General features: G+C 49.0%; 40 protein-coding genes and 1 tRNA gene (2 of these 41 only partly in view). 24 read left to right on the forward strand and 17 right to left on the reverse strand.

What is annotated here, in order from left to right; genetic code table 11:
* Together ICL55_RS13785 and ICL55_RS13790 are read left to right on the forward strand one after the other, a co-directional pair.
* A protein-coding gene (locus ICL55_RS13785) for a TonB-dependent receptor (protein ID WP_188098004.1) crosses the window boundary here: on the forward strand, positions 1 to 1,540 show its 3' end. Its footprint begins 2,048 nt before the window's first position; the window shows 1,540 of its 3,588 coding nt (coding positions 2,049–3,588); its start codon lies beyond the left edge, outside the window; its stop codon occupies positions 1,538 to 1,540.
* Positions 1,541 to 1,557: 17 nt separating this feature from the next.
* Positions 1,558 to 3,327 carry a RagB/SusD family nutrient uptake outer membrane protein gene (locus ICL55_RS13790; protein ID WP_188098006.1) on the forward strand — a complete coding sequence of 590 codons (1,770 nt, stop codon included), beginning with the start codon at positions 1,558 to 1,560 and terminating at the stop codon, positions 3,325 to 3,327.
* A gap of 162 nt (positions 3,328 to 3,489) precedes the next feature.
* Here ICL55_RS13790 and ICL55_RS13795 read toward each other — a convergent pair whose 3' ends face one another.
* A complete protein-coding gene (locus tag ICL55_RS13795; RefSeq protein ID WP_188098008.1) occupies positions 3,490 to 4,563 on the reverse strand; it encodes a fatty acid desaturase family protein in 1,074 nt (357 codons plus the stop codon).
* A 278-nt stretch (positions 4,564 to 4,841) separates the two neighbouring features.
* Here ICL55_RS13795 and ICL55_RS13800 point away from each other — a divergent pair, with 278 nt between their 5' ends.
* The 3 genes from ICL55_RS13800 (at position 4,842) to ICL55_RS13810 (ending at position 10,860) form a co-directional block, all read left to right on the forward strand.
* A complete protein-coding gene (locus ICL55_RS13800; RefSeq protein ID WP_188098010.1) occupies positions 4,842 to 5,858 on the forward strand; it encodes a LacI family DNA-binding transcriptional regulator in 1,017 nt (338 codons plus the stop codon).
* A 330-nt stretch (positions 5,859 to 6,188) separates the two neighbouring features.
* On the forward strand, positions 6,189 to 8,477 hold the full coding sequence (locus ICL55_RS13805; protein WP_188098012.1) for a GH92 family glycosyl hydrolase: 2,289 nt from the start codon (positions 6,189 to 6,191) through the stop codon (positions 8,475 to 8,477).
* 94 nt (positions 8,478 to 8,571) lie between these two features.
* A complete protein-coding gene (locus ICL55_RS13810; RefSeq protein WP_188098014.1) occupies positions 8,572 to 10,860 on the forward strand; it encodes a GH92 family glycosyl hydrolase in 2,289 nt (762 codons plus the stop codon).
* A 112-nt stretch (positions 10,861 to 10,972) separates the two neighbouring features.
* Here the strand turns inward: ICL55_RS13810 and ICL55_RS13815 are convergent, their stop codons facing one another.
* The 6 genes from ICL55_RS13815 to ICL55_RS13840 form a co-directional block, all read right to left on the reverse strand.
* Positions 10,973 to 14,380 carry a ThuA domain-containing protein gene (locus tag ICL55_RS13815; protein ID WP_188098016.1) on the reverse strand — a complete coding sequence of 1,136 codons (3,408 nt, stop codon included), beginning with the start codon at positions 14,378 to 14,380 and terminating at the stop codon, positions 10,973 to 10,975.
* Between the two features lie 9 nt (positions 14,381 to 14,389).
* Positions 14,390 to 15,127 carry a ThuA domain-containing protein gene (locus ICL55_RS13820; protein WP_188098018.1) on the reverse strand — a complete coding sequence of 246 codons (738 nt, stop codon included), beginning with the start codon at positions 15,125 to 15,127 and terminating at the stop codon, positions 14,390 to 14,392.
* Positions 15,128 to 15,234: 107 nt separating this feature from the next.
* The gene (locus tag ICL55_RS13825) at positions 15,235 to 15,957 is read right to left on the reverse strand and encodes a 3-keto-disaccharide hydrolase (RefSeq protein WP_188098020.1); all 723 of its coding nucleotides are present in this window, start codon (positions 15,955 to 15,957) and stop codon (positions 15,235 to 15,237) included.
* Positions 15,958 to 15,988: 31 nt separating this feature from the next.
* Entirely contained in the window at positions 15,989 to 16,402 is a 414-nt protein-coding gene (locus ICL55_RS13830) for a c-type cytochrome (RefSeq protein ID WP_188098022.1), read from the reverse strand.
* Positions 16,403 to 16,583: 181 nt separating this feature from the next.
* Positions 16,584 to 17,639: a sugar phosphate isomerase/epimerase family protein gene (locus ICL55_RS13835; RefSeq protein ID WP_188098024.1), complete on the reverse strand. Its 1,056-nt coding sequence runs from the start codon at positions 17,637 to 17,639 to the stop codon at positions 16,584 to 16,586.
* A gap of 27 nt (positions 17,640 to 17,666) precedes the next feature.
* Positions 17,667 to 18,830: a Gfo/Idh/MocA family protein gene (locus ICL55_RS13840; RefSeq protein ID WP_188098026.1), complete on the reverse strand. Its 1,164-nt coding sequence runs from the start codon at positions 18,828 to 18,830 to the stop codon at positions 17,667 to 17,669.
* A 478-nt stretch (positions 18,831 to 19,308) separates the two neighbouring features.
* On the opposite strand from ICL55_RS13840, the gene ICL55_RS13845 reads away from it, so the two are divergent.
* The 10 genes from ICL55_RS13845 (at position 19,309) to ICL55_RS13890 (ending at position 34,546) form a co-directional block, all read left to right on the forward strand.
* Complete coding sequence (locus ICL55_RS13845; protein ID WP_188098028.1) at positions 19,309 to 19,908, forward strand: RNA polymerase sigma-70 factor; 600 nt, start codon at positions 19,309 to 19,311, stop codon at positions 19,906 to 19,908.
* Positions 19,909 to 19,999: 91 nt separating this feature from the next.
* The gene (locus ICL55_RS13850) at positions 20,000 to 20,992 is read left to right on the forward strand and encodes a FecR family protein (protein ID WP_188098030.1); all 993 of its coding nucleotides are present in this window, start codon (positions 20,000 to 20,002) and stop codon (positions 20,990 to 20,992) included.
* 60 nt (positions 20,993 to 21,052) lie between these two features.
* Positions 21,053 to 24,445, forward strand: a complete 3,393-nt coding sequence (locus tag ICL55_RS13855) for a SusC/RagA family TonB-linked outer membrane protein (RefSeq protein WP_188098032.1) — start codon at positions 21,053 to 21,055, stop codon at positions 24,443 to 24,445.
* A 20-nt stretch (positions 24,446 to 24,465) separates the two neighbouring features.
* The gene (locus ICL55_RS13860) at positions 24,466 to 25,899 is read left to right on the forward strand and encodes a RagB/SusD family nutrient uptake outer membrane protein (RefSeq protein ID WP_188098034.1); all 1,434 of its coding nucleotides are present in this window, start codon (positions 24,466 to 24,468) and stop codon (positions 25,897 to 25,899) included.
* A gap of 14 nt (positions 25,900 to 25,913) precedes the next feature.
* Entirely contained in the window at positions 25,914 to 26,681 is a 768-nt protein-coding gene (locus tag ICL55_RS13865; protein ID WP_188098036.1) for a DUF4843 domain-containing protein, read from the forward strand.
* Positions 26,682 to 26,693: 12 nt separating this feature from the next.
* Positions 26,694 to 28,196, forward strand: coding sequence for a PKD-like family lipoprotein (locus ICL55_RS13870; protein ID WP_188098038.1), 1,503 nt, complete (start codon positions 26,694 to 26,696; stop codon positions 28,194 to 28,196).
* Between the two features lie 341 nt (positions 28,197 to 28,537).
* Positions 28,538 to 31,858, forward strand: a complete 3,321-nt coding sequence (secA, locus tag ICL55_RS13875) for a preprotein translocase subunit SecA (protein WP_188098041.1) — start codon at positions 28,538 to 28,540, stop codon at positions 31,856 to 31,858.
* Between the two features lie 390 nt (positions 31,859 to 32,248).
* A complete protein-coding gene (gene deoC / locus ICL55_RS13880) occupies positions 32,249 to 32,926 on the forward strand; it encodes a deoxyribose-phosphate aldolase (protein WP_188098043.1) in 678 nt (225 codons plus the stop codon).
* Positions 32,927 to 32,946: 20 nt separating this feature from the next.
* Positions 32,947 to 33,387 (forward strand): SPOR domain-containing protein, encoded by a 441-nt coding sequence (locus ICL55_RS13885; RefSeq protein WP_188098045.1) that lies wholly within the window; start codon positions 32,947 to 32,949, stop codon positions 33,385 to 33,387.
* Entirely contained in the window at positions 33,371 to 34,546 is a 1,176-nt protein-coding gene (locus tag ICL55_RS13890) for a M20 metallopeptidase family protein (protein WP_188098047.1), read from the forward strand. The genes ICL55_RS13885 and ICL55_RS13890 overlap by 17 nt, the downstream gene beginning before the upstream one ends.
* A 148-nt stretch (positions 34,547 to 34,694) precedes the next feature.
* On the opposite strand, the gene ICL55_RS13895 is transcribed toward ICL55_RS13890, so the two are convergent.
* The 5 genes from ICL55_RS13895 to ICL55_RS13915 all read right to left on the reverse strand — a co-directional run bounded on the left by ICL55_RS13895 (position 34,695) and on the right by ICL55_RS13915 (position 39,227).
* On the reverse strand, positions 34,695 to 35,450 hold the full coding sequence (locus tag ICL55_RS13895; protein ID WP_188098049.1) for a hypothetical protein: 756 nt from the start codon (positions 35,448 to 35,450) through the stop codon (positions 34,695 to 34,697).
* A gap of 1 nt (position 35,451) precedes the next feature.
* Positions 35,452 to 35,823: a GntR family transcriptional regulator gene (locus tag ICL55_RS13900; protein ID WP_188098052.1), complete on the reverse strand. Its 372-nt coding sequence runs from the start codon at positions 35,821 to 35,823 to the stop codon at positions 35,452 to 35,454.
* A gap of 11 nt (positions 35,824 to 35,834) precedes the next feature.
* Positions 35,835 to 36,638, reverse strand: a complete 804-nt coding sequence (locus ICL55_RS13905; RefSeq protein ID WP_188098054.1) for a hypothetical protein — start codon at positions 36,636 to 36,638, stop codon at positions 35,835 to 35,837.
* 8 nt (positions 36,639 to 36,646) lie between these two features.
* Positions 36,647 to 37,480 carry an ABC transporter ATP-binding protein gene (locus tag ICL55_RS13910; protein WP_188098056.1) on the reverse strand — a complete coding sequence of 278 codons (834 nt, stop codon included), beginning with the start codon at positions 37,478 to 37,480 and terminating at the stop codon, positions 36,647 to 36,649.
* A 469-nt stretch (positions 37,481 to 37,949) separates the two neighbouring features.
* Complete coding sequence (locus ICL55_RS13915) at positions 37,950 to 39,227, reverse strand: serine hydroxymethyltransferase (protein ID WP_188098058.1); 1,278 nt, start codon at positions 39,225 to 39,227, stop codon at positions 37,950 to 37,952.
* Between the two features lie 193 nt (positions 39,228 to 39,420).
* Between ICL55_RS13915 and ICL55_RS13920 the strand changes: the two genes are divergently transcribed.
* The gene (locus ICL55_RS13920) at positions 39,421 to 40,413 is read left to right on the forward strand and encodes a sugar phosphate nucleotidyltransferase (protein WP_188098060.1); all 993 of its coding nucleotides are present in this window, start codon (positions 39,421 to 39,423) and stop codon (positions 40,411 to 40,413) included.
* Between the two features lie 18 nt (positions 40,414 to 40,431).
* Positions 40,432 to 41,376, forward strand: coding sequence for an NAD(P)H-dependent flavin oxidoreductase (locus ICL55_RS13925; RefSeq protein ID WP_188098063.1), 945 nt, complete (start codon positions 40,432 to 40,434; stop codon positions 41,374 to 41,376).
* 73 nt (positions 41,377 to 41,449) lie between these two features.
* Here the strand turns inward: ICL55_RS13925 and ICL55_RS13930 are convergent, their stop codons facing one another.
* From ICL55_RS13930 to ICL55_RS13945, 4 genes are all read right to left on the reverse strand, one after another.
* A complete protein-coding gene (locus ICL55_RS13930; RefSeq protein WP_188098065.1) occupies positions 41,450 to 42,754 on the reverse strand; it encodes an ABC transporter permease in 1,305 nt (434 codons plus the stop codon).
* Between the two features lie 18 nt (positions 42,755 to 42,772).
* Positions 42,773 to 43,717 carry an ABC transporter ATP-binding protein gene (locus tag ICL55_RS13935; RefSeq protein ID WP_188098067.1) on the reverse strand — a complete coding sequence of 315 codons (945 nt, stop codon included), beginning with the start codon at positions 43,715 to 43,717 and terminating at the stop codon, positions 42,773 to 42,775.
* Between the two features lie 46 nt (positions 43,718 to 43,763).
* Positions 43,764 to 45,335, reverse strand: coding sequence for an NAD(P)/FAD-dependent oxidoreductase (locus ICL55_RS13940; protein WP_188098070.1), 1,572 nt, complete (start codon positions 45,333 to 45,335; stop codon positions 43,764 to 43,766).
* 158 nt (positions 45,336 to 45,493) lie between these two features.
* Positions 45,494 to 45,877 (reverse strand): DUF3127 domain-containing protein, encoded by a 384-nt coding sequence (locus tag ICL55_RS13945; protein ID WP_078669114.1) that lies wholly within the window; start codon positions 45,875 to 45,877, stop codon positions 45,494 to 45,496.
* 558 nt (positions 45,878 to 46,435) lie between these two features.
* On the opposite strand from ICL55_RS13945, the gene dnaA reads away from it, so the two are divergent.
* Positions 46,436 to 47,869: a chromosomal replication initiator protein DnaA gene (gene dnaA / locus ICL55_RS13950; RefSeq protein ID WP_169223871.1), complete on the forward strand. Its 1,434-nt coding sequence runs from the start codon at positions 46,436 to 46,438 to the stop codon at positions 47,867 to 47,869.
* A 314-nt stretch (positions 47,870 to 48,183) separates the two neighbouring features.
* Positions 48,184 to 48,274, forward strand: a tRNA-Ser gene (locus tag ICL55_RS13955).
* A 273-nt stretch (positions 48,275 to 48,547) separates the two neighbouring features.
* On the opposite strand, the gene ICL55_RS13960 is transcribed toward ICL55_RS13955, so the two are convergent.
* Positions 48,548 to 49,501: a hypothetical protein gene (locus ICL55_RS13960; protein ID WP_188098072.1), complete on the reverse strand. Its 954-nt coding sequence runs from the start codon at positions 49,499 to 49,501 to the stop codon at positions 48,548 to 48,550.
* Positions 49,502 to 49,599: 98 nt separating this feature from the next.
* Between ICL55_RS13960 and ICL55_RS13965 the strand changes: the two genes are divergently transcribed.
* The 5 genes from ICL55_RS13965 to ICL55_RS13985 all read left to right on the forward strand — a co-directional run.
* Positions 49,600 to 50,067: a GNAT family N-acetyltransferase gene (locus tag ICL55_RS13965; protein ID WP_188098074.1), complete on the forward strand. Its 468-nt coding sequence runs from the start codon at positions 49,600 to 49,602 to the stop codon at positions 50,065 to 50,067.
* Positions 50,068 to 50,410: 343 nt separating this feature from the next.
* Positions 50,411 to 50,821, forward strand: a complete 411-nt coding sequence (locus ICL55_RS13970) for a GreA/GreB family elongation factor (protein ID WP_188098076.1) — start codon at positions 50,411 to 50,413, stop codon at positions 50,819 to 50,821.
* 141 nt (positions 50,822 to 50,962) lie between these two features.
* Positions 50,963 to 53,317: a TonB-dependent receptor gene (locus ICL55_RS13975; RefSeq protein ID WP_188098078.1), complete on the forward strand. Its 2,355-nt coding sequence runs from the start codon at positions 50,963 to 50,965 to the stop codon at positions 53,315 to 53,317.
* A gap of 460 nt (positions 53,318 to 53,777) precedes the next feature.
* A complete protein-coding gene (locus tag ICL55_RS13980) occupies positions 53,778 to 56,834 on the forward strand; it encodes a SusC/RagA family TonB-linked outer membrane protein (RefSeq protein ID WP_223151425.1) in 3,057 nt (1,018 codons plus the stop codon).
* Positions 56,835 to 56,863: 29 nt separating this feature from the next.
* Positions 56,864 to 57,671: the 5' portion of a RagB/SusD family nutrient uptake outer membrane protein gene (locus ICL55_RS13985; RefSeq protein ID WP_188098081.1), read on the forward strand. 665 nt of this gene lie beyond the right edge of the window; 808 of the gene's 1,473 nt are visible here — the first part of the coding sequence; its start codon is at positions 56,864 to 56,866; the stop codon falls past the right edge of the window.

Raw genomic sequence — 57,671 nt, forward strand, 5'->3', positions numbered from 1 at the left:
CAACGCGCTCCGCAGCTGGTTTGGCCGTTTGAACTATACCTACCGCGACAAATACCTGTTTGAAGCCAATCTCCGGTATGACGGCTCCTCCCGTTTTGCACCTGCTTCCCGCTGGGGCTACTACCCCTCCTTTTCTGCCGGCTGGCGCCTGACAGAAGAAGCATTCCTGAAAGAGTCGCTGCGCAATTTCCAACAGCTGAAACTGCGTGGCTCCTGGGGTAAACTGGGTAATAACGGCGGTGGCGACAGATCACAGGGCAATTATGACTACCAGACCCTCTACAACCCCGTGTACTACTCTTATAACAACACCGCGGTGAATGCGCTGGCAGTCACCAAATTCGGCAATCCCGGGCTGCTCTGGGAAGCTACGGCTATCGCAGATATAGGGCTGGACGCGACTTTGCTGAATAATGCGTTGAATATCACGGTTGACTATTACAGCAAAAAAACGGACGGCATCATTACCACACCGCCGATACCATTGACCGTAGGTAATGCCTCACCTCCTACCGTTAATACAGCCACTGTTTCCAATAAAGGGATTGAAGTGGTGGCCAGCTATAACCATAAATTCGGTGAAGTGGATATCACGGTTGGCGGTAATTTCTCCTATAATAAAAACGTGATCACCAGCTACCGTGGCTCCTTCCAGGATGGTTATACCACAGATGCCAGCGGTAATAAAGTATGGTCTTCCAACATCGGAAAAGTAGCTTCCAACGATGGCAACCGCTACCGGGTGGAAGGTCATCAGATTGATGAATATTATCTCCAGAAACTTTATCAGGGTAATGGCAGCCACTTTAATGCTGATGGCAGCGTGAATATTAACGGTGGCCCCAAAGATGGTATGATCCGTACACCGCAGGATATGGATTGGTTGAAAGCTATGATGGCCGCAGGTTATACCTTCCTGCCTGCACAGGGGGTGGATAAAGGCAAAATCTGGTACGGTGATTTCATCTATGCAGACACCAACGGTGATGGTATTTATGGTAACAACTACGACCGGACCTTCTCCGGTTCCAGCGGTACACCTAAATACAACTACGGCTTCAACATCAGCGCTTCCTGGAAAGGACTCTATCTTAATATGATATGGGCTGGCAGTGCAGGCCTGCAGTACTATTACAACGACCGCGGATACCTGAGCTCCGTTACGACCAACGGTAATGCCATCGGACTGGACGTGGCCAATGATCACTACTATTACAATGATGCCAATCCAGCTGATCCTGCTAATAATATCAACGGTAAGTATCCCCGTCTGAAACTCAATACAGATCCACAGAATAGCCAGGATAACTATTTCTATCTCTACAATGCGTCTTATCTGAAACTGAAGAACCTGCAGATCGGTTACCAGATTCCGGAACGCCTCACCAAACGCGCAGCCATCAGCCGTGCGGTAGTGTATGTAAGTGGCGAAAATCTGCTGACCATCACCAAATATCCGGGCCTTGACCCTGAAATTGGCGCCAGCGTGGGTTATCCAACGATGAGACAGTATGCGTTGGGTCTTAATGTTACATTCTAGGTTCTAAAAATTAACGTATGAAAAAGTTCAGAATATTAATATATAGCACCGCGCTGCTGTCATTAGCCGGCTGTAAGAAAAACCTGTTGGACACCGTGTCCTATACACAGGAAAGTGACGCGCAGATGTGGACGACAGACAACCTCACCGACCAGGGCATGGCTGGCGTGTATGCTGCGTTAAGATTGAATATCGATCAGGGCAGCGCTTCCGGTAATGAATTGTATCAGTTTGACCGGTACGGCGTAGGCGGCATGGTGCGGGACGCAGATGCCTTACAGGTAGGAACCATCACCCCCAGCAATGGTATGTTCAGCAGTAACTGGAAACAGTTTTATGATGGTATTCAGCGTGCCAACAACGCTATTTTCAATATACCGCTCAAATCCCCTTCTGCGGCAGATAAAAAAGCGAAGTATATCGCAGAGGCGAAATTCCTGCGCGCCTATTTTTATTCCCGCCTGAACCAGCTGTGGCACGGTGTGCCGGTATACCTCACCCCATTTACTGCTGATGAGGCGGTGAAAGGCCGTGAAACAGAAGACAGCGTTTGGAGAGTGGTGGTCAATGATCTTACAGACTGTATCAACGAGCCCAATTTGCCTGTCAAATACGGTAAGGGTAATGCGAGCTATGGGCATATCACCAAAGGCGCAGCCTATGCGTTAAGAGGAAAAGCTTACCTGTATACCCGTAACTGGGCCGCCGCCGCTGCCGATTTTGCCAAAGTGCAGGATGCCGGATACACCCTTTTCAATGGAGATTACAAGGCGCTCTTCAAAGAAGCGAACGAACAAAGTGATGAGATGATTTTCTCCATTCAGAATATCGCCGTGACGAACTATGGTTCCACTACGCAGTTTTTCTGTGGCAACAGGAGCTCTTTCGGTTCCTGCTGGAACACCTACCTGGTTTCCCCGGTGGTAGTGGATTTGTATGAAAAAGCTGATGGCAGCAAGTTTGACTGGAATGCCGTTATTCCGGGATTTACCTCCCTGGCAGCTTCACAAAGAGAAGTGTACTTTTTCAGGGACGGGCTTACAGCAGCTGAAATTAGCGCTGCCACTGCCCGTGGACTGGATATGAGCAAATACCTGCCTGGTGGCAACGAAGCCAGGATCAAGTCGGCTTATGCTAACCGCGATCCGCGTTTGGCCGCCAACGTTATCACGCCCTATTCAGAGTACCTGGGCGTAAATGGCAGTGCCAATCAGCCGTATGTTTCCAGATGGCCTTTCCGGTCTAACAACACGCCTGTGTGGGACCTGGCCACTGATACCAAAGCCTACTTCTATTACCTGCATCGCAAATTTGTGTATGAAGGCGCTACTGAAACGATCAACCGCGCGTATGGTCCTACCGACTTCCCGGTAATTCGTTTTGCCGATGTGCTGTTGATGTGGGCGGAAGCGCTGAACGAGCAAGGGTTTAGCCAGCAATCGCTGGACCTGGTCAACAGAGTTCGGACAAGAGTGGGCATGCCTGCTTTGCAAAGTGCAGATGGGACCAAACCGACTTATGTAGGTGATCAGCTGGCGATGCGGGAGCGTATCCGTAATGAGCGCAGGGTGGAGTTTGTAAATGAGGGCATCAATTATTTCGATGAGCTGCGCTGGAAAACATGGAGAGAAAAGACGTTTGCCGCCGGCGCCGGTATCCAGCAGATCTGGGGAGGCAATGTGGTCAACTACTCCTGGAAAGGAGATTACATCTACTACTGGGCCATCCCTCAAAGTGAGATTGAGCGGAACTCCAATCTGGTGCAGAATCCGGGCTGGATCAACTAAGGGATTTGGGGATTTTTTGATTTACGATTTTTTGATTTACGTAAATCATCAAAGCGAATAAAAAAAGAAGACCGAAGTGAATGTACTCGCTTCGGTCTTCTTTTTTATCTATCTACGAAATCAAAAAATCGTAAATCAAAAAATCCCCAAATTTCCTTTGTATCAGGCAGCCGCCGCAGCAGTGGCCTGTTGTACAGTATTAATTCGGAGCGTACGTTGTTTCAGGAAAGAAATGATTTCCGCATCGGACTGGAAACGATCGCCAATATTGACAAAATGTTTGGCCAGCAGATCATAGCGTTTGGTCATGAGCCATAACCATACGTGCAGGAAGTGAATACCGTCAAATACGATGGCATCGTTAGAGATGTATTCGTCCAGCGTTTTACGGAAATATACCGGATGTTCTGTCCAGTGCATGCTGGGTTTAACGTGATGGCTGATATGATAGCCATCGTTCCAGCATTTATGGTTGTATTTGGTATTGATGCAGGTGATGCTGTTTTTGTAGCAGTTGTCCGGATCTTCGGCATCGATGAAGGCGTGTTGTGCCCAGTTGCCTACCATCATAATAATACGGGAGATGATAAATGGCAGGATGAACACCACGAACGTTGCCGGGAAATTGATAAAGGAAAGGCCTACGCAGGCGCCCATGAATAAGAATTCGCCGCGGATCAGTTTCACCATCAGTTTATTCCTTTTTTTGCGGATATGGTACTTCGCAGTATCATAAACGCCAAAAGTCACGAAAGACCAGAGGTAGTGAAGGAATCCCCGGAAAGAATCGCGCTGGTACATCATGGTACAGCTGTCATCGTCCGGCATATTGTTCTCCGGATGGTGCATCCCGATATGGTGGGAGTAGTAGGATTCCGGCGTTTGTCCAAACAGCGGGCCTATTACCCAGGGAAGATAATTATTGAGGAAACCGTATTTTTTTTCAAAGAAGGCGCGGTGGCTGGTGCAGTGCAGCATCAGGCCGAAGGGGCCTTTAAAGGTGATGTTATTGAAAAACTGGTAAGCAATAGCAGCGGTCCACCAAAGCCAGTTGTTAACACCCGGCCAGTACATCAGGATGGCCAGTGGCCAGAGGGTGAAAGTAATTTTCAGTGTCAGGTATACAAAGGGAAGATCGCGCTCGTCACGGATCATAGACTTAAAAAGCCTGTCGAAGACTGTTTCCCGGGTGGGTTTAACGTAAACGGGATCAGTAAGATGGGTGAGTTGCTTCATATTGCGTGTTAAAATGTCTAGTTGGCTACAATACCAGTTGTAATTGCTTGATTGGCCGGTACTTATTGTTTATTACTCCAATAACGCATATTACAGGCTGATAGTATCCACATGTCCGGCCCTGCTCCTGTAAGATACCCATTTTACGGAGAGTTTGTAATGTTTTAACAGTTTTTTGTAATTTCCGGCCCCGTGCGTTACCCCCGCGTACCCGGCAACTAAACCTGTAATCATCAATGGTGGCGCAACGGCAAAACCAATCAAATTAATAAGCACGAATGAAGAGACTTACGCTTAAGGATGTCGCTAAAATGGCCGGTGTGGCACCTTCTACTGTATCTTTTGTACTCAACGGCAAAGGGAAACAGATGCGGATACGTGACGAAGTCGCGGCCAAAATCATACAGGTAGTGGAGAAATCCGGTTACGAGCCCCACCGGGTGGCGGTCAACCTGCGTACCGGTCAGTCCAAAACACTGGGCCTGATCGTGGAAAGCATCTCCGGCAGCTTCTTTGCCAGCCTTGCCAAAACAATCGAAACGGAAGCAGAGCTGATGGGTTATAACGTGGTGTATTGCAGCACGGAGAACAATGCCCAGAAAGGAGGAGAGCTGATACGGATGCTGGGCCGGCAGATGGTGGACGGGTACCTGATCACTCCCGCGCCCGGTATGGAAAAAGAGATACAGCAGCTGGTACAGCATCATAAGCCTGTAGTGCTGATGGACAGCTATTTTCCCTCCATCAAGGCGCCTTATGTGCTGATCGATAATTTCGGAGGCGTGCAGCAGGGCATGAAACACCTGATAGAAAAGGGTTTCACCCGCATCGCTTTCGTGACGGTAGATGTGAAGCTGATCCAGCTGGATGAGCGCCTGCGTGGCTATGTGTCTGCCCTGAAAGAACACAAGCTCCCCCTGCGGAAGAAACATGTGCTGCATCTGAAGTACCACAAGCTCCGCGAGGATGCCCTCCGGGAGATGCAGGAGTTTATTGAAAACAATCCTGATATAGAAGCGATATTTTTTGCCACCAATTATCTCGGTATCCTCGGTCTGGAAGCCATTGCCCGCGTTGGTCTCCGTATGCCCGACGACGTGTCCGTGATCTGTTTCGATGACCACGATATTTTCCGGCTGTATCCACCGGGTATTTCTGTGATAGAGCAGCCGATAGAAGGCATCGCTAAAACAGCGATTGCCATGCTGATGCAGCAGTTGGGCAAGAAGCCGGTGCCCATTAAGAACCCTGCCGTGGAGCTGCCGGGACGGTTTATTGTGCGTGGTTCTGCGTAAGTACGGAGCGTCAGGCACACGACTGGTAACGTTTCCGGCGCCGCTTATCCATTTTCCGGCAAAAAAATGAGCAATACCTGCGATAGATCCAAAATTATGTATACATTTAAAAACTGTTTCCGGAGAAAAGAAGTGCATTCCGGGCTCCGGAAACAGGGAGAGGATTCGGTGAATCTTTTTTTTCTGTATGGATGCTAAATCGATTTTTCTAATAATTGCACGTAATGAAATACCGGCCGGCGAAAGCGGGGAAAATTTCGGCCCCTGCCTGATGATCATCCCTGCGCCTTTGCCTTCTGGTATCGATTTACCAAGAAACAACACTACAACATGAAAAAAGTTGGAATGCTGGCAGCTGCTTTATTGTGCCTGCATGGCGCACAAAGCCAGACGGTATACAAAGTGGCTGAACCGGCGGAATGGGTCAACACCCTGATGGGCACCGATTCTAAAGTAAGCCTGTCAAACGGCAACACCTATCCGGCCATCGCCCTGCCATGGGGGATGAACTTCTGGATGCCCCAGACAAACGTAATGGGCAACGGATGGGCCTATCAATACACTGCCGATAAAATCAGGGGCTTTAAACAAACACACCAGCCTTCTCCATGGATCAACGACTATGGCCAGTTTGCCATGATGCCCGTTACCGGTAGCCTGAAATTCGATCAGCACAAAAGGGCCAGCTGGTTCTCCCATAAAACGGAAGTGGCCAAACCCTACTACTATAGCGTATACCTGGCCGATGCGGACGTGACCACCGAGATCACGCCCACAGAACGTGCGGCTCAACTGCGTTTTACCTTCCCTACTACCGACAGCGCCTTTGTTGTGGTAGACGCATTTGATAAGGGGTCCTATATTAAAATATTACCCAAAGAACAGAAGATCATCGGTTATACTACCAAAAACAGTGGTGGCGTACCGTCCAACTTCAAAAACTATTTTGTCATCTATTTTGATAAACCATTTACCATGGCCGCAGCCTGGCGCGATTCCACCCTGGAAGACCAGCTGGAGCTGCAGGCAGACCATACCGGCGCGGTAGTGGGCTTTAAAACAAAGAGAGGCGAACAAGTGGTGGCCAGAACAGCCTCTTCTTTCATCAGCTTCGAACAGGCGGAGCTGAACCTCCGGCGCGAAGTGGGTAAAGATGCTTTCGATGTTACCCGTCAGAAAGCGAAAGACAGCTGGAACAAAGAACTGGGCCGCCTGTCAGTGGAAGGCGGTACTTCCGAACAGGTGAGCACCTTCTACTCATCCCTGTACCGGACCATGCTGTTCCCCCGCAAATTCTATGAAATCAATGCGAAAAACGAAGTGGTGCACTACAGCCCGTTCAACGGACAAGTGCTGCCCGGTTATATGTTTACTGACAATGGTTTCTGGGATACTTTCCGCGCGGTACATCCTTTCTTTACGCTGATGTATCCTTCTCTCAGCTCCCATATCATGGAAGGTCTGGCCAACGCCTACAAGGAAAGCGGCTGGCTGCCTGAATGGGCAAGCCCCGGTCATCGCGATTGTATGATCGGTTCCAACTCCGCTTCCCTCATCGCCGACGCTTACCTGAAAGGTATCCGCGGTTATGATATCAACACGCTGTACGAAGCCATCCTGAAAAATACGGAGAACGAAGGCCCGCTTACTTCCGTGGGCCGCAAAGGCGTGAAATACTACAATGAACTGGGTTATGTGCCCTACGATGTAGATGTTAACGAAAACGCTGCCCGTACCCTGGAATACGCCTACGATGACTTCACCATCTACCAGCTGGCCAAAGCGCTGAACAGACCGAAAGAAGAGATTGCCCGTTTCGCTAAACGCTCTCAGAACTACCGGAACCTCTTTGACCCGGAAACAAAACTGATGCGTGGTAAAAATAAAGATGGCCGTTTCCAGTCGCCATTCAATCCTTTCAAATGGGGTGATGCCTTCACGGAAGGTAACAGCTGGCACTACACCTGGTCTGTATTCCACGACGTACAAGGACTGGCGGGGCTGATGGGTGGCCGCGAATCTTTTGCCAACATGCTGGATTCCGTTTTTAAAATGGCGCCGGTATATGATGAAAGCTACTACGGCACTGTGATTCACGAGATCCGTGAAATGCAGATCATGAACATGGGCCAGTATGCACACGGCAACCAGCCTATCCAGCACATGATCTACCTCTATAACTATGCCGGCCAGCCGTGGAAAACACAGTACTGGATCCGTCAGGTGATGGAACGCCTTTACAAAGCTACGCCTGATGGTTACTGCGGTGATGAAGACAACGGGCAAACTTCTGCCTGGTACGTGTTCTCCGCCATGGGCTTCTATCCGGTTTGCCCCGGTACGCAACAGTATGTATTGGGTACTCCCCTGTTCGCCAAACTTATCATGACGCTGGAAGACGGCAAAAAAATGGTGATCGAAGCGCCCGGCAACAGCGCCACCAACCTGTACGTACAACAGGCTGCACTGAACGGTCAGCCCTATACGAAAAACTGGATCAGCCACCAGGACCTGCAGAAAGGCGGTAAGCTGACATTCCGTATGGGCGCTACCCCGGAGAAATCAAGAGGTATACAGCCTGCTGCTTTCCCTTATTCTTATTCAACAGACAACAAATAATAACGATATAGAAGAATTTCATTGTTCACTGTAAATGATTCATCCCGATTCTTCGGGATGTAAAATTTTTCCAGACACGTTTAAACTGATACCGATGGCCAACAGGTTTATTTTCTTATCGATACTCTGCTGTATCTGTGCCTCGCTCCGGGCGCAGGAGAATGTGTTATCCTACGTGAAACCGATCACCGGCACCCAACGTATGGGACATACCTATCCCGGTGCTACCGTGCCTTTCGGCGCGGTGCAGCTCAGCCCCGAAACGGATACGCTCTCCTATGAGATGAACGGCAAATACAACAAAGACGTATACAAATACTGCGCAGGTTATCAGTATGAAGATAAAACCATCGTAGGCTTCAGTCATACGCATTTCAGCGGCACAGGCCACTCCGATCTGGGCGACTTCCTGATCATGCCAACCACCGGCACCCTGCAGCTGAACCCGGGAACGGCAGATCATCCGGAAAGTGGCTACCGCAGCAGATTCTCCCACAATACAGAAGTGGCGGAACCAGCTTATTATAAAGTGAAACTGGAAGACGATAATATCCTCGCTGAGCTGACCGCTACCAACCGCGTGGGATTTCATCAATACACCTTCCCGGCTTCAGACCAGTCGCATATCATCCTCGACCTGATGTCCGGTATCTACAACTATCCCAACAAAAACGTATGGACCTTTGTACGGGTAGAAAACGATACGCTGATTACCGGATACCGGCAAACCAGCGGCTGGGCGCGTACCCGGACCGTTTATTTCGCCATGACGTTTTCAAAACCTTTTAAACAATACGGTCATCGTAATGATGCCAACGACGTATACAAAGGTTTTTACCGCAAGTTTGACCAGACAAAAAATTTCCCCGAAATGGCAGGCCGCCAGATAAGGGCTTACTTCGATTTCAACACCACCGAAGGTGAAAAAATAAAAATCAAATTTGCCATCTCTCCGGTAAGTACCGCAGGGGCACTCAAAAATCTGCAAACAGAAATCCCCGGCTGGGATTTCGATCAGGTAAAACGTGAAGGGCAGGCACTGTGGACAAAGGAGCTGAACAAAATACAGATCGCCTCCGCCAGCCGCGAAGAGAAAGAGAATTTTTACACCGCCATGTACCACGCGTTCATTAACCCCACTACCTACATGGACGTAGATGGACAGTACCGTGGACTGGACCAGAACAACTATACCGCTAACGGATACACGAATTACACTACCTTTTCCCTGTGGGATACTTATCGCGCTTTACACCCGCTGTTTAACGTGGTGCAGCCTGCCCGTAATGCCGACATGGTACAGTCCATGTTGCATCATTATGAGCAGAGCGTGCAAAAAATGCTGCCGGTATGGTCGCACTATGCCAACGAGAACTGGTGTATGATCGGTTATCACAGCGTATCGGTGATGGCCGATGCCATCATGAAAGGCAACGCCCCTTTCGATGTGAACAAAGTGCTGGATGCCTGTGTGACCACCGCCCGCCACCGTACCTATGATGGGCTGGGATATTATATGGACATGGGCTATGTGCCGGAAGATAAAAACGGTTCTTCCGTTTCCAAAACACTGGAATATGCCTATGATGACTGGTGTATTGCGCAGGTCGCCAAAAAACTGGGCAAAACAGACATCTACAATGAATTTATTAAACGGGCGGCCAACTATAAAAATGTTTACGACAAAGCCTCCGGCTTTATGCGTCCCCGCCTGAACGATGGCACCTTCAAAGCCGCTTTTGATCCATTGCAAACGCACGACCAGGGCTTTATTGAAGGCAATGCCTGGAACTACAGCCTTTATGTGCCGCACAACCCCGACGATATGATCGCCATGATGGGTGGCAAAAAACAATTCACGCAACACCTCGATTCGCTGTTCACCATGGAGTTGCCGGATAAATATTTTGCTGAAACAGAAGACATCACCCGCGATGGCATCATCGGCAACTATGTACACGGTAACGAACCATCTCATCACGTAGCTTACCTCTATAACTGGACCGGCTATCCGTGGAAAACGCAGGAGCGCATACGCATGATCCTAAAGAAGATGTATCACCCCGGCCCCGACGGCCTCGGTGGTAACGACGACTGCGGACAAATGAGCGCCTGGTATATTTTCAGCTCCCTCGGATTTTATCCGGTGTGCCCCGGCTCCGACCAGTACGCCCTGGGAAGTCCTGCCGTAGATAAGGCCACACTGCAACTGGAGAACGGTAAAACGTTTGTGATCGATGTGAAAAATCAGGGTGATAAGAACGTATATGTGCAGAAAGTATTACTGAACGGCAAACCGCTGGACCGCCTGTATATTACGCACGGCGAGATCATGGATGGCGGCAACATGACGTTCTTTATGAGCAACAAACCGAAAAAGTGACCCGTTCGAATGCATAAAGTGAAGGCCCTGCTTTTTGATGGCAGGGCCTCTTTGTTTTGTGGAGACACATAAAAAGAAAGGAGACCTGTCAGGTCTCCTTTCTTTTTTGATACTAACCCCGTAGCGTAAACGAAGCGATGCCCAGCGGCACCTGTTTACCAGGATCGGTAGGTTTGATTTTGAAATAGAGATGATGTTTTTTACCATCTGTTACCGGTGCAAAACTGATGCTCGCTTTGTTAGGCGCTTTCGGTTGAGCGCCCGGGCCGATAGTGGTTTCTCCCAAACGGGTGCCATTGGCATTATCGAGGAATGCTTCTACTACAAAGCCCTGCTGTTGGGCGTCTTGTATCAGATAGGTCACATCGATACCGTTGACATCTGTCAGGTCGAGATCATTGTATACTACCCAGCTGTTAGCCGTGGCAGGAATCAGCAGCTTCATGCCGTTGACTTCAAAGGTGGAAACGCCATCTGCTTTGCTGTAGCCTGCAGCGGGTAATCTGGGATTCAGCAGTTGTGCCGCAGCAGTACCGGTGATGGGTTTAATGCCCGGTGCACCTTTATCGGTGTAACTGGCCACCAGCAGCATTACGCCGTTGTCTTTCGGCTCATTGCCCAGTGTAGGGTTCAGACTGCCGGTAGTAGGCAGGGACGCCACTTTGGGCGCATTACCACCCAGCGAGAAGATGTACTCTACCAGCTGGTGTGCTTCTCCGTTGGAGATGCCCGGGTGGGCAGACATGGCTGTTTCGCCCCATACGCCGCCGCCGCCGTTGATGATCTTTTTTGCGAGCGCATCCGGCGCAGCAGGATCGTTTTTGTATTTTTCCGTGATCTGTTTGAAAGAAGGCCCGATGGATTTTTCATCTGGTTTGTGACAGGTCTTACAGTCAGATACCTCCATGATATTTTTACCTGCAATGGCGCCGGTAACGATCTGGTGGCCTTGTGGCATGGCCGCTTTGTCGCTGCCCTGTACATAGTCCGCTTTCACAAAGATGTTGCTGGCATCGAGTTTGCCATCCGTGCTGTTGCCGTCTTCCTTGTCATTAACGGTAACGGTATAACGAACTTGTTTGCCAGGGAAGTAGAACATCTGGTTGCCTTGCAGGGCTATGTTCACCTGCGGTGTTTCATTGCCGGCATACAACGCGATCTCTTTACTTTTTGTTTTACCACCTTTACCATCCTGTACTTCTACATATACATTGTATTCGCCGGCGGTAGTGTAGGTTATGTCTACGGATGGTTCGGTGGTTTCCTTTTTGCTGCCGTTGCCGAAATACCAGAGGTAGGTGAGCTTGTCGCCGTCAGGATCTACGGAGCCTTCTGCCGACAGCTTCGCTTTAAAGGGCGGGGCGCCGGTGAGCTGTGTGGTATGTATTTCAGCCTTTGGTGCGCGGTTGCCGCCATTGAAATCGATGCGGGAGAGCGCTGCGTCCGGATTTTTACTGAACCAGCCATTGCCATATTCCAATACATATAAACGGCCATCGGGGCCCATTTCCATGTCTATCGGCGCATTCAGTTTGGTGCCGGGCATAAATTGCTCCATCTTGGAGAAATCCCCGTTTTTATCCATGGTAACGGCCATGATCCAGCCGCGGATCCAGTCGTAGATAAACAGTTTACCATTGTAGTAGTCCGGGAAGCGGGTTTCTTTCGGATAGAACTCGCTGTAATATACCGGACCCGCTTCGGCGTTACGGCCACCGCTGCCTACGATGGGGAATTCATCTGATTTGCCATAAGGATACCAGATGAAGGCGGGCACCGCTGGTGGCAGCTCTTTCAGGCCGGTATTGTTGCGGGAGTTGTTGATCGGTTTTTTAGGATCAAACGCCGGACCGGCCTCGCCTGTTTCGTAGTTATAGGCGTGGTACGGTTTGTTGTCGGCGATGAACATGGGATAGCCATAGTTGCCGGGCTTTTTGGCCTGGTTCACTTCATCGTATCCGCGGGGGCCGCGGTTAGGATCGTCGTTGTTGGCATCGGGGCCTACTTCGCCCCAGTAGACGTAGCTGGTTTTCCGGTCTACTGAGATGCGGTAAGGGTTACGGGTGCCCATGGCGTATATTTCGGGGCGGGTGTTAGGCGTGCCTTTGGGGAAGAGGTTCCCTTCCGGTATGCTGTAGGAGCCGTCGGGCGCTACTTTGATGCGCAGGATTTTACCCCGCAGATCGTTGGTGTTGGCAGAGGAGCGACGGCCATCGTATTGTAAATGTCCGGGGCGGTCGTCCGTAGGGCCGTAACCGTTACTAACGTATTTCTGGCCTGGTTCATCGAATGGCGTGGTATTATCGCCGGTAGACAGATACAGCAGCTTATCCGGTCCGAAGGCAATAGAGCCGCCGGTGTGGCAGCAGATATCACGCTGGGAGTAGAATTGCAGCACCACTTTTTCAGAGGCCATGTCCAGCTGATTGTTTTCAAACTTAAAGCGGGACAGGCGGTTGACGGAAGTATCTACCGGAGAATACATCACATAGATAAAGTGATTGTCTTTGAAGTCAGGGTCAGCGGCGAGGCCGAGGAAACCTTCTTCTGCGTTGACGTGGGGCACTTCCGTTTTGTAGTATACTTTCAGGAAGCCTGCCTGCGTGAGGGTTTTATCTGCCTGTTTGTAGAGCAGCAGTTCACCGCGGCGTTGTGCCACAAGAATGTCGAGGTTAGGCAGGATGGTCATCTCGGTAGGTTCGAAGAACTGGCCGGAGGTGAGCACGTTTTTAGTGAAGCGGTTTTCATCCGGTGTGCGCAGCGTGGTGGCTTTGCTGTAGTCGAGCACGAGGTTTTTACCGATGGCGTATTGGATACCGCCGAGCACATGTTTCAGGAACAGGCTGTCGGTATAGCACTCTTCAGTATGACCGAGTGCGGTGTAGAAGGCGCGGCCTCCGTCGTATTCATGGTACCAGCTCACCGGATGGTCGTTGTTCATGGTGCCGCCTTCGTAGGTTTTCTCATCTACTTTCAACAGTACAGTGGTGGTGGTATCTCTCTTTTTAAAGTTGTACCATTCGTCTGTATGTTCAAATTTGTCGGGCAGTCCGGCTGTGGCGGGAAATGATTTGTTGACCACTTCCACGGTAGCCTTGTGGGTACCGGGAGGGTGGCTGAGGAAATAGGCGCCGGCCAGGTGATTGTACCAGCCCCATTCATATTCTGTGTCAGTAGCGGCGTGTACGCCTACGTATCCGCCGCCGGCCTGTATGTATCTTTCGAAGTCTGCTTCCTGTGCGGTATTGAGCACATCGCCGGTGGTGTTCAGGAAGATCACGGCCGCATATTGTTGCAGGGAGTCTTCATTAAAACGGTTGGCATTTTCGGTGGTATCTACTTCGAAGCCGTTTTCTTTGCCGAGCTTCTGAAGAGCCGCGATGCCCGCCGGTATGGAAGCGTGGCGGAAAGCGGTGGTTTTGGTGAATACCAGCACCCGTGGTTGTCCGGGGCGCGATTTGTTACAGCCTGCTGTGGCCACCAATGCCAGCAGCAGCAAGAGCTTAATGGTTTGCTTCATCGGGATTATTTAGTTAGCATTTTTGATACCCATGGTATACTGAATACCACCCAGCAGGTGTTGCAGATATACGGTGTCTTGATAGGATTCTTTGGTATGGCCCATTTCGGTATAAAACGCGCGGCCGCCTTCAAAGTCGTGGTACCAGCACATGGGGTGATTGTCGCCGTTTTTGCCGCCTTCGTAGGTAGATTCATCTATTTTGATCAGCACGTGCACGTCCGGGTTAAGGTCTTTGAAGTTATACCATTCGTCTTTGCGTACCCATTCATCCGGCAGATGGCGGGTGGCGGGATGGCTGTGGTCTGTTACGCGGAGGGTGGCTTGTTGTTGTTTCGGGTGACTGAGGAACCAGGCGCCGGCCAGTTTATTGTACCATGGCCAGTCGTACTCCGTATCGGTGGCTGCGTGGATGCCCATCCAGCCGCCGCCTTTGTGGATGTACTGCTGGAAGGCCACCTGCTGGGCGCTGTCGAGCACATCGCCGGTAGTGCAACTGAAGATCACGGCGGCATATTTTTTCAGGTTGGCAGTGGTAAAGGCGGTGGCATCTTCGGTGGTGTCCACGTCGAAGCCGTTGTCTTTACCCAGTTGCATGATAGCGGCTTTGGCAACGGGAATACAGTCGTGGCGGAAGCCTTTTGTTTTTGAAAAGACCAGTACTTTTTTGGCCTTGTGTTTTTTGCCGGCCTGCGCACAGAGGGAGGCAGCCAGCAATAGCGTAATAAACGCGGTTAATGTTCTCATGTTCGTGGTGATTTGTAGCATACAAAGGCGCAAAGCAGCAAAGAAGCAAAGAAAGGGGGAATCATACTTTGCGTCTTTGCTGCTTTGCGCCTTTGCGTGAAAAATTATTACAACGCTTTCAGTTTGATATTACGGTACCATACTTTGTTACCGTGGTCCTGGAGCGCGATGTGGCCTTTGGCGTATTGGCCAAAGCCTTTCCAGTCTTTAAATTTACTGTTGGCTACCAGTGCGTCCCATTCAGGAGTGCCCATGGTTGTTTCCACGGTTTTTACGCCGTTGAGCCAGAGGCTGAGGTGACCATCTTTTTTCACAATTTTGGCGGTGTTCCACTGACCTACGGCTTTAACCGCTTTCTGAGAGGATTTCACGAGGTCGTAGAGATCGCCGGCGTTGTGTTTATTGATTTTCCCATCAGGGTGTTTATCATCATCGAGCACCTGCATTTCAGGGCCGGTGAGATAAGTAGCTTTGAATTCAGGATCTTCATGTACGCTGAAGATGATGCCGCTGTTGCCGCCTTCTGAAATTTTCCAGTCGATGCTCAGCTCGTAGTTTTCGTATTCGCCGTTGGTAACGAGGTCACCGCCGGGGGCGCCGCTTTTTTTAGCGTCCACGTCAAATTCGAGTGCGCCATCTACCACTTTCCAGGCGGGGCTGGCTGCATCCTTCAGGTAGGTATGCCATCCGTTGGTGGTTTTACCATCAAACAGCAGTTGCCATCCTTCCTTTTTCTCTTTGGCAGAGAGGCTATTTACTTTCTGTGCCTTTACCGCGGTGGCGCCGGTGATAGCGCCCAGCATAAAGGCTCCGATGATGATTTTTTTCATTTACTATGATTGAATGATGATGGAAAAGCCATTATTTTCCGATGGACAGGATGTACTGTACCATTTCTTTCGCATCTTCTTTAGAAACGTTTGGATGCGGAAGCATGGCTACTTCACCCCAGTTACCGGAACCGCCTTTGATGATTTTATCGGCCAGTTTATCCACATTCTCTGGTGTGTTGGGATATTTGCCGGCGATGTCTTTCAGCGCGGGGCCGATCACTTTGATTTCTTCTTTGTGGCAGGTTTTGCAATCGCTTTGTGCCATCAGTTGCTCTCCTTTGCTGGCCGGTTTGTCTGCACCCGGAGATACCATGGAATTGTCTACGGCATTGTTTTCCTGGGTGGTTTTAGTTGTTTCTTGTTCCGCTTTTTTATCACCTCCGCCGCAAGCTGCAAAAAACAGCGCGGTTAATACCAACGGTGCCAGATACCTCTTTTTCATTTTGTGATTTTTTTATTTTGTTATTTGTTTACTTGATCGGTGTTTGTTATTGATGTTTTCCGTCTGTGTGATTAAAATTTGACCATTTGACCATTTGATTATTTTCAGATGGTAGATCTTCCTTTTAGATTGACCTGTACCTTCAAGTCAAAATACCAAAATGACTAAAATATTAAAATAACTAAATGCCTAACACCCGTTTGTTGAACGCATCATCGGTAGCTGCACCGGCGAAATCATCGAATGCTTTTTCGGTTACGCGGATGATGTGGTCTTTGATAAACGGAGCACCTTCGCGTGCGCCATCTTCCGGGTGTTTCATGCAGCATTCCCATTCCATAACGGCCCAACCGGCAAAATCGTATTGGGTGAGTTTACTGAATACGGATTTAAAGTCCACCTGCCCGTCGCCGAGGGAGCGGAACCTGCCGGGACGGTCTATCCAGGCCTGGAAACCGCCGTATACGCCGGAGCGGCCGGTGGGATTAAATTCCGCGTCTTTTACGTGGAAGGCTTTTATTTTCTCGTGGTAAATATCGATATATTCCAGGTAGTTGAGGCATTGCAGGACGAAGTGGCTGGGATCGTACAGGAGGCATGCCCGGGCGTGGTTGCCGGTAGCTTCGAGGAAACGTTCGTAGCTGGCGCCATCGTGGAGATCTTCGCCGGGATGTATTTCGTAGCATACGTCCACACCGTTGGCGTCGAATTCGTTGAGGATAGGCAGCCAGCGTTTGGCCAGTTCAGCGAAACCAGCTTCCACCAGTCCTGCCGGCCGTTGTGGCCAGGGGTACATGGCGGGCGCCCATAGCAGCGCACCACTGAAAGTGGCGTGTGCATGGAGGCCGAGGTTGCGGCTGGCTTTGGCAGCATATTTCAGCTGGTTCACCGCCCATTCGGTGCGGGCCTGGAGGTTATTATGGTACTGTGCCGGCGCGAAGCCGTCGAACATCTCCGTGAAAGCGGGGTTCACGGCTACCAGCTGGCCTTGCAGGTGGGTGCTCAGCTCTGTGATTTCCAGGCCTGCGGCGTTGACGATGCCTTTTATTTCGTCTGCGTAGGTTTTGCTTTCGGCTGCCTTTTGCAGGTCTATCAGGCGGGAGTCCCAGCTGGGGATCTGTACGCCTTTGAAGCCGATGGAAGCGGCCCATTCGCAGATGGATTTCAGACTGTTGAATGGCGCCTCATCTCCCATGAACTGCGCCAGGAATATACCAGGACCTTTGATCGTTTTCATATAGTCGTACTTGTTAACGGTGGTATATTAAATTTCAAAATTTGTCCATTTGGCATCGCTTTGTGAGGAGCGTACCACGTTATCGATGAAGGCCATGCCACGCACGCCGTCTGCCACGCCGGGGAAGTCGAGCGACTCCGGTGACGGCTGTACGCCGTCGATCTTCGCGGAGAGGGTCTGTGCGAAGTTGCGGTACAGGTTACCGAAAGCTTCCAGGTATCCTTCCGGATGCCCGCCCGGAGTACGGGTATTGTGGGTCATGTAGCTGGACTGGAACGTGTAACCACCACCGGCGCGATAGATTTCCGTGGGTTTGTCGAGCCATTTCACCAGCAGGGTATTGGGTTCGTGCTGTGCCCATTCGAGGCCGCCTTTTTCTCCGTATATGCGGATTTTCAGGGCGTTTTCCTCGCCGGCAGCTACCTGGGAGGCCATCAGTACGCCGGCAGCGCCGTTGTCGAAGCGCAGCAGCACGGCGCCGTCGTCATCGAGGGCACGGCCAGGCACCATAATGTTCAGGTCGGCGCATAGTTTTTCAATTTTAGCACCACTGATATATTCAGCCAGGTTGGCGGCGTGTGTGCCGATATCGCCCATCGCGCCGGCCTTACCGGATTTTTTAGGGTCTGTTCTCCAGGCTGCCTGTGCATTGCCTTCCCGCTCGCTCATTTTGCTGAGCCATCCTTGTGGGTACTCTACCCATACTTTACGGATTTTACCGAGCGCACCATCTTTTACCATCTGGCGTGCCTGTTTTACCATCGGATAGCCGGTGTAAGTGTGGGTGAGCAGCAAGGTGAGGCCGGTGGCTTCTACTTTAGCCTGCAGCTGTTTGGCTTCTTCCAGGGAGAAAGTGATCGGTTTTTCGATCACCACGTTGAAGCCCAGGTCCAGCGCCATCATGGCGGGTTCAAAGTGAGCGAAGTTAGGGGTGACGATCGTCACGAAATCGAGACGCTTGTCGGCCGGCATAGCGGCTTCTTTCTGAAGCATCGTTTTGAAATCCAGGTAAGTACGTTCCGGATCGAGGAACAGTATTTTACCAGATTCAACTGCTACTTCGTTGTTGATGCTGAGCGCACCGGCTACCAGCTCTATCAGGCCGTCCATATTGGCGGCAACACGGTGAATAGCGCCGATAAAGGCATCCTTTCCACCGCCGATCATTCCCATTCTTAACTTACGGTTCATCTTCAAAAAATTATTTAGGTTTCGTGGTTTTAGTTTCAAATCGCGTTGTGCCTGGGCTGTACCGGATCAAAAGGCAAGATAGCAGCTACAGACAATAATCGGGTACCGTCCATAACATTTAATCTGCGTGCATGTTTTCCGGGACAGGTATTAGCAGGAAGCATATAACAACCGGCTGAAGCAGCGGTTATCAGAGCATTCCCGGCTATCACTGGTCGGAGTGGAAAACGGCAGTGCTCCGGAGGAGAGCCCTGACATTACAATCACGGACAAACAGCGCTCAGGCTGTATCTGGTTCGTCATAACGTGGAAATTTATAATTTAATAATAACGGCTTAAAAGCCACTAAATTTATAAAAAGTATTTACATATTTTTATCTTTTGGCCGTCAGGACGCCATTTTTTTTGAAAATTTCCTTTTCGCCCTGTAATGGGTTATCTTAGCTCTCACTTATGCCTTTCTGACGTTTACTTTTTTATGATTAGCGGGTTATACAGCGAAGAGGTGTTGCAGGGCTTGCAAGCCAGAGACCGTGCGGTGTTTGCCCGGGTATACGAACATTTCTACCCCCTTCTTTTTGCCACCGCCCGGAAATACCTGGGGGAACGGGAGCAGGCCGAAGAAGTGGTCCAGGACGTTTTTCTCCGTTTATGGGAAAAAGATTTCGCCCTGGAACACGCTGCTGCGCTGAAAAGCTACCTTTTTCGCGCTGTTATCAATCAGTGTATCAATCACCTGCAGCGTAACCGGCTGCTGGAAACCCACCATAACACCATCCGGCATTTACAGGAAGAAAGTTATCTCTGCACGTTTCTGGAGGAGCAGGAACTGCGGGAACGGATACACTATGCGGTGGAACGTTTGCCGGAACAATGCCGGCGTATCTTTAAATTGAGCCGCTATAAAGGGCTGAAGAACGCGGAAATAGCCCATGAACTACAACTGTCTGTAAAAACGGTCGAGAACCAGATGACCATCGCACTGCGGCAACTGAAAGCTGCCCTGCTGGACCCACCGGAAAAACCTATCCTGGCATCGGACCGGTTAAAGCTGCTGCTGTGGCTCGTTTCGATTTAAAAATTTCGAAATTTAAAAATTTTCAAACTTCTTTTGGGGGTAAGCTTTTGCTGATTTGTCTCAGCTTAAAAGCGCATCCTTTTTTCGTAAGATGACCAAACCAACCGATCATTATTCTTTTGTCCTTTTGTGCCTGCAGTCGCCGGAGGATGAGGCGTTACAGGCACAACTGGCATCCTGGCTGGCAGCCGATGCTACACACCGGGCACTGTACAGGCAACTCAGCCTGCTGTGGGAACAGGCGCCCCATGCCGCTTTTTTTGAAGAAGCAGATGCGCCTGCCGCTACTGCCAGGTTTCTGCCGCTGCTGGACCAGACGAAGGCCGCAACGCCGGTGGTACCGCTCACGACTGCACGTCGCCGGCGCTGGTGGCCTGCCGCGGCAGCCATATTGCTGATAGCCGTAGCCGCCGGATGGTGGCAGTATTCCCGCCAACACGTACAATGGATCGCCAAAACTACCACCGACCGCCCCGATTCAGTACTGCTGGCAGACGGCTCTAAAATCTACCTGAACAAACAGGCCACCATAAAATACCCGGCCGCCTTCAAAGGGAAGGAAAGGAAAGTGGAGCTGATAGCCGGAGAAGCTTTTTTTGATATCGTTACCAATCCCTTATATCCCTTTACGGTAGTGAGCGGCCCGGCACAGATCCATGTGCTGGGTACCTCCTTCAATGTGAAGGCGGTCAATACCACCATACAGGTGTACGTACTCTCCGGCAGCGTGGCCGTGGCCCATCAGCAGCATTCCCTCCGTTTGCTGGCAGGACAGGGCGCTTCCTGCAACACCCGCACCGGAGAGATAAAGTCAGACTCCACTGCCGGCAACAACCAGCTGGCATGGCGCACCCGCGAGCTGCAGTTTACAGATACCTCCCTGCAGGCCGTTTGCGATGCCCTTTCCAACGCTTATGGGGTAACCATGGTGCTCGACCCGGCCATCAGCAAAGAACGTAAGCTCAATGCTAATTTCAGCAACAAAACTTTACCGGATATATTACAAACACTGACTGCTTTATATGATTATCAATTTGAACAACTGAACGACACGATATATGTGCACTTGCCCATAAAGAGATAGCGCATAAGAACCATTATTACCAACCAAAATGCTTTAGCCAAAAGCTAAAACGCCTTAGCCATGAGTAAAAATTATCTACGGTACATCACCCGTTGCGGGACCCGTATGTACTGCCCCCTGGCAATGGCTGCCATCTTCCTGTCGGCCTGGCCGGCAAGAGCACAGGATACTTCCCCGCTGAACCGGAAAGTGACTGTGAAAGCCAATAACCAACCTATAGCTGTTGTACTGTCAGAGATCGAAAAACAAACCAATCTGAACTTTGTGTACGATGGTAGCCAGATCAACAGGGCCCAGGCTGTCACCGTCCGGGCCAATGACGCGGCGCTGAAAAATGTACTGCACGATATTTTCAACGACGGCGTACAGTATACGATCGTGGGCAACCAGGTAATCGTGAAAAGCGCGCCCGGACGTGTAGCCGTTTCCGTGGCAACGGGCCGCCTGGAGCAGCAGGACCAGCATATCCGCCTCCGTGGCTCGGTATCCCTGCGCGATAGCAGGGGAAACCTCCAACAGATACCGGGTGTGACTGTCAGAGTGAAAGGAAAATCACAAGGCACACATACGGATGCTGCCGGAAAATTTGAAATCACCGTCGCGGCAAACGATGTGCTGGTAGTCTCGTTTGTTGGCTACAAAACCGTGGAAATGCCGGTGAAAGGCGCCTCCAATATCATCCTCGATGAAGACGCTTCTAAAATAAAAGAAGTGGTGGTAACAGGCATCTATGAACGAACCAAAGAAAGCTTCACCGGCTCTGCCTCTACCTATACAGCTAAAGAACTGAAACAGATAGGCAACCAGAACATCATCCAGAGCCTCCGCTCCCTCGACCCTGCCTTTACGGTGTACGAAAATAACCTGATGGGGTCTAACCCTAACGTCATGCCCAATCTGGAGATACGTGGTAAAACCAGTGTGCTGGGCCTGAAAGAACAATTTGGTACGGATCCTAACCAACCGCTGTTTATCCTCGATGGTTTTGAAACCAATCTGCGTACCATCGTGGACCTGGACATCAACCGCGTAGAAAGCGTGACCATCCTCAAGGATGCCGCTTCTACCGCTATCTACGGCGCTAAAGCGGCGAACGGTGTTATCGTTATCGAAACGAAAAAGCCGAAACCGGGAGAACTACGCGTATATTATACCACTGATAACAGCATCACCATCCCCGACCTGCATGATTATAACCTGATGGATGCTGCGGAAAAACTGGAGTTTGAACGGATATCAGGACGGTTTACCTCAGGATCGGATTATACCCAGCTTCGACAAAAAGAACTGGACCAGGCTTACAGCGATCGCCTCGCGGAGGTGATGCGCGGTGTAAATACCTACTGGCTTAGTGAGCCGGTGCGTACCGGATTTACTACCGGACATTCTCTTTATGCAGAGGGTGGCGATAATCAGATGCGCTACAGCGTGGGCCTGAATTATAAGAAGATAAACGGTGCCATGAAAGGCTCCGGGCGTGATATCGGAGGTGCCAATGTGAAACTGGTATATCGCCGGAAGAAACTCAGCTTTAATAATAACCTGTCGCTTAACTTCTTTACCGCGAAAGAGTCGCCGTATGGCTCGTTTCAGGATTTTGCGCAAGCCAGTCCCTATTACCGGAAAAGGGATGAAAACGGCAATTTGCAACCTTATCTCGAACAGCGCGCCAATACTGGCTCCTTCGGTGCCGATACCACTACCAACCCGTTATGGAACGCCTCCATCGGCAATTCCAATGTGACCCGAAATTTCAGCGTGGTCAACAACTTTATGGCGGAATGGGAACTTAACAGGGATTTTCGCGTAAGGGGGCGCCTCGGGGTAACGAAAGAGGATGGAAAACAGGAAGTGTATACAGATGCCCGTCATACCACTTTCCTGAAAAAAGTACCAACGGAAAGAGGTAGTTATACCGGGTCACAGACATCCGTCTTTAACTATGATGGCGAGTTAACGGCTATCTATGGAAAACTGATCAATAACCGTCACCAGATCAACGCAGTAGGAGGATGGAAATTCCAGCAGTTCCGTAATACCGGTGAAGGATATACGGTAATCGGATTACCTCCGGGCGTGTCTTCACCTGCTTTTGCAGCCGGGTATCCCATCGGTGGCAAGTCTTCTTCTTCAGAAACCACTACCCGCAGTACCAGTGCCTACCTCAATGCCGGGTATATGCTCGATGAACGTTATATGGCCGATGTGAATTTCCGCCTTGATGGTTCTTCTGTTTTCGGTTCTAACCATTTCTTTACCACCTCATGGTCTGTTGGCTTATCCTGGAACCTGCACAAAGAGCCTATGTTACAGGAGGTGAGCTGGATCAATTTCCTGAAATTACGTGGTTCCATTGGTACGCCGGGTAACCAAAACTTCTCTACCTATCAATCGTTTACTACTTACCGTTATAATACCAATGTGGTCAATGATTTCGGCATAGGCGCCGTTATCGCGGCCTTTGGTAACCCAAATTTGCTGTGGCAGAAGACGCTCGACAAAAATATAGGCGCCGACATTATACTGATCAATAATCGGCTGCGTCTGAATATCGATGTGTATAACCGCATTACAGACCCACTGGTGGCACAAATCAGCCTGCCATCTTCTGTTGGTACCAGTACTTACCTCACCAACCTGGGTAAGCAGGTGGGGAATGGTTATAACTTCATGTTCAGCGTGTCGCCCTGGTATAAGCCACAGGAGCGTATCAACTGGAGCATCAACTTTTCCGCGAAGCGCGAAAATGCACATTATGACAATATGGGCAACAGCCTGGATGTGCTCAACAAAGAGAACCGCTCCAAAAATCTCGAACGCTACTACGACGGTGGCAGTCCTACCGCCATCTGGGCCGTTCGTTCTGCCGGTATTGATCCCGGCACCGGAAAGGAAGTCCTGATCAAAAAAGATGGTACGCTGACACTCAATTATGACGCAGACGACGAAGTGGTGGTGGGTGATGCCCGTCCCAAACTGGAAGGAGTTGCCGGCACCAACTTCAGTTATAAAGGTTTTACAGTGGGCGTCTATTTGCGCTATCGTATGGGAGCCGATGTTTTCAATGAGGCGTTGTACGATAAAGTGGAGAACATTAATTCCAGAGATATTTTGCTGAATCAGGACCGCCGCGCTTTATATGACCGCTGGAAACAACCCGGTGATATCGCCAGGTTCAGAGCTATTTCAATGACATTGAACAGTGCTCAGATGGCCGCCAATGTTCCGCCGATGACTTCCCGTTTTGTACAACGTGAGAATATACTGGCAGGGGAATCCATTAATATGGGGTACGAGTTTACGAATGGTATGGTGAAACGCTGGCGTATGTCTTATTTGCGGTTGAACGCCTATATGAACGATATTTTTCGTTTGTCTTCTATCACACGGGAACGCGGTATAGATTATCCATTTGCCAATACGGTTTCTTTCTCTGTAAGTGCCGGATTTTAATCACTAAATGAAAGAAAAAAATGAAAAAGCGTATACTCTTCAGCGTAATCATACTGGTGATCTTTACCGCCACCTCCTGTAAAAAATGGCTGGACGTAAAGCCCCGCGATAAGGTCATCGAAAGCACCTTGCTGGAAAATGAAACCGGCTTCATGACGGCACTTAACGGCGTGTACCTCGATATGACTGATGACAGGTCTTACGGTGGGCAGCTAACCATGCAAATGACAGAGGTGCTGGCGCAACGCTACAACGTCGGCGGCGGGCACAATTTGTACAAGCTGGCCTCTTATCAATATACAGAGCCTGAAGTGCAGGACCTCTTTGGTACCACCTGGGGTTCCATGTATCGGACAGTGGCTAATATCAACAAAATTCTGTCGGTCATCGACGAGAGAAAAAATGTATTCAATGGCAAACATTATTCATGGGTAAAAGGAGAAGCGCTGGCATTACGTGCACTGATCCATTTTGACTTGTTTCGTATGTTCGGTCCCGTATATCAGCAGGATTCTACCGCAATCAGTCTGCCTTATTACACCTCTTTTACTACTAATTTTGAAGCTTATCTCAAAGGCAATGTATTTATCGAAAAGGTAATAGCCGACCTGGATGCGGCGGAATCGCTGCTGGCGGACGACCCGGTGCTCAACGGCGTCACATTGGATAAAGATGAAAGTAACGATGGCATTGCCTGGAGTTATCGTAATCTGCGGATGAACTACCACGCTGTACGCGCGTTAAAAGCACGTGTGTGTTTGTACAGGAGAGATAAGACCAGCGCCCTGAAATATGCAACACAGGTACTCAGCGGAGCAGGTAGCATATTCCCTTTCGTGAAGCTGAACGACGTATTGGGCGATCCGCGCAATCCCAATCGTGTGTTTTCCAGTGAGCTGCTGTTTACCTTACAGGACAGCAGAAGACCTTTTAAGTACCGGCAATATTTTGATCCTGCGTTGAAAGATGAAGCCATTCTGACGGCTGCCCAGAACCGCCTGACCGCCGAATATGAAAGTAATACCAATGACTTCCGTTACGGCAGTTCCTGGCTGGTGCCGGGCTCCAACCAGAAAAACTACCGTTGTTTTTTCAAATATGCAGACGTAGAAAACAGCGCCGCCCGTTTTCGTAACCTGATACCGATGATCCGGATGGCTGAGATGTGCCTCATTGCTGCAGAATGTACTCCCGATCCGGCTGCCGGCATTGAATACCTGAACATGGTACGGCGTAACCGGGGAATCAGTGATATCGCCGGTAATGCCAACCTTACAGGCGAGTTACTGAAAGAGTATAAACGGGAGTTTTACGGAGAAGGACAGATGTTTTTCTACTACAAGCGAAATGCTACCGCCAGTCTTCCCGGCGGTACCGGGAGCGGTACCATTACTATGAACAAGCAGAAATACGTGCTGCCGATCCCGTTGGACGAATCCCGATTCAGAAACTAATTCAACCTATTGTTATGATCAGCACTCTTCGTTATATCGCCGGTACAGCGCTGCTGTTGTTTTTTCTGGCGGCCTGCCGCAAAGCGGATATCCCCTTCTATTCCACAGATGATGATGTGTATTTCTCTGTGGTAAGAGATTTTGTTACCTACGATACTACTATCATCACATTTGCCTACACGCCAGCGACCACCGATACTACGGTGGTGCTGAAAGTGGCTACGCTGGGCATACCGGTCAACCGTGAACGGAGCGTCAGCTACCGGGTGATCGACACCAGCGCCAATGCGGCCTCGCTCCATACCCATTTTGAGTTGCCTGCCAGGCTGGTGGTGCCGGCTGGTGGCGTTAACTGCAATATTCCGGTGGTAATGCACAAAACGCCGGACATGTCTAAACGAACTTTTTCCATTACGCTTCAACTGGAGCCCAATGAAGATTTTCATACCCGTCTGAAGGTGCTGGTGAAAGACAAGAACAATAATCTGTTCACCTCTCTGGTAAGGCATGTGATCATTGTGGATAATAAGCTGAACAAGCCGGCAAAGGGCTGGTATGATGATTTTTACGGACCGTTCACCACCAAAAAAATGCTGCTGATGAGTGAATTGCTGGAGCTCTCTGTCCAGGAGCTGTACAACAAAGTCACCAATGCAGACCCCGGCGCCACTACGTTCTATGCCAATTATCTGAAGATATACCTGAAAGACCAGGAAGCTGCCGGTACGCCGGTATTGGAAGATGATGGCACGCCGATGAAATTGGGTAAATACATGCAGTAAAAAACGAAAACAATGAAAACAAACTATATTCAGTTATTACTGGGCGGATTTCTTTTGAGCCTGTGTTTTACCGCCTGTTACAAAGACCTGGGTAATTACGACTATCACGAAATCAACCAGGTAGACAGTATTACCGGTATCACGAAAAGCTATCCGGTATTGTATGGGGACACCTTGCGTATCGCTCCGCAGATACTGGCTACGCAGGTAAAAGACGATACCAGCCGTTATACCTACCGTTGGGAGGCGCTTATTGAAAATACTGCCCGCATTGTGGGAGATGAGCCGATTGTGTTAATTGGTACCGGGAAGAACCTGGCTTACCCGGTGAAATTAAGGCCTGCTCCTTATGATTGTTTCTACCGGGTGAAGGATAAACAGACCGGCGTAGAATGGTTTAAGCAGTTTAAACTGGTAGTGCAGTCGGCCGTTTATCAGGGATGGATGGCACTTTGCGATGTGAAAGGCTCGGCCCGGATAGATATGGTGAGCCGTTTGGGAGATAAAGACCGGTTGATTACTGACGTGTTGGCTTTTACCAATGCAGGGATGCCGGTGCGGCATCAACCGAAACAACTGTTGTTTGCCTATCGTTCTATTAATAATCAGTTTTATCTCCGCTCCGCCGAAGGACTGGAAAAGATCGATGGGGAGTCGTTGACCTGGAAGAGCACCTATAATATCCGGTATGAAATGATGACACCGGCAGGGACAGATTTTGCGCCGGATTACTTCCATAATTCACCATCGTTTTCCTCCGTAGATTATATCATAGCAGGGGATAAGGTTTTCCATCGATATCTGATCATGGGCGCGGCCTTTGGCTCACCGATCAACTATGTAGATGAGGAAAAGAAGCCTTTCAGAGCCGCTCCTTTTGTGGCTTGTGGTTATGGCGGCGCCTTGTTGTATGATCAGGACCACCAGCGGTTTGTGGCCCATGACCCGATGTTTGGCACCAGCTGTAGCAGTCTGAGAGATGGTAGCCTGTTTTCCTATAATACCGGAAAGGACATGGTTTATATGGCCTATACCAACTATAATTGGGGAGATGTGTACGCCATTTTGAAAGATAAAGGGGGAAAGTTTTATACTTACTGTATGAATATTGGTAATGGGATCAAGCAGGTCTACTATACCGAAATGACGAATGCGCCCGAACTGGACAAAGCGACTGCTTTTGCGGTGAGTAACCAGCTGGGATATGTATTTTATGCAGCCGGCGGACATGTCTATGAATATGACATCTTTACCAATAAAGCCGTCCTCATGGCTAATTTGGGCGGAGAACAGGTAAGTGTGCTAAAATGTCCGCTATTCAGTTCTTATGGGAAGGAGTTTTATACCAACCTGTCCAATTCCCTGGTAGTAGGCAGTTACGATCCTGCCCGCCCGGATGCGGAGAACGGTTCCATCCGCATCTATAGCATACCTGCCAGAAATGAACCATTGCAGCTGACCTGGAGTTATGCCGGTCTTGGTAAAATAGTGGACCTCGCCTACCGCGAAAGATAAAACCCTATATGTGACGGATTTGCAGGGAGTTTTACTATATACTCTCTGTAAGTCCGTTATTCTCAATTATCGACGGAATTCCCGCTTAATTCCCTTCATTTCCCCAAATTTATTCCTAATTTTACCCTCCTTGATAAAGCGGCTACAACAAAACTGACAGCTTGGCAGCCCTGCTTTCCAAGCATAATATTTGAGTAACTGGTAATCTCCGTCTATCCAACACTTTGCCCGCAGCTTCTGGCCACAGGCCTGGTAGAAAGGAAAAACCAACTGACATAGCTTCAGCCGGGACGGGGAGAGGTTACAGAAACTAAATTGTAATTCGTAATTAAACATTCAACATGTTAGGTTTTTTAACAAAACTTTTTGGAGGGAATAAATCAGACAGAGACATTAAATCTGTCACTCCAATAGTGCAGCAGATCAACGATGAGTATGGAAAGCTGCAATCCCTGCCTATCGACGACCTGCGTCATAAAACCCGGGAATTCCGCGAACGTATCGCCACCCACCTGGCTGCTATCGATAAAGAAATTGCTGAGAAAAAAGAAGCGGCTGAAGCCGTAGAAGATATAACCGAAAAAGATGCTATCTATCAGGAAATCGACACCCTGAAAAAAGACCGCGACAAACAACTGGAAGTGGTGCTCAAAGCCATTCTGCCGGAAGCATTTGCCGTGGTAAAAGAAACTGCCCGTCGTTTTTCCACCAATCCTACCGTCACCGTTACGGCTTCAGATATGGACCGTCAACTGGCCGTGCTGAAAGACTATGTAACCATTGAGGGGGACAAGGCCACCTGGAAAAATAACTGGAAAGCTGCCGGCAACGAAGTGACCTGGAACATGGTACACTACGATGTACAGCTGATCGGTGGTACGGTACTGCACCAGGGTAAAATCGCCGAAATGGCCACTGGTGAAGGTAAAACGCTCGTGTCTACCCTCCCTGCCTACCTCAACGCGCTGGCGGGTGAAGGCGTACACATTGTAACCGTGAACGATTACCTGGCACGCCGTGACTCCGAATGGAACGGCCCCCTGTTTGAATTCCTCGGTATTACCGTAGACTGTATCGATAAACACCAACCCAACACACCGGAACGCCGTAATGCCTACCTGGCAGACATCACCTACGGTACCAACAACGAATTTGGCTTCGACTACCTCCGTGATAACATGGTGCACAGCCCGGACGAAATGGTGCAGCGTAAACACCACTTCGCCATGGTGGATGAGGTGGATAGCGTATTGATCGACGATGCGCGTACGCCACTCATCATCTCCGGTCCTATCCCCCGCGGTGAAGAACAGGAGTTCCATGCGCTGAAACCACGCATCCAGTATCTGGTGGACATGCAGAAAAAAGCGGCCAACCAGTACCTCCTCGAAGCTAAAAAGCTGATCGCTGAAGGTAAAGATGACCCCAAAACCGGTGGTCTGGCCCTGATGCGTGCCTGGAGAGGTTTACCGAAAAACAGCGCGCTGATCAAATATCTCAGCGAACCTGGTATCAAAGTATTATTACAGAAAGCCGAAAACTACTACCTGGCAGACCAGCAACGCGAAATGCCGAAAGTAGATGAAGGCCTGTTCTTCGCAATAGAAGAAAAACAAAACAGCGTAGACCTGACTGAAAAAGGCATCGGCCTGATCACACAGGGCGGTGAAGACCCTAACTTCTTCGTCATGCCGGACGTAGGTTCCGAACTGGCGGAGATTGAAAAAATGGCAGTCACACCGGAAGAAAAACTGCAGCGCAAAGAACTGATGCTGCAGGACTACGCCCAGAAGTCAGACCGTATCCACTCCGTACAGCAGCTGCTGAAAGCTTACACGCTGTTCGACAAAGACGTGGAATACGTGGTAATGGACGGTAAAGTGAAGATCGTGGACGAACAAACCGGTCGTATCCTCGATGGCCGCCGCTACTCCGATGGTCTGCACCAGGCGATCGAAGCGAAAGAAAACGTGAAAGTGGAAGCTGCCACACAGACCTTCGCCACTATCACCCTGCAGAACTACTTCCGTATGTATCACAAGCTGGCCGGTATGACCGGTACGGCTTCCACAGAAGCAGGCGAGTTCTGGGAAATCTACAAACTGGACGTGGTAACCATCCCCACCAACCTGCCTATTTCCCGTGGTGATGCGGAAGATCTGGTATACAAAACCAAAAGAGACAAGTATAAAGCTGTTATCGAAGAAATCAAGCAGATGCAGTCAAAAGGCCGCCCGGTGCTGGTAGGTACCACCTCCGTGGAAGTGTCTGAGTTGCTGAGCAAAATGCTGACCTTCGAAAAAGTACCGCACAACGTACTGAACGCCAAACAGCACGCCCGTGAAGCGCAGATCGTGGCAGAAGCCGGTCTGGCAGGCGCGGTGACCATCGCCACCAACATGGCCGGTCGTGGTACCGACATCAAACTGGGCCCCGGCGTGAAAGAAGCAGGTGGTCTGGCTATCATCGGTACTGAAAGACACGAAAGCCGCCGCGTAGACAGACAGCTGCGTGGTCGTGCCGGTCGTCAGGGTGACCCGGGATCTTCCCAGTTCTTCGTTTCCCTGGAAGATGACCTGATGCGTATGTTCGGCTCCGACCGTATCGCCGGGCTGATGGACCGTATGGGCTACAAAGAAGGAGAAGTGATCCAGCACAGCATGATCACCCGCTCCATCGAAAGGGCACAGAAAAAAGTAGAAGAAAACAACTTCGGCATCCGTAAACGCCTGCTCGAATACGATGACGTAATGAATAAACAGCGTACTGTTATCTATGCTAAACGTAACCACGCCCTGTTCGGCGAACGTCTGGCCATCGATATCGACAACGCCTTCTTCGATGTAGCAGAAAACATGGTGATCTCCAATAAAGAAACAGGCGACTACGAAGCCTTCAAAATGGACGCTATCATCAACTTCGGCATCGATACCAACATCACCCAGGAAGAACTGCTCCGTACAGACGTGTCTACACTGGCTTCCAAACTGTACCACCAGGCGATGGACAACTACCATCGCAAAGTACAGGATGTTACTTCCAACACCCTGCCGGTGATCGAACGCATCTATCAGGAACAGGGACACCACATCGAAAACATCTCTATTCCGTTTACCGACGGCAAAAAAGGTGTTAACGTACTGGCCAACCTGAAAAAAGTAGTGGACACCAAAGGCCACGAAACCATGAATGCGCTGGAACGCAGCATCACCCTGGCGCTCATCGATGAAGCCTGGAAAGAACACCTGCGTGCTATGGACGAACTGAAACAATCTGTTCAGGGCGCCGTATACGAACAGAAAGACCCGCTGCTGATCTATAAACTGGAAGCCTTCAAACTGTTCAAACAGATGGATGGTGAAACCAGCCGCGATATCGTGTCCTTCCTTTGCAAATGCGGTATCCCCGTAAGCCAGGACCAGGGCCAACAGCAGGAACAGATCCGCGAAGGCTATGAAGAGAAAACTGATATGAGCCGGATGCGTGCTTCCCATGAAGATATCGTTGAACAGCAACATAACGGCCATCAGGCAGCCCCGGAATATGATGTGCCTGAAGAAAAGCAGGAACCGGTAAGAGTAGGCCCCAAAGTAGGCCGTAATGATCTCTGCCCCTGTGGTAGTGGCAAGAAATTCAAAAACTGCCACGGCAAAGACCTGTAGTCAATTACGAATGACGGATGACGAATGACGAATTCGGGGTTCGTTTGAAATATTGGCGGATGATGGATTTGGACATTTTTAATGTTGATTCCATCATCCGCCTTTTTGTTTTTTATTTTTTGTTTGTTAACCATATAACTATTGTTTGATGAAAAGAAATGTTATTCTTGAAAAGAGTTATTTTTTTTGGGGAGACCCGAGAGACAATTTTTTGGCTAAAACTCCTTAAAGACACCAATATTCCTGAACAAAAAATAGCAGATTCCATGCTCAACGACAGCGAAGAACCAGCCCGAATTATTGGTTCTATTCAAAAGTCCATTAAAAACCCCCACAATAAAAGCACCCCAAATTCGTAATTCGTAATTCGTAATTCGTAATTTTACTTCTATGAAGGTAAACCGATATATAGACCATACTATTTTAAAGCCCACTACCACACTTGAGGATATTAAGAAGCTGTGCATGGAATGTGTGGAATACGATTTTGCCGCCGCCTGTGTGCCCCCGCCCTATGTGAAAGTAGCCAAACAGTTTTTAGGTGCCACCAATACCAAAGTAGCCACCGTCATCGGATTTCCGTTCGGTTATTCCGCTATCGAAGCGAAAGTGGCGGAAACGGTGCTGGCCATTGTAGACGGTGCTGATGAATTGGATGTGGTGATTAATCTCTCCGCCCTCAAAAACAATGACTGGGAATATCTCGAAAAAGAGATCGCCAATCTGATGTATATCATCCGCGAAAAGAAAAAGGTGATCAAAATGATCATCGAAAGTGGCATATTATTGGAAGAAGAGATCGTTAAATGTTGCCAGCTCTACAGCAAATACGGGGTTGATTTTGTGAAGACATCCACCGGATACGCTGAAAAAGGCGCTACCGTAGAAGCGGTGAAGCTGATGAGAGCCAACCTGCCCGATAATATACAGATTAAAGCTTCCGGCGGTATTCGTACCTTTGCCTTTGCGAAGGAGCTGATAGCAGCCGGCGCCACCCGCATAGGGGCCAGCGCCAGCGTTAATATCGTGAAGGAAGGCGGAGAAGATACTGCTCAATCAGATTATTAATTTTTAATTATACAGTATTCATGCAAAAATTATTCATCCTGGTTTGCTGCCTGTTGGGAAGTAGCTGGGCCATGGCGCAGGACTACACGATGTCCGGTAATGGCTCGGTAAAAGTGATCAAGGATAGCCGGTTGGACGTGCTGATCAGAAAACAGATCTACATCAACACCCTGGCTATTCGCAACCAATCCGGTTTCCGGGTACAGGTGATCTCCACCAACAAACGCGGCGATGCCAATGAAGCCAAAGCCCGGGTAATGCAGTTGTACAACGATTATCGTACTTATCTGGATTATCAGGCCCCCTATTTTAAAGTGCGCGTAGGCGATTTCAAAACCCGCGAAGAAGCAAGCGAGTTGCGCGACAAGCTCTCCAGCCTCTTTTCTGGCGGCGTATTTGTCGTTCCAGCCATCATCAACGTGTCACCGGATAAAGAACTGTCGAATGAAGAACCGTATTAAAGAGCTGGCCAAAGCCTATGCACCTGCTTTTATCGATATCAGGCGTCATATTCACTCCCATCCCGAATTATCTTTTCAGGAATATAAAACCTCCGAATTCATCCGGCAGCAGCTGGATAAATTTGGGGTGCCTTATAAAGCCGGTATTGCCGGTACGGGTATTATCGCGCTGATAGAAGGTAAAAACCCGTCCTCCAAGACGATCGCCCTTCGGGCAGATATCGACGCGCTGCCGATCACGGAAGCCAACGATGTATCTTATAAGTCTGTCAATAGCGGCATCATGCATGCCTGCGGCCACGATGTGCATACCACTGTGGTGCTGGGCGCTACCAAAATATTGCATGAGCTGAAAGATGAACTGGAAGGGACGATCAAGATCCTGTTCCAGCCCGGGGAGGAAAAACATCCCGGCGGCGCCAGCATCATGATTGAAGAAGGCGCACTGGAAAATCCCCGTCCCGATGCGATCCTGGGCCTGCATGTGCATCCTTCCATGGAAACCGGTAAGCTGGGATTCTGTGCAGGGAAGTATATGGCCAGCGCTGACGAGATTTATGTCACCATCAAAAGCAAAGGCGGACATGCTGCCCAGCCACATCTGACAGTAGATACCATTCTGGTGGCTTCGCAGCTGGTAGTGAGCCTGCAACAGGTGATTTCCCGCAATAATAATCCCTTCTCTCCTTCTGTATTGTCTATCTGTGCTTTCAACGGAGGATTCACTACCAATGTGATTCCCAGCGAAGTGAAGCTGATGGGCACTTTCAGGGCTATGGATGAAACCTGGCGTTTTAAGGCGCATGAACTGATCCGCAAACAGGCGGCAGGTATCGCTGAAGCTACAGGGGCTGAAATCGAGATCGATATACTGGTAGGGTATCCGACACTGTATAACAATGAAGTGGTCACCGCTAAAGCAAGACAGCTGGCGGAAGACTACATCGGCAAAGAACAAGTGGAAGATACTGAATTGCGCATGGGAGCGGAAGATTTTGCATTCTATTCGCAGATTGTGCCAGCCTGCTTTTTCCGGTTGGGAACCGGTAACAAAGAAAAAGGTATTACCTCTGGTGTACACACACCTACCTTCGATGTAGACGAAAGGGCCATTGAAATAGGCATGGGCACTATGGCTTATCTGGCCACACAATTCTGATCGTTATACTATTATGATAAAATGAGAGCGTCCTGATAAACATCAGGACGCTTTTTTATAGTGATTAACTTTTGTGATGACAGAGGTGGAGTAAAAAATCTTCCTCGTGTTATGAATCTGTAAAATCGTATATTCTAAGACGTTAGTTCTATTTTATCTCTCTGATTTTTTGCAGCACTTTTTCCGAAAGCTCTATTTCCTGCAGACTGTCCATTTGTATATGTCCATGTTGATAGGAACCTTTAAAGTAAAGCTTGGAGCCTTTGCCCAGCGCGATATTCACACTGTCTGCCGATGATTCTGCGTTAATATTCAATGTTCCTCCTGTGCCTCCGGAAAAAGCGAGCGTTCCCACCTGATTGTTGTTGAAATAGGTTTCTACCCGGGGGCCGGTCGTGATGACCAGCGAGGGCAGCTTATAGTTGCTGATACGCAGATGGGAAGAAGGGGCTATCACCCGGGTGATGCCGGGAGCTTTCAGGTCGATGTTGCCGGCGTTGAATACAGTAAGTACCAGGGTATCTGCCGCATATTCAACTAATACACTGTCGCTGATGTTTTTCGTAAGGGTGTAGTTTTCGCCGGCTTCTATATTCACAAAACCGGAAGGCCATGTGCTTCGGATGGTCGTCTCGCTGGCGACTTCTCCGTTAAGCGTGCGGCTTTGTTGCGAACGGGCTTCGTACAACGTATCATATCGCGGATTGCCGGTGGCAGACTGGATCTTTACCATCTGAAAGGGCTGCAACCTGATAGTGGTAGGCTGTTGATTGGGAGTGCTTCTGCCGAAATTGGCATTGGTAATTCCTTTGCTGAAGTTGGCGCGCAACACAATATCGGTGCACAGCATCAATAACACGAGCGAACCGAGGAAGCCGAGTAATAATTTAGTGCTGGTTTTCATGTTATTTGAAATTAGATTTTTTGAATTTTTCGTAATACGGTTTCAGTTCATCTACATCGATATCCAGCAGATACATGCTGCGAAAGAGAGTGGGCAGCTCGTTGGTGATGAATGAATCTTTTTTGAACTGCCTGATTTTTTTAACAGCGTCGTTGCTGATGAAATAACCGATGCCTCTTTTATTGTAGATGATCTCCTGCTGCTGCAGCAGTTCGCAGGTGCGCATGACGGTATTGGGATTGACTTCCAGCTGAACGGCCAGCTCCCTGACGGATGGGATGCGTTCTTCCGGTTGCCATTTGTTCAGTAGCACCTGTTCGCATATATAGTCTGCAATCTGCAGATAAATGGCTTGTGAGTCTTTGAATTCCATTTGGCAATGTTTTAGATTTCCTTGTCTTTTAACCGGAAATAGGCGACGGTCCAGAGAACGGGTGCCAGCACGTACTTTGCAATGAATACATAGCTGTCTATCATACGCTCTGAGATGATAAATACATCTGTTTTAAACTTACCGCCAAAGGTCCCTACCAGTATAAAGGGCACATTTTGAAATGGTGTGGGCGTATTGCGGCCGAACAGTATCCAGACAAACAGCGTGTTCACGAGATAGAAGCCTCCAATACAAAGCAGGATGGCCACCAGCGTTTTAATAAAAGCCAGCCGGACGAAGGACACCGCTCCCAGTAAAAACACGGCATGAAGAAAGATATAGGCGAAATAGATATAGATATGGCCATCTTGCAAATCCAGGAACTCCCAGTCCATGAGAAGACCTGCCTGATGCCGGACGATAGAAGCCCGATTGAGCAGCAACAGGGCTGAATAGGAGGCAATGTGGTATACAAGGAGGTAACCAACCGTGGTGACCAGGAAAATCGTGAAGAACTTCTCAAAGTGGGAAGCGGGCAGCATGAGAAACTGGCTTCCTTTTTCTTTATTGGAGAGATCGTTGAAAGCCATACTGGTAAATAACAGGCCACCAAAGAAAAGACCAAAATAGTAGACGCCTACCACTTCGCTCAGATGCCGGGGTGCATTATCCGTGAGCAGCATAAAGGCTGGTATCAACATCAGCAAGCCAAAGATAGAGAAGGCTCCCAGCAGGTATGGTTTCCACGATGCCAGCATATGGTATTGGAAATAGTAGCCCAGGCGGCGGAAATCCAGGACGTTATTAGGTTGCATGTGTTTTATCAGTTAAAAAGTTCTTGAATAGGTTGGCGGTTGGAGAGGATCGCGTTAAACAACAGTTCCATGTCGATCTTGCTTTGCTCCATGTTTTCATTTTTCAAGATCACGGAATGGCCGCGCAGACTACTATCTGCGTACAGAATAGGCAGACGGTCGTCCAGCTGTGCCAGCAGTTTGAAACTCAGTTTATCCGTTACCGTGCCTACGTCCTGATGGAAGATGATTTTGTGATCATCGATGATCACGATACTATCGATCAGGTTATCGAGGTCTCTCACCTGATGCGTGGAAATCACCATGCACTTGTCGTCTGTCACAGCCGCTGCCATCACTTTGCGGAACTGGCTTTTGGAAGGGATGTCCAGCCCGTTGGTAGGTTCATCCATGATGAGCACTTTGGTGTTGGTGGCCAGCGCAAAACTGATAATGACTTTTTTCTTCTGACCATAAGACATGTTGGTCAGCTGTTGGTCCTGCGGAATGGCAAATTCCTTCAGATAGCTGTAGAACGCCTGTTCATCGAAGCGGGGATAAAAAGGAGCATTGGCGGCAACATAACTACGGATGCTGATTTTGGGCAAAAAGAACTCTTCCGGTACCAGGAATATTTCCCGGAGGAAAGAAGGCTGCCTTTTGGCCGTTTTATGACCCATTACCTCACAGGTGCCCCCGTCGGGGAATAACAAACCGGCTATCTGCTTGAGCAGGGTAGACTTGCCAGCACCGTTTTTGCCGAGGAGGCCATATATATGACCTGCCTCCAGATGCAGGCTGAGATCCTCGAACAGGGGCCTGTTGGGGCGGTAGCTGAATTTTAGGGATTGGATGTTAATCATATCGTGTGATTTAGTGTACTACTTAACTAGTACACTATAAAAGTACGACTTCATTTGAGAAATCAAAAAAAAAATTTGGAGGGATGGCTGGGTGCCTGAAAAAATGGCTGGGGAAAATGATGGGGATCGAATCCCTAATCCCAGGGCTGAAGCCCTGGGCTACGTTGTGATTCAGGCTTTTTAGCTGTAATGGCACGTAAGGGGTTGGGATGTGGCTTCTATGTTGATTTTCGTTCTTTGGGAGGAAGGATCACCTGGATTGTGATGGGGGTTCTATACATGGTTTTCACTGTATAATCTCATTAAATAGAATCCAGGCCTCCTGATGAATATCCTGCAGAAAAAGGATTTGAACAACATCGTTGCCCAGGGTGTGAGCCCTGGGAACTGGGAGCTGAGCTCTGGGAACCGGGCCCAAAAAAGGCTGCCCCGGTATGGGGCAGCCTTGCTATGATGGTATGTGATCATCCTAGAGTTCCGGATACAGGGGGAATTGTTGCATGAAGCCATTCACTTCACCTCTTACTTTAGTGATAAGGGCTTCGTTGTCGGCGTCCATCAGCAGTTGGTCGATCCAGTCAACGATCTGCTCCATATGACCTTCTTTCAGGCCGCGGGTAGTGATGGCAGGAACGCCTACACGGATACCGGAAGTGATGAAGGCCGATTTATCGTCGAACGGCACCATGTTTTTGTTGGCAGTGATTTCTGCTTTCACCAGGGTTTGTTCGGCTTTTTTACCGGAGATATTTTTGTTGCGCAGGTCAATCAGCATCAGGTGGTTGTCTGTACCGCCGCTGATGATCTGATAGCCTCTGTTGACGAAGCTTTTAGCCATAGACTGCGCGTTTTTCAGGATTTGTTTGGCGTATACGTCGTATTCGTCAGACAGGATTTCGAAGAAAGACACGGCTTTGGCAGCAATCACGTGTTCCAGCGGGCCGCCCTGGATACCGGGGAATACCGCAGTATCGATGAGGGAGCTCATGAGGCGGATTTCGCCTTTCGGTGTTTTCAGGCCGAATGGATTTTCGAAGTCCTTGCCCATCATGATCATACCGCCGCGGGGACCGCGCAGTGTTTTATGGGTGGTAGTGGTTACGAAATGGCAATGTTCAAATGGTGAGTTGAGCAGTCCTTTGGCGATAAGGCCGGCAGGGTGTGCAATATCAGCCAGTACGAAGGCGCCTACCTGATCAGCGATTTCGCGGATACGTTTGTAATCCCAGTCGCGGCTATAAGCGGAAGCACCGCATACGATCAGTTTGGGTTTTTCGCGGTTGGCGATTTCCTCCATTTTATCATATTCTACGAGGCCGGTTTCTTTGTTAACGCCATAGAAATGAGGCTCATAAAGCTTTCCGGAGTAGTTTACCGAAGAGCCGTGGGTGAGGTGGCCGCCCATGCTCAGGTCCAGGCCGAGGATTTTGTCGCCCGGCTGCAGGATGGCCAGCATGACAGCTGCATTGGCCTGTGCACCGGAGTGAGGTTGTACGTTGGCATAAGCAGCACCAAATATTTGTTTAGCCCTGTCGATGGCCAGTTGTTCGCTCTGGTCCACGATTTCGCAGCCTGCGTAGTATCTTTTGCCAGGGTAGCCTTCGGCATATTTATTCGTCATCACATTACCCATGGCCTGCATTACCTGCAAGCTGGTAAAGTTCTCAGATGCGATCAATTCGATGCCATGGCGCTGACGCTCCAATTCCTGGCGGATAATATCAAATATTTGCTGGTCTCTTTGCATGATGCCTTAAAATTTGCTGCAAATTTAAAATAACTCCCGATGAAATGCAATTCAGAGATTTATCGATTTTCATATTGGTGAATTTTGTGTTTTTGAATGTTAAAATTCGCACATTCATAAAGGCCAAAACCAGTTATTCTTCATAATTTGTCCTAATTTCGCGGCATTCGGAGCTTATCCTAACTACAACTACATGAAGGCAATAATACCTGTGGCAGGAGCTGGTACTAAACTCAGGCCACATACATATACACAACCCAAAGCACTTATTCCTTTAGCCGGCCGGACCATATTGAGCATTATCGTGGATCAATTGGTGGATGCGGGTATCACGGAATTTGTTTTTGTGGTAGGCTATCTGGGTGAGAAAATACAGCATTACGTTGAGAAGAAATATCCGCAGCTGACCTGTCACTTTGTGCAGCAAAACAGCCGTGAAGGTACCGGTCATGCTATCCTGCTGACCCGTGAAGTAGTCGCTAACGATGAAGTGCTGATCGTACTGGGTGATACCATCTGTGAATGCGACTTCAAAGAAGTGATCGCTTCTCCCTATTCTGTACTGGGATTGAAAAAAGTGGATGACCCGCGCAACTTCGGCGTGGCTGAACTGGACGAGGGCGGAAAGATCACCCGGGTGGTGGAAAAACCACAAATCCCTAAATCGAATCTGGCGCTGGTGGGACTGTATAAAATCAAGGAGAGCGCACAGCTGTACGAATGCCTGCAGGCCAACATCGACAATCATATCAAGTCGCACGATGAGTTTCAGCTGACCGATGCGCTGGAATGCATGATTGAGCATGGTGTGCAGTTTAATGCATTTAAAGTGATCAACTGGTTCGACTGTGGCCGTAAGGACACCCTGTTGGAAACCAATGCCATCCTGCTGAAAAAATACAAAGCGGCCAACAATCCGGTATTGCCGTATGAGAATACCATCATCATACCCCCTGTGAGCATCGGAGAAGGCTGCAACATCAAAAACTCCATCATTGGCCCTAATGTGGCCGTGGGCGACAATACCGTGATCAACTACTCCATCGTGAAAGATTCTATTATCGGTTCTTTCAGTAACCTGTATGAAGTGGTGCTGAAATCATCGCTGATAGGCAGCGATGCCAATATCCGCGGCCTTAGCCAGAGCCTTAATATCGGCGACAATACAGAAATCGATCTGGGCTAAAGATATTATATTCGTTACATGAACCGGATTTCCTCTTTATTCGGGATACAATACCCGATTGTACAAGCCGGCATGATATGGGCCAGCGGATGGCGTTTAGCCAGTGCAGTGAGTAATGCAGGCGGGCTGGGCCTTATTGGCGCAGGCAGTATGTACCCCGATGTACTGAAGCATCATATCCAACGCTGTAAAGAAGCTACCAACAAACCTTTTGGGGTAAACGTACCCTTGCTGTATCCGGATATCGAGCAATTGATCAACATCATCCTGGAAGAAAAAGTACAGGTGGTGTTTACGTCTGCCGGTAATCCCAAAACCTGGACACCCATTTTGAAAGCTGCCGGCATAAAGGTGGTGCATGTGGTATCCAGTTCCGCCTTTGCGCTGAAAAGCGAAGCTGCCGGCGTAGATGCCGTGGTGGCAGAAGGTTTTGAAGCGGGTGGCCATAACGGTCGCGAAGAAACGACGACCATGGTACTGATACCGGCTGTCTGCGAAAAAGTGCAGATACCGGTGATCGCAGCAGGCGGCATCGGCTCCGGAAGGGCCATGGCAGCGGCCTTCGCGCTGGGAGCCTCCGGAGTACAGGTAGGCAGCCGCTTTGTGGCAACCCCCGAAGCATCTTCCCATATTAACTTCAAACAGGCGGTGGTCAACGCGAAAGAAGGCGATACCATGCTGAGCCTGAAGAAACTAACGCCTGTACGACTGATTAAAAATCATTTTTACGAAGCGGTGAAGACCGCAGAAGATGGCGGCGCTGAGCCGGATGCGCTGAAGGTGCTGCTGGGCCGCGCCCGCGCTAAAACCGGTATGTTTGAAGGCAACCTGGAAGAAGGAGAGCTGGAAATAGGCCAGGTAAGCGCGTTGATACACGATATTAAACCCGCCGCAGCGGTACTGGAAGATATCTGGAATGAGTTTCAGACAGTGCGGAAGCAGCTGGGCAATTTAATCATTTAATCATTTTGATATTTGATTATTTAAAGTATGCCTGGCATACTTTAAATAATCAAATATCAAAATGATTAAATAACTACTTTATCACCCATTTTAGGGCTTCTTTCAACGTAATTTTTTTACCATAGAGCAGGATGCCCGTGCGGTATATCTTTCCGGCTGCCCACGTATTCACGATAAAACCAGCGATCAATAACGTAAAAGATAAAGCCAGTTGCCAGTAAGGCACCGTTCCCGGCACACCATAAGGCAAACGGGCCATCATCACCATGGGTGAGGTGAAAGGAATAATGCTGCCCCATACTGCCAGCTGGCTGCCTGGGTCTTGCACTGCCTTCATCATGATCATAATACCGATAATGATCGGTACGGTGATAGGAAAGGTGAGTTGTTGCACATCGGAGGCGTCTTCATTGGCCAGGCTGCCGATAGCGGCAAACAGGGAAGAGTAGAAAAGATAACCGCCGAGGAAATAAAATGTAAAACAGGATAACAGCAACGACCAGTTAATGCTGTCCACCACGTCTGTTACCCGGCGAAAAGCTTCAGCTGCCTCCGCATTGTTGCCCTGCGCCATCATATTACTCTGACTGGCGGCCTGAATGCTTTCAGGGGAAAGGAATAGCGGTATGACGGCATAAATCACGCTGATCAGCACGCCCCATATGAGAAACTGTAACAGTCCCACGGCGGCGATGCCTACAATCTTGCCCATCATGAGCTGGAAAGGTTTTACGCTGGAGATCATCACTTCGGCGATGCGGTTCACTTTCTCTTCCATCACGCCGCGCATGACGGAGGTGCCGAACAGCAGCAGTACGATATAGATGGTGAAGCCGCTGGCATAGCCTACGCCGTAGGCCACCCATGAATTGCCTTTCTTTTCATCGCTACCGCTTTTGAATTCGACGGAGATATTAGAGCGGAGTGCGTCCAGCTTGGATTTATCGATGCCTTCCAGCTCCATGCGTTTTCTTTCGATCACGTTGTTGATATCGCCGTTGATCGCTGTTTCCAGGGAGATGCCTGCCTGGCCTTTACTGTAGTATTCCAGTCCGGCAGGGCGATTGATATCAATCTCCGGTATATAAAGGATACCGGAATAGTCTTCCGCTTCGTAGTGGCGTTTGAGACTGTCGAGGTTGGCGTCTGGCAGGTATTTGAAGTAGACGCCTCTTTTATCCGGCAGCTGGTTGTTGAAGATGCCGCTTTTATCGATGACCGCGATGCGTTTGCTTTCGCTGCCACTGACAGCCATGAGGATGGGGATAATGATCATAGCAGCAAATGCTACCGGCACCAGTAGTGTTACTACCAGGAAGGAGCGTTTGCGGACGCGGGTAAGGAATTCTCTTTTAATGATAAGCCATATCTTGTTCATAGTCGATGTGCTGGGTGATCAGGCAGGTTGCTGCGCAGCTGTGGCAACAGGCGCTTTTTCCGTTTGTTGTACCTGGGTGATAAATACTTCGTTGATGGAGGGTAATATTTCCTCGAAATAGGTAACGGGTATGTTCTGATGGATGAAGTGTAGCAGGATATCGTTGGTGGAGCTGTCTTCATTCATCTTTACGGTGACGGTATTTTCGTGTATGTTGATGATGGTGAAGTGGTAGGTGGCCATCTGTGCCGCGTTGGGTACAACGCCCAGCCCTATACGGAAGAGGCCTTGCTTGAAGTCCTGTTTGATTTGTTTGACGCTGCCATCGAGTATTTTATGGCCTTTGTTGACCAGCATGATGTGGTCGCATATTTCTTCCACCTGTTCCATGCGGTGGGTGGAGAAGATGATGGTGGTACCTTTTTGGGCGAGGTCAAAGATTTCCTGCTTGATCAGGTTGGAGTTGATCGGATCGAGGCCGGAGAAGGGTTCGTCGAGGATGAGTAGTTTAGGGTCATGCATGATGGTGGAGATGAACTGCACTTTTTGTTGCATGCCTTTACTGAGTTCGTCCACGCGTTTGTTCCACCAGGAGTTGATTTCGAATTTATCGAACCATTTTTTGATTTTCTCCGTGGCTTCTTTTTCGCTGAGGCCTTTGAGGCGTGCGAGGTAGAGGGTTTGCTCGCCTACTTTCATTTTTTTGTACAGGCCTCTTTCTTCCGGCATATAGCCGATGAGCGGGGTATCGCGCTGTGGCTCGAAAGGTTTGCCATTGAGCAGGATGGAGCCTTCGTCGGGGTAGAATATGCCGGTGATCATGCGTAGCAGGGTGGTTTTCCCGGCCCCGTTGGGGCCGAGCAGACCGAATATACTGCCTTGCCGGATATCGAAGCTGATATCGTCCACGGCTTTGTGGGTGGCATAGTGCTTTTTCAGATTTTTGACTTCGAGTAGATTCATGATGAAAATTTAGCAATTATTCGTGAATAATATGCTATGCCTTTCATCATGATAATCCCTGAAGGCGGTCGGCGATCATGGCGGCCACGCGTTCTCCGTCCATGGCGGCGGACACGATCCCGCCGGCATAGCCGGCGCCTTCACCGCAGGGGTATAAGCCTGCCAGTTGCGGATGTTCCAGGGTATCGTTGTCGCGCGGTATCCTTACGGGAGAGGATGTACGTGATTCTGTGGCCACGAGGATGGCGTTATCTGTATAGTAGCCTTTTATTTTACGGCCGAAAGCTTTGAAGGCACCGGCGAGGCGTTGGTGTACCGCTGCCGGCAGCACGGTGCGCAGGTCGGTGCTGTTGACGCCGGGCAGATAGGAGCAGTCGGGCAGTGTCGTTGATACTTTGCCTTTTACGAAGTCGGTCATCCGTTGTGCCGGTGCCACGAAGTGGCCGCCGCCGGCGAGGAAGGCCTGCCGTTCCACCGCCTGTTGATAATACATGGCTGCGAGTGGGCCGTGGTGGGCAAATGGAGCGAAGTCGGATTCGTCTACGGTAACGACCATACCGGAGTTAGCGTAGGGGTTGTTGCGTTTGGAGGGCGACCAGCCGTTGACTACCAGTTCACCGGGATCTGTGGCGGCCGGCGCGATGATGCCGCCGGGGCACATACAGAAGGAGAATACGCCGCGGCCTTCCACTTGTTCCACGAGGCTGTAGCTCGCTGGTGGCAGGTATTCGCCGCGTAGGTCGCAATGGTACTGGGCGCTGTCGATCAGCTCCTGTGGGTGTTCCACACGAACGCCGAGGGCAAAGGGTTTGGCTTCCAGCAGTATGTTTTGCCGGTGGAGCATAACGAAGATATCACGGGCGGAGTGGCCGGTGGCGAGGATGACTTGTCGTGCGCTGAAAGTGTCTCCTGCAGCGGTTTCTACGCCGGTAATAGCGCCATTGTGTAGCTGAAGGCTGCTGACTTTCTGTTCGAAGTGTACTTCTCCGCCGGCGGCGATGATCTGTTCGCGCATGGCCGTGATGATATGCGGTAGTTTGTTGGTACCGATATGCGGGTGTGCGTCGATCATGATTTTCTCTTCCGCGCCGAAGTGTACGAATATGTTGAGGATGCGGTTGATATCGCCTCTTTTGTTGGAGCGGGTATACAGTTTACCGTCGGAGTAGGTACCAGCGCCGCCTTCGCCGAAGCAGTAGTTGGAGTCGGGGTGGACGATGCCGGTTTTATTGAGGGCCGCGAGGTCGCGGCGGCGTGCGCGTACATCTTTGCCTCTTTCGAGGATGATGGGTTTGATGCCGGCTTCAATGAGGCGCAGGGCTGCGAAGAGGCCGGCGGGGCCGGCACCGGCGATGATGACCGCGGGTGCGTTGGCGGGCAGTGGTTTGTAGACCGGATGTGCATGTACCCTTTCATGGAAGGGTTCATTGACAAATACGAGCAGGGTGAGGATGAAATATACCTGTTGTCTGGAACGTGCGTCGATAGAGCGTTTGAGCAGGTGGTATCCGGTGATGGCAGCAGGTTTTACGCCGAGGGTGGCAGCAGCCTGTGTAGTAATGCGGGCAGGATGAGCTGCGTCAGCAGGCGTCAGCTTCAGTGAGATTTGTTGTTGCATAAACGTAGTTAGGGAGTTATCCTAAAAAGAGTTATGAATTATAAATTTTGAGCTTTGACTTTATAACGAAGAGCTTAGCGGATAATGTGTTTTGAAGCATTATACGCTAAGCTCTTCGCAATAAATTCGTCTCGTCATTCAGCATGACCGTGTGGTCATTAAAATGGCAGATCGTCGCCACCATCGCCGGCAGCAGGCATCTGCGGAGTGTTGTAGTTAGGCATGGGGTCTGCGCCGGGAGCAGGAGCTGCCATTACAGATTCCATACGCCATGCGTCCAGGTTGGTGATGTAGTTGACTTTGCCGTCTTTTTCCCATCTGGTGCCTTTGATATTGAAATAAACTTTAACGTTTTCACCTTCATTGAACCGGTCAACAATACCTGTACGGTCCTGTACGGACTGGAATTTGATATAGTTGTTAATCACACGGCCGTTGATATCATCAGATTTCTCAATAACGAACTCTCTTGTTTTAAAAGTTTCGCTGCGTTGTACCGTGTTGTACTTCACAATCAGCTTTCCGGTAATTTCAAAACTCATAGAAAAATTTTTTAAATTCAGAAGCATCAAAGATACGGTATTCAGCCAAGTGCGTGCAAATATTTTTTATTTAAACCGGGCGCGCGGATATCTAATCAATTTATCTGGTAATAACTAATTGGAAACACATTTTTTTAAATGGAGATACTAACATAGTTTTGCACCCTCGCAGAAAAAATTGTGAATATCTCACCCTTTTCCTGCGGTCGTTTTTTTTGCCATGAGGAGGTGCGATATTATTTTATCAGTTATATATCCATATTTATGATAAAAAGGACAATGAGAAAGACAAAGATGCTGCTAATCAACGGAGTTTATAGTACTGAAATCCGTGTAACGTTAGTGCTGTAAAGCACTGGCAGCAGGGCATGGCGCAGTATCAACACACTGTTGTCAGCAGAATATAAACAAGGGTAGATAAATTTTTTTTTTCAACATTTTCTACAGATATTCGTCGTCCTGTCTGAAAATTTTTCAACATCCTGCGTTGGGAGATTTCTAAAATTCGAGAACTAAGCAGCATCCTTAATTAAGAAACAACTAATTTATTTTATCTCAATGAATAAAACTTGCGAACAAGTTTGGGAAAGGTGTCTTAATATAATTAGGGATATTGTGGAATGGCAGCCGTTTAAAACCTGGTTTGAACCTATTAAGCCCATTAAACTTGAAAACAATGTTTTAACCATCCAGGTCCCCAGCCAATTCTTTTATGAATACCTTGAAGAGCATTATGTGGGATTGTTAGGGAAAACTATAAAAAGAGAATTAGGTAAAGAAGCCCGGTTGGAATACCGCATTGTAGTGGAGAACGGTACACCACACCAACATCCCAGAACTGTGAATATGCCCACGCAGTTCACCAAGCCCCAGAAAGATAATGAGGTAGACTTTCCGTTAACCATACATAACCCGGTAAAGAACCCATTCGTTATCCCGGGGATTAAACGGGTACAGATCGACTCTCAGCTCAATCCAAATTATACGTTTGATGCGTATATAGAGGGAGATTGTAACCGTGTGGCGCGCCGGGCAGGAAAAACGGTCGCGGAAAAACCAGGCGGTACCTCTTTCAACCCACTGGTGATCTATGGTGGCGTTGGACTGGGAAAGACACACCTCGCACAGGCGGTGGGCAATGAAGTGAAGCGTATTCATCCGAATAAGGCCGTACTGTATGTGAGTGCCGAGAAATTCATTAACCAGTTTATTGATCACTCCAAGAATAATATCATCAACGATTTCATTCACTTCTATCAACTGATAGATGTACTGATCGTAGATGACATCCAGTTCTTTGCCCGTGCAGAAAAAACACAGGACGCGTTCTTCGCGATCTTTAACCATCTGCATCAATCAGGCAAACAACTGATCCTTACGTCGGATAAGGCCCCCAAAGACCTCGATGGCGTACAGGAACGACTGCTGAGCCGCTTCCGCTGGGGCCTCAGCGCGGATATCCAGATACCGGACTTTGAAACCAGAATGGAAATTCTGGAACTCAAAATGAGAAACGACGGACTGGAAATGCCGAAAGAAGTAGTGAAGTATGTGGCCTATAACATACAAACAAACGTACGTGAACTGGAAGGAGCACTCATCTCCCTGCTGGCACAGTCTTCCCTGAACCGCAAAGAGATTGACCTCGAACTGGCTAAACGTGTACTGAAGTCTTTCGTTAAAACTTCTTCCAAAGAAATTACCATCGAAAGTATCCAGAAAATGGTCTGCGAATACTTCGACGTGCCTTACGATAAACTGTTGCAGAAAACACGCAAACGCGAAATCGTACAGGCGAGACAGATAACCATGTACCTGGCTAAGTCATTCACAAAAAATTCCCTGAAAACCATCGGTGAACATTTCGGCGGCAGGGACCATACTACCGTGATCCACAGCTGTCAGACCGTTAAAGACCTGATGGATACTGATAACAATTTCCGCGATAGCGTCATTGAACTACAGCAAAAAGTACAGTTGGCCGCTATGTAATGGCCACCCCTAACCTATTTGAATAATGCCGCTCCACTCCGGAGCGGCATTATTGTTTATGATATATTTATAAAAATTTATATGCATTTTTAACATCGTTTTCCCGTTTATAAACAATCATACTGCTGCTAATGGTGGTATGAAACACAAAAAAGTATAGCGTTGCTTTTGAAGGTAATGCCCTGTAATGCTTTACAGTAAAGCGTTTCGCTGATAGATGTTCACAACGTCAAAGAAAATTTTCGAAAAAATTTAAATTGCTTTTGGAGAATATAAAACTTTTCCTATTTTTGCAACCCCTTCACAGAGGAACTGGTGAGGTGCCTGAGTGGCCGAAAGGAACGGTTTGCTAAACCGTCGTACGGGCTTAAACCTGTACCGAGGGTTCGAATCCCTCCCTCACCGCGGAAAAAAGCCTTTAAACATAGTTTGAAGGCTTTTTTATTTTAACTGGTTTCGGAAGTAGATATTGACTCCCACATAGTACAAAACAGCGATAGAAGTTCGAAAAGAACTTGTATCGCTGTTTTGCTTTTGGCAGCTTAGCTTGAAAAGGTTCAACCAGTTTATCGGACTTTTCAATTGCGTGCGCACTGAGGACTCAATTGAAAAAAGGTAAGTATAAGTTGCTGTTAAACGTTAATAATAAAGACGAAAAGGCCTTCTATATTGGGGGGATTAAGCCTTCTTTTCAGCAAAGGATAAATTATTGGTTAACTGAAGAAAGCGGAGATACGCCGTTGTTTTGATAAAATCCTGAAATCTTTCCTGGTTCACATTAAGGCCATCCTCGATCCAATCAGCTTTCTCCACTAAAAGAGCAGGATTTAAAACAAGTTTATTTTCGCCAACATCATGCACGCAAAGAATGTAGTGAGGGGGAATGAATCCTTTAATGCTAAATTCCTTTTCATGAGGGAAAAAGCTATCCTTAATCACGGGAAGTTTTTTTTCAATAATAGCCTTTTCATAGGTTTTGAGCTTTCCGGCATTCATATATAGCGTGAAGTTTTTAGGAAGCCAGAGAAAAATTACCAGATTATCTTTAGTTGTATTATTTAATGCTATTGCAGGGGATAAGGTAGTTGATACAAAATTCACCAATCTGCTACTGTTTTCGGTATGTAACCCAAATAAATAATAGTCAAAAAAAAGTGAATTTTCGGTTAGGGCGTTACAGAAGGCTTTTTTATTGGCAGATTCTCTGAAATATTTTAAATCAACCGGAGGATTCCCACCCAGCTCCGAATAAGAATCAAATATCCAGCTTGCTACATTGACATCGGTGGCATTAATATGTTTTAAGGGATGTGGTATTTCATCAGGTTTGCAGAGAAAGTTTTTTGCCTTTTCGCCGACCAAAAACAATCCGTCGTATAAGCTATCATTAGAATTTAGTTTATCCGCCAGTTTGGCTTTTAAAGTCGATTTTTTCATGCCCCGCAAGAGGAGCGGCAAATCTGCTATATCTTCATTAATGATACTTTTTATCTTTTCTAATATAATGGCCCTGTCAGACTCGTCCAGGATTTCATACTCGCTGAAACATGTTTTCAATTCCTGAGAATTGATAAGTTTCGATAGCAATCTTCCAGGAGTCTCGTTGTTATAATATTCAAGTAAGTTTTGCATAGGAAATAGATCAATTTTGTTATACTTTAACAGAGCGCCCTTCAAATGACTGGGTTATCTATTTAAATGTAAGGTAATTTATCATTAAATAGTTTCGCATGGAATCAATTATTATCAGAGCAGCTTCACCCCTCGACTCAAAACAATTAAGCGATTTAATCTGCGAAAACGCAGAAGCCTTGCTAAAACCTCATTACAGCAGAGAACAGTGGGACATTTTCATTAAATATTATTCGGAACAGACCATGGCTGAAAAAATACGTCAACAAACGATTTTCTGTGCGGAAGCAAATGGTGAAATGGTGGGTACTGTTGCGCTGGACGGCGATTTTGTAGTAGGCTTTTATACACGGCTTCAGCAGGTGAATCAGGGAATAGGAAAACAATTAATGTCGCATTTGGAAAATTATGCGCGTACGCGTGGCATAGAAACGTTACAATTAGCTGCATCTCCTGCAGGACTGGCCTTCTATTACAAAAATGGCTGGGAGAAAGTAAAGGACTTCACTGTTTACCATTATGGCGTGGGCTTTGAAGAGACGTTAATGACCAAAAAGTTAGGCTGATCGCCTTCGTTGTTTGTGTATTCATACGCATCGGAGAGGCTGCGCTCCACTATTTTTAGTACCTTTAGGCTGCGTGAAAAATCTTTTCTCCATATTCATTTTCTTTTCTTCTGCCAATCTTCTTCAGCTGGCGGGCGTTACGCCTTTTGCTGGTGGCAGACTGTATTTCTTTTCAAACTTTAAAGACTTCAATAAGTAATCCCCGCTCCGTGTGTTATTGACGGAACGGGGATTATCTGAGAGCGGCAGCTGGTGATTCCGTCACCAGCTGCCGGATAGCTATTGCTGCCTGCCACCGTCGACGATGGCAACAGGCAGCCTATTGTCTGAAAAAAAATACGACATGATAATGACTACTCATAAAGCACCTTTGTTATTACTGGAGAAAGATTATGAACTGCTGCTCAACCATCTGAAGAAGAGCGATCCGCCGCTGATGTACGATAAACAGATACAACAGCAACAGCTGGAAAAAATCAAAACAGCCAGTATACTGCCCACAGATGATTTCCCCAACAGCGCCTCGCGTTTATACTCCACCGTTATTATCCGGGATACGGTGAACCGCATTAACCTGGAATACAGGCTGATGCCGCCGGACGAAGCCGATGAACTGAATGGTGGCATATCTGCCCTGTCGCTGTTTGGACTGGCCCTCATGGGATTACAGCAGGGAGAGAGTTTTACCTGGCAGCTTTCCGGCAGAAAAAAATACTACGCGGTAGTGGAAGTGCGCAACAGCGCTTTTGTATAATGGTAACCGCTCATCCGGCCACAAAGCAATTGTGGCCGGATTGCTCTCAAAATTCCTGAATGCGCAAATACCGGCCTTTATTATTCCTGAATTCGTAAATCATTCCGTATGCCTGCTTCTACCTTTGCAAAAATTTATTGCATGAGCACAACGTTGAAGCGGATGATATGGGGGATATGGATGCTGCTGCCTTTGTGGGTGGCAGCCCGGCAGGAAACAACAGGGACCTTGTCGGGGAAAATTACTTCGCTGGAGCATCAGCCACTGGAACTGGTATCGGTGTCATTACCGGTGTTGCAGAAAGGAACGCTGACCAACAGCGCAGGAGAATACCAGATCAGCGGCATCACACCGGGGACATACACACTGCGTATACAGATGTTGGGTGCTACCGAAAAGGATTTTACGGTGACCATCACCGCGGGACAGTCAACCATCCTGGATTATCAGCTTAGCAAAGAAAATATACAGGCCTTGCAGGAAGTGAGGGTGGTGGGTAACGTGAATAAGTTCTCCCATAAAGAGAGTATTTATATCAGCCGCCTGCCCCTGAAAAACCTGGAAAATCCGCAGGTATACAATATTGTACCTAAAGCATTGATAGAAGAACAGATGGCATTGGACCTTGGTAGTATTTCCCGTAATGTGCCCGGCGCCGGTATCCCGATGCTGGCCAATCAGGGTCGTGTCACCTTCCGCTCCCGCGGCTTTGAAACAGAGCCTAACGCCAGAAATGGCGTTGCCGGCGCTGCCTTTTCAACGATCGACCCAGCCAACCTGGAAAGGGTGGAAGCTATCAAAGGCCCGTCTGCCACGTTGTTTGGCACCAATGTGTCCAGCAGTTACGGTGGGTTGTATAACCGTGTTACTAAAAAGCCTTATAACGGTTTCGGTGGTGAAGTGGCCTACTATGGCGGTAACTGGAACTTTAACCGGTTGACGGTAGATGTGAATACACCGGTGAATAAAGATAAAACAATGCTGTTCCGCTTGAATGGGGCTACCACATTTGAGCAGAGCTTTCAGGACATGGGCTTTACCCGCAGCCTGAGCCTCGCCCCCAGCTTCTCGTATCAGATCACCGATAAGCTGTCGTTGTTGCTCGATGTGGAGTTTGGTCAGGCCAAAGGTACTTCAGTCGTGCGTTTCAATCCTTATAACGGCAGTAATAAAACGCAGTCCATCGCTGATATGGGTTTTCCTTATAACCGCATGTTCCTGGGCAATGACATCGCGTATCAAACGCAGATGATGAACATCTTTGCACAGTTGAACTATAAAATATCTGCTAACTGGACCTCCCAGACGATCCTCTCCCGTGCCCGCTCTTCTATCGACGGCTATATCACAGCACTGAACGGCCGCTCGGATTCTACGTTGCGTGCGCAGGTGATGGTGGGCTACACGGCTTTTATCGCCACAGATATTCAACAGAACTTCATCGGTGACTTTAAACTGGGGCCTTTCCGGAACCGCCTGGTGGTGGGACTGGACTACTACAACAACGCCAACTCATTTGACCGTGTTTCCGTTAACGGACCTACGGTAAACTTTATCAACCCGGGTAACAGCTACAAAATTACCCGTGCAGATATTGATGCGTTAGTGCCCAACGGTACGCCCCGCCGGGAGAACAACGGCGATAATACCTACGCTGTATATGCTTCCAACGTCATCAATTTTACGGACCGTCTCATGGCCATGTTAAGTCTGCGGCTGGACCGCTACGAGAACCAGGGCGTGTATAACATCACTACCGGCGTTACCAATGGCGCTTATGGTCAGACGTCCCTGTCTCCCAAGTTAGGCCTCGTATATCAGGTGGTGAAAGACAGGGTATCGCTGTTTGGTAACTATATGAATGGCTTCCTCAACAAAAGCGGTTCAGATGCACAGGGCAATTCATTTAAGCCGGAGCAGGGCAATCAGCTGGAATACGGCGTAAAGGCAGATGTGCTGGACCACAAGCTGGTAGGCACGGTCAGCTACTACGATATCCGCGTTAAAAACGTTTTACGTACGGATCCCAATGACGTGAACTATTCTATCCAGGATGGTACGCAGCAAAGCAAAGGTGTGGAGGTGGAAGTGACCGCTGCACCGGTAACGGGGCTGAATATTGTGGCAGGATATGCTTATAACGACAGTAAATACACGAAAGCAGATAAGTCAGTTGAGGGACTGCGTCCTGCGCTGTCCGGACCCGATAAAATGCTGAATTTCTGGGCCAGTTACCGTTTTCCCCAGGGTACACTGAAAGGCCTCGGCATTGGTTTCGGCGGCAATGCGGGCAGTGCTTCTTACCAAACCAATACCCAGACCGCCAAGGTGATCATCCCGTCGTATACCATCCTGAATGCAGCCCTGTTTTATGACTACGGCAAAATTCGTGTAGGCGCCAAGGTAGACAACCTGACCAGTGAAAAAGCCTGGTCGGTGCGGCTAACGCCACAAAACCCGGCACGTTTCACGGGTAGCGTCAGTCTTAAATTCTGATAGCAACGAAAAGAGCCGGGTTAAAACCCGGCTCTTTTCGTTTGTGGGTAATGTATCTCCACTGGATAAAAAAAATCTTGCAACGAATAGTCTACAAATATTGTGTACTAAAAAAAATAGTATTACTTTTACGCCGTTGTCATATCAGCGCACACTGTAAAACCAATCTATATACAGCAGAACCGGCCTTGTGTAGTTTTTAGCACCACCCGATAAAACTACCGGCAGCAGTGTGGCGGGGCAACTTATTCTTCAATACTAAACTTTAAGTAGATGTCAACCACTGACAACTTTAACCGTACATGCGGAGCGCGGTGCTGTTTCGTATGCTGTTGTAGACGGTAACAGCTTTCCGACGCTTTCCCTTTTATCATTTCTCTGAGAAGCCCGTTTCTCCGGGCAGGCCTTGTTATGTCCTGCTGCCAACTATACTGGCAGTGGGCGGTCCAAACTTTAAAACATGCAAAGAATGTTACGAAAAAACATACTGGCATGGATAGGGCTATCCATGCTTTATCTCCTGCCGCTGCTGGTAGTGGCGCAGGTACCCACCACGCCGCTGATCAATTCGCATCTGACGGGGCGTGTGGTAGATGCCCGCACCCATGAGCCGTTGCCCGGCGCGATAGTCAATATCAAAGGCACTACTCACGGTGTCTCTACAGATGCGGAAGGACGATTTGTATTCGTTACCGGACAGAAATTTCCCTACACGCTGATCATCAGTTACATCGGCTATCGCAAAATAGAAGTAACTGCCACCGGCGGCCACATTGAGATTCCATTGGAAGCGATACAGAGCCAGTTGAACGATGTGGTGGTAGTAGGCTATGGTACACAGAAAAAAAGTGACCTCACCGGCGCTATCGCATCTGTTTCCGGTCCGCTGCTGAAGCAGCCGGTCAGCTCTTTTGATCAGGCCTTAAAGGGCGCCATTCCTGGTGTGCAGGTAACGCAGACGTCGGGGCAGCCCGGCGGCGGTGTCAGCATCCGCGTCCGCGGTGGCAGCTCCATCCAGGGCGGTAATGAACCGCTGTATGTCATCGATGGTTTTCCTATCTACAACAGTACCGCCAGCCCCGGCATCCTTACGGGCGCACCGGTGAACCCGCTGGCCAGTATCAACCCTGCTGACATAGAGAGCATCGATATCCTGAAAGATGCCTCGGCTACGGCCATCTATGGCTCCCGCGGCGCTAACGGCGTGGTGATCGTCACTACCCGCAAAGGCAAAGCAGAGAGGAACACACTGAACTATGAAGGCTCTTACGGCGTGCAATCACTCCGGAAGAAAATAGACCTGCTGGATGCACACGACTTCGCCATCTTGCGCAACGAGGCGTTATATGACGCTAATCCGTCGAAAGGGCCGAACCAGTACCTGTCGCCAGACCAGATCAGCCAGCTGGGTAAAGGCACCGACTGGCAGGATGCGGTGTTCCGTACGGCGCCGGTGCAGAACCACCAGCTGTCTGTCAGCGGTGGCAACGCCAAAACCCGCTACCTGCTCTCCGGCAACTACTTCGATCAACAGGGGATTATCAAACACACGGATTTTACCAGGCTGGGTATCCGGGCTAACGTAGATGCGCAGCCGTTAGATAAGCTGAAAGTGAGCGCCAGCCTGTCTGTTAATAAGTCAGATGCTAATGTGGCGCCATCCGGATTTATCACCTCGTTGTTATCAATGCCGCCTACTGCCACTATCTATGAGCCTAATGGCAGCTATACGCTGCGTAACCCTTTTGAAAATATTTTCGCCAATCCGGTGGCCACGATCAACGAGCAGGTGAATAAATCCACCACCAATCGCCTGCTGGGAACGGCGTTTGCAGAATATAATATCCTCGATGGCCTGAATGTGAAAGTGCTGCTGGGCGCCGATGTGAACAATACCACCGAAAAAAATTATATCCCGTCCACCATCTACGAAGGGATACTAACCAAGGGGAGCGCTGCCCGCGGCACGTATAACGCCTACTCCTGGCTGAATGAAAACACGGTGACGTACACACGTAATATTGCTAAACATACTTTTGATGTGCTGGCGGGCTTTACACAACAGGAATTTAAAAGCGAGATTGTGAGAGCCGGCGCACAGAATTTTGTTACCGACGACCTGACCTACAACAGTTTACAAAGTGGCGCCACACTGGTGCGACCCTTTGCCGATGCCACCAACTGGGTGTTGCATTCTTACCTGGCCCGTGTTAACTACAACTACAACAGCCGCTATTACTTCACGGCCAGCATCAGGGCAGATGGCTCTTCCCGTTTTGGGAAAGGCAATAAGTGGGGCTATTTCCCTTCTGCCGCGGCTTCATGGCGCATCAGCAGTGAGCCGTTTTTCAAAGAGGCCTCCCATGTGGTGAATGACCTGAAACTACGTGCCAGCTTCGGCACCACCGGTAACCTGGAAATCGGGGAGTACCAGTCGCTCGCTACGTTGTATAGCCTGAACTATCTCTTCGGGAAAAATATGGCCACTGGTTTCGCTCCTTCCCGTTTGGCAAACGATCAGCTGGGATGGGAGAAAACCTATCAGTATAATGCTGGTCTGGATGCGGCTTTCCTCAATAGCCGTTTGTTGTTTACCGTGGATGCTTACTATAAGAAGACAACCAACCTGCTGTTGAATGTGGAAATTCCCTGGACCTCCGGACAGGCTTCTTCTTTACAGAACTTTGGTTCAGTGCTCAATAAAGGCATAGAGCTGAGCCTTAGCAGCCGCAACTTTACCGGAGCCTTCACCTGGAACACTGATTTTAATATCTCCTTTAACCGCAACGAGGTGCTGAAAATCGGTAATGGCGCACAATCCTATATCAGCGGCAGTTACATCATCCAGGTAGGTAAACCGCTGGGCAGCTTCTACGGCACGGTCACAGATGGCATCCTGCAGGCCGGAGAGGAAGCGACTAAAGGGAAGTATACCGGCAATGCTGTTCCCAAAGCAGGTGACCGGCTATATAAAGACATCAACGGCGACGGCGTTTTTACTACCGCCAACGACCGTGCGATTATTGGCAATGCGCAACCGGATTTTATCCTCGGCCTGGGCAATAACTTCTCCTGGAAAGGGTTTTCACTCTCTGTGTTCCTGCAAGGCTCCTATGGTAACAGCATCCTGAACTCCAACCGGCAGTCGCTGGAGCTGTTTACCGGCCAGCAAAATGCGGCCGCTTCCGCTCTCGACCGCTGGACACCGGCCAATCCCAGTCATACCATGCCCCGCGCCAAGCTGGACCCCGCGCCGGTATTCTCCGACCGCTTCATCGAAAGCGGTTCATTTCTGCGGGTGAAGAATGTCTCATTGGGCTACACCTTGCCCCGGTCAGTCATCGGAAAAATATCAGCGGTCAATGTGTTCGTATCTGCCCAGAACCTGCTGACATGGACTTCCTACACCGGCTTCGATCCTGAAGTCAGCTCCGGCAATAACGTATCACCCGGAACAGACCTTGGTATCTATCCGGTATCACGGACGGTCAGTGCAGGCGTACGCGTTACCCTGTAGTCGTTATTCATCTCCCAAAAAATGAATGTATGAAAAAAGCATTTTTACGATATAGTGTGTTACTGGTGCTGCTGGGAGCTTCCTGCTCCAAACTGGATGAACATCCGGAGTCAGTGCTGATCACCGATAATTTTTACCAAAACGAAGCCGAGGCCAATGCAGCTGTGACGGCAGCTTACCGTAAGTTATACGAGACCGGGCAGTCGCTTTATAATAGCCTCTTTCAGATAGGCGTGGAAATGGCCACGGATGATTACGAAGCAGGGCCCCGGGCACGTAATGCCCACGTACGAGCTATTTCAGGCCTCACGCACGATGCCTCCAACGACCGGATGGAACAGTTGTGGAAGCAGAGTTATGACGCCATCAATGTGTCCAATATCGCTATCGATCGGATAGCGCTGATAAAAAAAGAGAACATCTCTGAAACCATCCGCACACGGTTGATCAACGAAGCAAAGTTCCTGCGTGCGTTGCATTATTTTAATCTGGTAAGATGGTTTGGTGCGGTGCCGTTAGTATTGCATGAACCGGCCTCCCTGTCGCCGGATGCGTTGTATGTAGAGAAGGCGCCGGAAGCAGATGTATATGCCCAGGTTATCAGCGACCTCACTGCTGCTGAGAATCTTCCTGCTCCGGGTGAGTATGGCGCCAACGATATCGGCAGGGCCACCGCCGGCGCGGCTAAGAGCCTGCTGGCAAAAGTGTACCTCACCCGGAAAGACTGGGCCCAAGCGGCCGCTAAAAGTAAAGAAGTGATCGACAGCCACTGGTATGGCCTGTTTGAGAATTTCGCGGACGTGTTTAATGTAGGTAAGAAGAATGGCATTGAACATA

It is taken from the genome of Chitinophaga varians, from assembly GCF_014529945.1.
Classification (GTDB): domain Bacteria; phylum Bacteroidota; class Bacteroidia; order Chitinophagales; family Chitinophagaceae; genus Chitinophaga; species Chitinophaga varians.

Coding starts and splice junctions, on each gene's coding strand:
- ICL55_RS13800 (WP_188098010.1), top strand. CDS start 4,842: ATGAAGAGACTTACGCTTAAGGATGTCGCTAAAATGGCCGGTGTGGCA.
- ICL55_RS13945 (WP_078669114.1), bottom strand. CDS start 45,877: ATGAGTTTTGAAATTACCGGAAAGCTGATTGTGAAGTACAACACGGTA.
- ICL55_RS13930 (WP_188098065.1), bottom strand. CDS start 42,754: ATGAACAAGATATGGCTTATCATTAAAAGAGAATTCCTTACCCGCGTC.
- deoC (WP_188098043.1), top strand. CDS start 32,249: ATGAAGGTAAACCGATATATAGACCATACTATTTTAAAGCCCACTACC.
- ICL55_RS13895 (WP_188098049.1), bottom strand. CDS start 35,450: ATGAAAACCAGCACTAAATTATTACTCGGCTTCCTCGGTTCGCTCGTG.
- ICL55_RS13840 (WP_188098026.1), bottom strand. CDS start 18,830: ATGAACCGTAAGTTAAGAATGGGAATGATCGGCGGTGGAAAGGATGCC.
- ICL55_RS13820 (WP_188098018.1), bottom strand. CDS start 15,127: ATGAGAACATTAACCGCGTTTATTACGCTATTGCTGGCTGCCTCCCTC.
- ICL55_RS13830 (WP_188098022.1), bottom strand. CDS start 16,402: ATGAAAAAGAGGTATCTGGCACCGTTGGTATTAACCGCGCTGTTTTTT.
- ICL55_RS13850 (WP_188098030.1), top strand. CDS start 20,000: ATGACCAAACCAACCGATCATTATTCTTTTGTCCTTTTGTGCCTGCAG.
- ICL55_RS13905 (WP_188098054.1), bottom strand. CDS start 36,638: ATGCAACCTAATAACGTCCTGGATTTCCGCCGCCTGGGCTACTATTTC.
- ICL55_RS13960 (WP_188098072.1), bottom strand. CDS start 49,501: ATGCAAAACTTACTTGAATATTATAACAACGAGACTCCTGGAAGATTG.
- ICL55_RS13965 (WP_188098074.1), top strand. CDS start 49,600: ATGGAATCAATTATTATCAGAGCAGCTTCACCCCTCGACTCAAAACAA.
- ICL55_RS13835 (WP_188098024.1), bottom strand. CDS start 17,639: ATGAAAACGATCAAAGGTCCTGGTATATTCCTGGCGCAGTTCATGGGA.
- ICL55_RS13855 (WP_188098032.1), top strand. CDS start 21,053: ATGAGTAAAAATTATCTACGGTACATCACCCGTTGCGGGACCCGTATG.
- ICL55_RS13925 (WP_188098063.1), top strand. CDS start 40,432: ATGAACCGGATTTCCTCTTTATTCGGGATACAATACCCGATTGTACAA.
- ICL55_RS13940 (WP_188098070.1), bottom strand. CDS start 45,335: ATGCAACAACAAATCTCACTGAAGCTGACGCCTGCTGACGCAGCTCAT.
- ICL55_RS13920 (WP_188098060.1), top strand. CDS start 39,421: ATGAAGGCAATAATACCTGTGGCAGGAGCTGGTACTAAACTCAGGCCA.
- ICL55_RS13845 (WP_188098028.1), top strand. CDS start 19,309: ATGATTAGCGGGTTATACAGCGAAGAGGTGTTGCAGGGCTTGCAAGCC.
- ICL55_RS13795 (WP_188098008.1), bottom strand. CDS start 4,563: ATGAAGCAACTCACCCATCTTACTGATCCCGTTTACGTTAAACCCACC.
- ICL55_RS13865 (WP_188098036.1), top strand. CDS start 25,914: ATGATCAGCACTCTTCGTTATATCGCCGGTACAGCGCTGCTGTTGTTT.
- ICL55_RS13860 (WP_188098034.1), top strand. CDS start 24,466: ATGAAAAAGCGTATACTCTTCAGCGTAATCATACTGGTGATCTTTACC.
- ICL55_RS13810 (WP_188098014.1), top strand. CDS start 8,572: ATGGCCAACAGGTTTATTTTCTTATCGATACTCTGCTGTATCTGTGCC.
- ICL55_RS13910 (WP_188098056.1), bottom strand. CDS start 37,480: ATGATTAACATCCAATCCCTAAAATTCAGCTACCGCCCCAACAGGCCC.
- ICL55_RS13825 (WP_188098020.1), bottom strand. CDS start 15,957: ATGAAAAAAATCATCATCGGAGCCTTTATGCTGGGCGCTATCACCGGC.
- ICL55_RS13890 (WP_188098047.1), top strand. CDS start 33,371: ATGAAGAACCGTATTAAAGAGCTGGCCAAAGCCTATGCACCTGCTTTT.
- ICL55_RS13790 (WP_188098006.1), top strand. CDS start 1,558: ATGAAAAAGTTCAGAATATTAATATATAGCACCGCGCTGCTGTCATTA.
- ICL55_RS13815 (WP_188098016.1), bottom strand. CDS start 14,380: ATGAAGCAAACCATTAAGCTCTTGCTGCTGCTGGCATTGGTGGCCACA.
- ICL55_RS13970 (WP_188098076.1), top strand. CDS start 50,411: ATGATAATGACTACTCATAAAGCACCTTTGTTATTACTGGAGAAAGAT.
- ICL55_RS13805 (WP_188098012.1), top strand. CDS start 6,189: ATGAAAAAAGTTGGAATGCTGGCAGCTGCTTTATTGTGCCTGCATGGC.
- ICL55_RS13870 (WP_188098038.1), top strand. CDS start 26,694: ATGAAAACAAACTATATTCAGTTATTACTGGGCGGATTTCTTTTGAGC.
- dnaA (WP_169223871.1), top strand. CDS start 46,436: ATGAATAAAACTTGCGAACAAGTTTGGGAAAGGTGTCTTAATATAATT.
- ICL55_RS13900 (WP_188098052.1), bottom strand. CDS start 35,823: ATGGAATTCAAAGACTCACAAGCCATTTATCTGCAGATTGCAGACTAT.
- ICL55_RS13915 (WP_188098058.1), bottom strand. CDS start 39,227: ATGCAAAGAGACCAGCAAATATTTGATATTATCCGCCAGGAATTGGAG.
- ICL55_RS13980 (WP_223151425.1), top strand. CDS start 53,778: ATGCAAAGAATGTTACGAAAAAACATACTGGCATGGATAGGGCTATCC.
- secA (WP_188098041.1), top strand. CDS start 28,538: ATGTTAGGTTTTTTAACAAAACTTTTTGGAGGGAATAAATCAGACAGA.
- ICL55_RS13935 (WP_188098067.1), bottom strand. CDS start 43,717: ATGAATCTACTCGAAGTCAAAAATCTGAAAAAGCACTATGCCACCCAC.
- ICL55_RS13975 (WP_188098078.1), top strand. CDS start 50,963: ATGAGCACAACGTTGAAGCGGATGATATGGGGGATATGGATGCTGCTG.
- ICL55_RS13885 (WP_188098045.1), top strand. CDS start 32,947: ATGCAAAAATTATTCATCCTGGTTTGCTGCCTGTTGGGAAGTAGCTGG.